At 45.5% G+C, this 55,935-nt stretch carries 57 protein-coding genes, 6 tRNA genes and 1 pseudogene (1 of these 64 only partly in view); 36 read left to right on the top strand and 28 right to left on the bottom strand.

Annotated elements, in window-relative coordinates; all coding sequences use genetic code 11:
* From ADH67_RS01520 to dcuC (ADH67_RS13585), 4 genes are all read left to right on the top strand, one after another.
* A protein-coding gene (locus ADH67_RS01520) for a glycosyltransferase family 9 protein (protein ID WP_066590988.1) crosses the window boundary here: on the top strand, positions 1-844 show its 3' portion. It extends 101 nt beyond the left edge of the window; only the last 844 of its 945 coding nucleotides appear in the window; its start codon lies beyond the left edge, outside the window; the stop codon is at positions 842-844.
* Between the two features lie 37 nt (positions 845-881).
* On the top strand, positions 882-1,754 hold the full coding sequence (locus tag ADH67_RS01515; RefSeq protein ID WP_066590986.1) for a DMT family transporter: 873 nt from the start codon (positions 882-884) through the stop codon (positions 1,752-1,754).
* A 115-nt stretch (positions 1,755-1,869) separates the two neighbouring features.
* Positions 1,870-2,565: a C4-dicarboxylate transporter DcuC gene (gene dcuC, locus ADH67_RS13590; protein ID WP_269089525.1), complete on the top strand. Its 696-nt coding sequence runs from the start codon at positions 1,870-1,872 to the stop codon at positions 2,563-2,565.
* A gap of 14 nt (positions 2,566-2,579) precedes the next feature.
* Positions 2,580-3,251, top strand: a complete 672-nt coding sequence (gene dcuC / locus ADH67_RS13585; RefSeq protein WP_269089524.1) for a C4-dicarboxylate transporter DcuC — start codon at positions 2,580-2,582, stop codon at positions 3,249-3,251.
* 477 nt (positions 3,252-3,728) lie between these two features.
* On the opposite strand, the gene ADH67_RS01500 is transcribed toward dcuC (ADH67_RS13585), so the two are convergent.
* The 9 genes from ADH67_RS01500 to ADH67_RS01460 form a co-directional block, all read right to left on the bottom strand.
* On the bottom strand, positions 3,729-4,502 hold the full coding sequence (locus ADH67_RS01500; protein WP_066590979.1) for a dienelactone hydrolase family protein: 774 nt from the start codon (positions 4,500-4,502) through the stop codon (positions 3,729-3,731).
* A gap of 77 nt (positions 4,503-4,579) precedes the next feature.
* A tRNA-Glu gene (locus ADH67_RS01495) sits at positions 4,580-4,655 on the bottom strand.
* 67 nt (positions 4,656-4,722) lie between these two features.
* A tRNA-Glu gene (locus ADH67_RS01490) sits at positions 4,723-4,798 on the bottom strand.
* A gap of 12 nt (positions 4,799-4,810) precedes the next feature.
* A tRNA-Ala gene (locus ADH67_RS01485) sits at positions 4,811-4,886 on the bottom strand.
* A gap of 41 nt (positions 4,887-4,927) precedes the next feature.
* A tRNA-Glu gene (locus tag ADH67_RS01480) sits at positions 4,928-5,003 on the bottom strand.
* Positions 5,004-5,015: 12 nt separating this feature from the next.
* Positions 5,016-5,091: transfer RNA gene (locus ADH67_RS01475), tRNA-Ala, on the bottom strand.
* An 84-nt stretch (positions 5,092-5,175) separates the two neighbouring features.
* Positions 5,176-6,606: a glutamate--tRNA ligase gene (gltX, locus tag ADH67_RS01470; RefSeq protein WP_066590977.1), complete on the bottom strand. Its 1,431-nt coding sequence runs from the start codon at positions 6,604-6,606 to the stop codon at positions 5,176-5,178.
* Between the two features lie 84 nt (positions 6,607-6,690).
* On the bottom strand, positions 6,691-8,367 hold the full coding sequence (locus ADH67_RS01465; RefSeq protein ID WP_066590975.1) for a putative transporter: 1,677 nt from the start codon (positions 8,365-8,367) through the stop codon (positions 6,691-6,693).
* Between the two features lie 446 nt (positions 8,368-8,813).
* The gene (locus tag ADH67_RS01460) at positions 8,814-9,266 is read right to left on the bottom strand and encodes a DIP1984 family protein (RefSeq protein WP_066590973.1); all 453 of its coding nucleotides are present in this window, start codon (positions 9,264-9,266) and stop codon (positions 8,814-8,816) included.
* A 268-nt stretch (positions 9,267-9,534) separates the two neighbouring features.
* Here ADH67_RS01460 and dcuC (ADH67_RS01455) point away from each other — a divergent pair, with 268 nt between their 5' ends.
* Both dcuC (ADH67_RS01455) and ADH67_RS13710 read left to right on the top strand, forming a co-directional pair.
* Positions 9,535-10,809: a C4-dicarboxylate transporter DcuC gene (gene dcuC, locus ADH67_RS01455; RefSeq protein WP_066590971.1), complete on the top strand. Its 1,275-nt coding sequence runs from the start codon at positions 9,535-9,537 to the stop codon at positions 10,807-10,809.
* A gap of 284 nt (positions 10,810-11,093) precedes the next feature.
* Positions 11,094-11,222 (top strand): annotated as a pseudogene (locus tag ADH67_RS13710) (DUF4113 domain-containing protein); the annotation flags it as partial.
* Positions 11,223-11,627: 405 nt separating this feature from the next.
* Here the strand turns inward: ADH67_RS13710 and ADH67_RS01445 are convergent.
* From ADH67_RS01445 to ADH67_RS01435, 3 genes are all read right to left on the bottom strand, one after another.
* Positions 11,628-11,702, bottom strand: a tRNA-Val gene (locus tag ADH67_RS01445).
* Between the two features lie 45 nt (positions 11,703-11,747).
* Positions 11,748-12,221 (bottom strand): ribonuclease HI, encoded by a 474-nt coding sequence (gene rnhA / locus ADH67_RS01440; protein WP_066590969.1) that lies wholly within the window; start codon positions 12,219-12,221, stop codon positions 11,748-11,750.
* Position 12,222: 1 nt separating this feature from the next.
* A complete protein-coding gene (locus ADH67_RS01435; protein WP_236578443.1) occupies positions 12,223-13,008 on the bottom strand; it encodes a class I SAM-dependent methyltransferase in 786 nt (261 codons plus the stop codon).
* A 103-nt stretch (positions 13,009-13,111) separates the two neighbouring features.
* Between ADH67_RS01435 and ADH67_RS01430 the strand changes: the two genes are divergently transcribed.
* From ADH67_RS01430 to ADH67_RS01400, 7 genes are all read left to right on the top strand, one after another.
* Positions 13,112-14,821, top strand: a complete 1,710-nt coding sequence (locus tag ADH67_RS01430; RefSeq protein ID WP_236578442.1) for a lytic transglycosylase — start codon at positions 13,112-13,114, stop codon at positions 14,819-14,821.
* Between the two features lie 80 nt (positions 14,822-14,901).
* A complete protein-coding gene (locus ADH67_RS01425) occupies positions 14,902-15,690 on the top strand; it encodes an enoyl-ACP reductase FabI (protein WP_066590966.1) in 789 nt (262 codons plus the stop codon).
* A gap of 1 nt (position 15,691) precedes the next feature.
* Positions 15,692-16,084, top strand: a complete 393-nt coding sequence (locus ADH67_RS01420) for a DUF423 domain-containing protein (RefSeq protein ID WP_066590965.1) — start codon at positions 15,692-15,694, stop codon at positions 16,082-16,084.
* 11 nt (positions 16,085-16,095) lie between these two features.
* Positions 16,096-16,791, top strand: a complete 696-nt coding sequence (locus tag ADH67_RS01415; RefSeq protein WP_066590964.1) for a hypothetical protein — start codon at positions 16,096-16,098, stop codon at positions 16,789-16,791.
* Positions 16,772-17,689, top strand: a complete 918-nt coding sequence (locus ADH67_RS01410) for an NAD(+)/NADH kinase (RefSeq protein WP_236578441.1) — start codon at positions 16,772-16,774, stop codon at positions 17,687-17,689. The genes ADH67_RS01415 and ADH67_RS01410 overlap by 20 nt, the downstream gene beginning before the upstream one ends.
* Positions 17,686-19,344 (top strand): DNA repair protein RecN, encoded by a 1,659-nt coding sequence (gene recN, locus ADH67_RS01405; protein WP_066590959.1) that lies wholly within the window; start codon positions 17,686-17,688, stop codon positions 19,342-19,344. Before ADH67_RS01410 ends, recN begins: the two co-directional genes overlap by 4 nt.
* A gap of 344 nt (positions 19,345-19,688) precedes the next feature.
* Positions 19,689-21,488: a C69 family dipeptidase gene (locus ADH67_RS01400; protein ID WP_066590958.1), complete on the top strand. Its 1,800-nt coding sequence runs from the start codon at positions 19,689-19,691 to the stop codon at positions 21,486-21,488.
* A 279-nt stretch (positions 21,489-21,767) separates the two neighbouring features.
* On the opposite strand, the gene fur is transcribed toward ADH67_RS01400, so the two are convergent.
* Positions 21,768-22,226, bottom strand: a complete 459-nt coding sequence (fur, locus tag ADH67_RS01395) for a ferric iron uptake transcriptional regulator (protein ID WP_066590956.1) — start codon at positions 22,224-22,226, stop codon at positions 21,768-21,770.
* 72 nt (positions 22,227-22,298) lie between these two features.
* On the opposite strand from fur, the gene ADH67_RS01390 reads away from it, so the two are divergent.
* The 5 genes from ADH67_RS01390 to ADH67_RS01370 all read left to right on the top strand — a co-directional run bounded on the left by ADH67_RS01390 (position 22,299) and on the right by ADH67_RS01370 (position 25,482).
* Positions 22,299-22,814 carry an outer membrane protein assembly factor BamE gene (locus tag ADH67_RS01390; RefSeq protein WP_084081395.1) on the top strand — a complete coding sequence of 172 codons (516 nt, stop codon included), beginning with the start codon at positions 22,299-22,301 and terminating at the stop codon, positions 22,812-22,814.
* Positions 22,814-23,620 carry a 4-hydroxy-tetrahydrodipicolinate reductase gene (dapB, locus tag ADH67_RS01385; RefSeq protein WP_066590953.1) on the top strand — a complete coding sequence of 269 codons (807 nt, stop codon included), beginning with the start codon at positions 22,814-22,816 and terminating at the stop codon, positions 23,618-23,620. Before ADH67_RS01390 ends, dapB begins: the two co-directional genes overlap by 1 nt.
* A gap of 50 nt (positions 23,621-23,670) precedes the next feature.
* Positions 23,671-23,868 (top strand): hypothetical protein, encoded by a 198-nt coding sequence (locus ADH67_RS01380; protein WP_143597698.1) that lies wholly within the window; start codon positions 23,671-23,673, stop codon positions 23,866-23,868.
* On the top strand, positions 23,865-24,170 hold the full coding sequence (locus ADH67_RS01375) for a hypothetical protein (RefSeq protein ID WP_066590951.1): 306 nt from the start codon (positions 23,865-23,867) through the stop codon (positions 24,168-24,170). The genes ADH67_RS01380 and ADH67_RS01375 overlap by 4 nt, the downstream gene beginning before the upstream one ends.
* Before the next feature lie 310 nt (positions 24,171-24,480).
* Positions 24,481-25,482: a 2Fe-2S iron-sulfur cluster-binding protein gene (locus tag ADH67_RS01370; protein WP_066590950.1), complete on the top strand. Its 1,002-nt coding sequence runs from the start codon at positions 24,481-24,483 to the stop codon at positions 25,480-25,482.
* Here ADH67_RS01370 and lgt read toward each other — a convergent pair.
* From lgt to mdcA, 7 genes are all read right to left on the bottom strand, one after another.
* Positions 25,479-26,273, bottom strand: coding sequence for a prolipoprotein diacylglyceryl transferase (lgt, locus tag ADH67_RS01365; RefSeq protein ID WP_066590948.1), 795 nt, complete (start codon positions 26,271-26,273; stop codon positions 25,479-25,481). The two genes, ADH67_RS01370 and lgt, sit on opposite strands and share 4 nt — an antisense overlap.
* Before the next feature lie 14 nt (positions 26,274-26,287).
* Complete coding sequence (gene sbcB / locus ADH67_RS01360) at positions 26,288-27,757, bottom strand: exodeoxyribonuclease I (RefSeq protein WP_066590946.1); 1,470 nt, start codon at positions 27,755-27,757, stop codon at positions 26,288-26,290.
* Between the two features lie 215 nt (positions 27,758-27,972).
* A complete protein-coding gene (gene mdcE / locus ADH67_RS01355; protein WP_066590945.1) occupies positions 27,973-28,764 on the bottom strand; it encodes a biotin-independent malonate decarboxylase subunit gamma in 792 nt (263 codons plus the stop codon).
* Positions 28,757-29,608, bottom strand: coding sequence for a biotin-independent malonate decarboxylase subunit beta (locus ADH67_RS01350; protein WP_369911100.1), 852 nt, complete (start codon positions 29,606-29,608; stop codon positions 28,757-28,759). Before ADH67_RS01350 ends, mdcE begins: the two co-directional genes overlap by 8 nt.
* Positions 29,589-29,894 carry a malonate decarboxylase acyl carrier protein gene (gene mdcC, locus ADH67_RS01345; RefSeq protein ID WP_066590941.1) on the bottom strand — a complete coding sequence of 102 codons (306 nt, stop codon included), beginning with the start codon at positions 29,892-29,894 and terminating at the stop codon, positions 29,589-29,591. The genes ADH67_RS01350 and mdcC overlap by 20 nt, the downstream gene beginning before the upstream one ends.
* A 10-nt stretch (positions 29,895-29,904) precedes the next feature.
* Complete coding sequence (locus ADH67_RS01340) at positions 29,905-30,747, bottom strand: triphosphoribosyl-dephospho-CoA synthase (RefSeq protein WP_066590939.1); 843 nt, start codon at positions 30,745-30,747, stop codon at positions 29,905-29,907.
* A complete protein-coding gene (gene mdcA / locus ADH67_RS01335; protein ID WP_066590937.1) occupies positions 30,747-32,399 on the bottom strand; it encodes a malonate decarboxylase subunit alpha in 1,653 nt (550 codons plus the stop codon). Before mdcA ends, ADH67_RS01340 begins: the two co-directional genes overlap by 1 nt.
* Positions 32,400-32,600: 201 nt before the next feature.
* On the opposite strand from mdcA, the gene ADH67_RS01330 reads away from it, so the two are divergent.
* Both ADH67_RS01330 and ADH67_RS01325 read left to right on the top strand, forming a co-directional pair.
* Positions 32,601-33,263, top strand: a complete 663-nt coding sequence (locus tag ADH67_RS01330; protein WP_066590935.1) for a malonate decarboxylase holo-ACP synthase — start codon at positions 32,601-32,603, stop codon at positions 33,261-33,263.
* Between the two features lie 4 nt (positions 33,264-33,267).
* A complete protein-coding gene (locus ADH67_RS01325; RefSeq protein WP_066590933.1) occupies positions 33,268-34,170 on the top strand; it encodes a malonate decarboxylase subunit epsilon in 903 nt (300 codons plus the stop codon).
* A 3-nt stretch (positions 34,171-34,173) separates the two neighbouring features.
* Here ADH67_RS01325 and ADH67_RS01320 read toward each other — a convergent pair whose 3' ends face one another.
* Positions 34,174-35,121 (bottom strand): LysR family transcriptional regulator, encoded by a 948-nt coding sequence (locus ADH67_RS01320; RefSeq protein ID WP_066590931.1) that lies wholly within the window; start codon positions 35,119-35,121, stop codon positions 34,174-34,176.
* 261 nt (positions 35,122-35,382) lie between these two features.
* Here ADH67_RS01320 and ADH67_RS01315 point away from each other — a divergent pair, with 261 nt between their 5' ends.
* From ADH67_RS01315 to thiE, 3 genes are all read left to right on the top strand, one after another.
* Positions 35,383-36,198: a sulfite exporter TauE/SafE family protein gene (locus ADH67_RS01315; protein ID WP_066590929.1), complete on the top strand. Its 816-nt coding sequence runs from the start codon at positions 35,383-35,385 to the stop codon at positions 36,196-36,198.
* Between the two features lie 101 nt (positions 36,199-36,299).
* Positions 36,300-37,094, top strand: a complete 795-nt coding sequence (thiM, locus tag ADH67_RS01310) for a hydroxyethylthiazole kinase (protein WP_066590927.1) — start codon at positions 36,300-36,302, stop codon at positions 37,092-37,094.
* Positions 37,087-37,722 (top strand): thiamine phosphate synthase, encoded by a 636-nt coding sequence (gene thiE, locus ADH67_RS01305; protein ID WP_066590924.1) that lies wholly within the window; start codon positions 37,087-37,089, stop codon positions 37,720-37,722. The genes thiM and thiE overlap by 8 nt, the downstream gene beginning before the upstream one ends.
* Here the strand turns inward: thiE and ADH67_RS01300 are convergent.
* Positions 37,719-38,069: a hypothetical protein gene (locus ADH67_RS01300; RefSeq protein WP_143597697.1), complete on the bottom strand. Its 351-nt coding sequence runs from the start codon at positions 38,067-38,069 to the stop codon at positions 37,719-37,721. The genes thiE and ADH67_RS01300 overlap by 4 nt on opposite strands.
* 189 nt (positions 38,070-38,258) lie before the next feature.
* Between ADH67_RS01300 and ADH67_RS01295 the strand changes: the two genes are divergently transcribed.
* The 8 genes from ADH67_RS01295 (at position 38,259) to murI (ending at position 45,563) form a co-directional block, all read left to right on the top strand.
* Entirely contained in the window at positions 38,259-39,185 is a 927-nt protein-coding gene (locus ADH67_RS01295) for a hypothetical protein (protein ID WP_066590920.1), read from the top strand.
* Positions 39,186-39,311: 126 nt separating this feature from the next.
* A complete protein-coding gene (locus tag ADH67_RS01290) occupies positions 39,312-40,205 on the top strand; it encodes a phosphoribosylaminoimidazolesuccinocarboxamide synthase (protein ID WP_066590918.1) in 894 nt (297 codons plus the stop codon).
* A gap of 61 nt (positions 40,206-40,266) precedes the next feature.
* Complete coding sequence (gene purE, locus ADH67_RS01285) at positions 40,267-40,767, top strand: 5-(carboxyamino)imidazole ribonucleotide mutase (RefSeq protein WP_066590917.1); 501 nt, start codon at positions 40,267-40,269, stop codon at positions 40,765-40,767.
* An 8-nt stretch (positions 40,768-40,775) separates the two neighbouring features.
* Positions 40,776-41,945 (top strand): 5-(carboxyamino)imidazole ribonucleotide synthase, encoded by a 1,170-nt coding sequence (locus tag ADH67_RS01280; protein WP_066590915.1) that lies wholly within the window; start codon positions 40,776-40,778, stop codon positions 41,943-41,945.
* A gap of 88 nt (positions 41,946-42,033) precedes the next feature.
* The gene (locus ADH67_RS01275) at positions 42,034-43,029 is read left to right on the top strand and encodes an L-threonylcarbamoyladenylate synthase (RefSeq protein ID WP_066590913.1); all 996 of its coding nucleotides are present in this window, start codon (positions 42,034-42,036) and stop codon (positions 43,027-43,029) included.
* Between the two features lie 2 nt (positions 43,030-43,031).
* Positions 43,032-43,904 (top strand): pseudouridine synthase, encoded by an 873-nt coding sequence (locus ADH67_RS01270; protein ID WP_066590911.1) that lies wholly within the window; start codon positions 43,032-43,034, stop codon positions 43,902-43,904.
* Positions 43,882-44,784: a DMT family transporter gene (locus ADH67_RS01265; RefSeq protein ID WP_066590910.1), complete on the top strand. Its 903-nt coding sequence runs from the start codon at positions 43,882-43,884 to the stop codon at positions 44,782-44,784. Before ADH67_RS01270 ends, ADH67_RS01265 begins: the two co-directional genes overlap by 23 nt.
* Positions 44,769-45,563, top strand: coding sequence for a glutamate racemase (murI, locus tag ADH67_RS01260; protein WP_066590908.1), 795 nt, complete (start codon positions 44,769-44,771; stop codon positions 45,561-45,563). The genes ADH67_RS01265 and murI overlap by 16 nt, the downstream gene beginning before the upstream one ends.
* A gap of 8 nt (positions 45,564-45,571) precedes the next feature.
* Here murI and ADH67_RS01255 read toward each other — a convergent pair whose 3' ends face one another.
* Positions 45,572-46,162 carry a cyclase family protein gene (locus ADH67_RS01255; RefSeq protein WP_158212605.1) on the bottom strand — a complete coding sequence of 197 codons (591 nt, stop codon included), beginning with the start codon at positions 46,160-46,162 and terminating at the stop codon, positions 45,572-45,574.
* A gap of 106 nt (positions 46,163-46,268) precedes the next feature.
* Here ADH67_RS01255 and ADH67_RS01250 point away from each other — a divergent pair, with 106 nt between their 5' ends.
* From ADH67_RS01250 to purB, 5 genes are all read left to right on the top strand, one after another.
* A complete protein-coding gene (locus tag ADH67_RS01250; RefSeq protein WP_066590903.1) occupies positions 46,269-46,829 on the top strand; it encodes a nitroreductase family protein in 561 nt (186 codons plus the stop codon).
* A gap of 37 nt (positions 46,830-46,866) precedes the next feature.
* On the top strand, positions 46,867-47,475 hold the full coding sequence (locus ADH67_RS01245; RefSeq protein ID WP_066590900.1) for a LemA family protein: 609 nt from the start codon (positions 46,867-46,869) through the stop codon (positions 47,473-47,475).
* Positions 47,453-48,433: a TPM domain-containing protein gene (locus ADH67_RS01240; protein ID WP_236578439.1), complete on the top strand. Its 981-nt coding sequence runs from the start codon at positions 47,453-47,455 to the stop codon at positions 48,431-48,433. The genes ADH67_RS01245 and ADH67_RS01240 overlap by 23 nt, the downstream gene beginning before the upstream one ends.
* Entirely contained in the window at positions 48,433-48,927 is a 495-nt protein-coding gene (locus tag ADH67_RS01235; RefSeq protein ID WP_066590896.1) for a TPM domain-containing protein, read from the top strand. Before ADH67_RS01240 ends, ADH67_RS01235 begins: the two co-directional genes overlap by 1 nt.
* Before the next feature lie 86 nt (positions 48,928-49,013).
* Entirely contained in the window at positions 49,014-50,378 is a 1,365-nt protein-coding gene (gene purB, locus ADH67_RS01230) for an adenylosuccinate lyase (protein WP_066590894.1), read from the top strand.
* 50 nt (positions 50,379-50,428) lie between these two features.
* Here purB and ADH67_RS01225 read toward each other — a convergent pair whose 3' ends face one another.
* The 5 genes from ADH67_RS01225 to tsaE all read right to left on the bottom strand — a co-directional run bounded on the left by ADH67_RS01225 (position 50,429) and on the right by tsaE (position 55,779).
* Entirely contained in the window at positions 50,429-52,078 is a 1,650-nt protein-coding gene (locus ADH67_RS01225) for a transposase (RefSeq protein WP_089275689.1), read from the bottom strand.
* Between the two features lie 253 nt (positions 52,079-52,331).
* Positions 52,332-52,727 (bottom strand): diacylglycerol kinase, encoded by a 396-nt coding sequence (locus ADH67_RS01220; protein ID WP_066590893.1) that lies wholly within the window; start codon positions 52,725-52,727, stop codon positions 52,332-52,334.
* 3 nt (positions 52,728-52,730) lie between these two features.
* Positions 52,731-53,798, bottom strand: a complete 1,068-nt coding sequence (gene fba, locus ADH67_RS01215; RefSeq protein ID WP_066590891.1) for a class II fructose-bisphosphate aldolase — start codon at positions 53,796-53,798, stop codon at positions 52,731-52,733.
* Positions 53,799-53,857: 59 nt separating this feature from the next.
* Positions 53,858-55,288, bottom strand: coding sequence for an N-acetylmuramoyl-L-alanine amidase (locus ADH67_RS01210; RefSeq protein ID WP_066590890.1), 1,431 nt, complete (start codon positions 55,286-55,288; stop codon positions 53,858-53,860).
* A complete protein-coding gene (gene tsaE / locus ADH67_RS01205; protein WP_066590888.1) occupies positions 55,288-55,779 on the bottom strand; it encodes a tRNA (adenosine(37)-N6)-threonylcarbamoyltransferase complex ATPase subunit type 1 TsaE in 492 nt (163 codons plus the stop codon). Before tsaE ends, ADH67_RS01210 begins: the two co-directional genes overlap by 1 nt.
* Positions 55,780-55,935: the final 156 nt, after the last annotated feature.

The following is a 55,935-nucleotide window of genomic DNA, read 5'->3' as shown; positions in this document are numbered from 1 at the left end:
CGTTGGAAAGCCCTTCGTAGGAGAATTATTCGAAGGAACATTACGCCGTTTTGATCCGATTGAAGGCAACCTCCTTGAAGATATCCGCCGAATTAAGGAACTGGCCGCTTCCGTTAAAAATCCGAAAGGACTCCTGTTGCCTAACTCCTTGGGTTCTGCTCTCCTCTTTACCGCGGCTGGTATTAAATGTACAGGCTACGCCACCGACGGACGTTCGATTCTTCTTGAACATGCTATTCCCAAACCTTCGAGAATGCATGAAGTAGAAAGATTCTGGAATGTGGCCTATAAAGCCTTGGAGGCTTGGGGCGTAAAACCGGCTTACGACAAACTGCCGAAGAGATTAAATATGAAACTGGCCCAGAGAAATGAGGCAGGAGCCAGAAACTTAATCTCTAAAATCAGCTTACCTGAAAAATTTGCCATCCTGGCTCCTATCGCAAAGGGCCGCCATGAAGGTAAAGAAAAATATTGGAAGCACTTCAATGAATTGGTCGCTCCCTTAAAAGAAAGAGGATTAACCCCGGTCGTTTTCCCGGCAAAGGACGAAATTGATGCCGTTAAGCTCGCCGCTCCCGATGCCATTATTTATGAACCAACCTCTTTGGGCAATTTTGCAGCTTTATGCTCCCGCGCTTCTATCGTCATTGCAAACGACTCCGGCGTCAGCCACATTGCTTCTGCCGTTCATGCGCCGCAAATTACCATTGTCGGCGTAACTGACACTGACAGAACAAGTCCGTGGAGCGATTTGAATATGATTGTCGGCAAAAAAGGTCAGTGGCCTGAAGTTAATGAAGTCATTTCTGCCATTGATCAAGTATTGTCCAAGACCAAATCTTAATCAGAAACCTCTTTCCAAATACTGAGCAAAGCCTCTTATGCTGATTCAGTCGTTCTGGGCATTAGCAGCCGCCGCGTCATTCTCGACTATGGCGGCTTTCGTTAAATTCTGCAATGCAACCTTCGGGCCGTTGGAGCTGGTTTTTTACCGCTCTCTATTTACCCTTGTCTCCATTTATGCAGTTGTCCTCTGGAACGGCTATTCACTCAAAACTACTAAGATTAAAGGTCATCTTATTCGAGACTCTCTTGGCTTTGCTTCAGTTGCCATTTGGTTCTTTACTCTTGGAAAACTTCCTCTCGGAACCAACATTACGCTGACATATACAACTTCTTTATTTCTGTCAGCCAACTTCATCATCCTCTCTCTTATCCGTAAGCTGCCGATTCCTTGGGGTGCCATTTGGTCCATTGTTTTAGGCTTTACGGGAGTCGTAACAATTCTGCAGCCATCTTTCCGCGACGGAGACCTAATTCCGGCCCTCCTCTGCTTATGTGTAGCCTGTCTTGATTTAGCTATTTATTGGCAAGTAAGAAAACTAGGCAGAGAAGGAGAACCGTCCTGGCGTATTGTTTTCTACTTTGCGTTGTTCTGCACGTTGGCAACGTTTTTCGGCGTATTCCTCTTCGAAGACGGCTTCCATGTTCCCGATACTCAGTCCTTCTTATGTCTGATGGCGATGGGAGGATTTGCCACCTTAGGACTTATTTCGGCAACCCGAGCTTGGGTTGGCGGCAATATGCTTTTAGTCTCCTGCCTCGGCTTTTCTGCTATTCCATTCTCAGAACTGATTAGCATCGTTGTGTTCAACAATATCCCGGGCTTTTACACCATTGTAGGAATGGTATTGATTCTTATAGCGGGGATTGCTGCAACCATTGTCACTAAGCGACAAGAACAAAAGATTTAAGCGCCTTTGTAAGGAATAACCCGAAAAAAACTTTAGAGACCTGCCAATTTAAGGTTTTTTGTGTGATAAGTTCTACAATGTATTACAAATTATTACACATCCTACGGGAGATTCTATGCAGACAATTTCTCTTTGGCTAGCTGTAGCCATCGTATTTCTTACTGGATGGGCCATCATCAAAAAATATCAGGTAAACATGGTCTTGTTTTTGGCCGGTTTCCTTTTGAATGTTTTGGCTCTCTTTAACGGTACTTCTGATTTTCTTCCTAAGAACGCCACGCCAACCGGCCTCTTAGGTTTTGATTTATTTGAACTGTTCCGTGCCATTAGCCGTACACAAATCGCCGGTGTAGGCTTCATCATCTTGGTTTCAGGCGGCTTCGCTTCTTACATGCAGGTTACCGGTGCTTCTGACCGCTTCGTTACGGTTTGTGCAAAACCGATTTCCTTACTTAAGAATCCGTACTTAATTTTAGCTTTCGTCTTCATTCTCGGCCACTGCTTAGGCTTAGTTATCACCTCTGCCGCCGGCTTGGCAATGCTCTTAATCGTTACAGTCTATCCATTGATTATCAGTGTTGGATGCTCTCCGCTAGCGGCTGCCGCTGTCGTTGCGAGCGTACTGTGCGTGGGCTATGCTCCGGCTTCCGGTGTTGCCGTGATGGCTGCCGAATTGGTTCACCTTGACCCGGTTCAATACTTAGTCTCCTATCAGCTCACAATGGCCGCTCCTGTTGTACTCGTAATGGCCCTCACTCATGTTATCGTTCAGCGTTATTACGATAAGAAAGACGGTACAAAGGCGTTGTAGCAGATCTTGCTGAATTGGAAGCCAAGAGAAAAGAAATCGAAAAGACTCCTCTTATTTACGCTTTCATGCCGATTCTCCCGCTTGTTCTTCTTTTGATCTTCAACAAGATGGTCTACAAGACAATCACAATGAACGTTGCCACAGCTATGTTCTTGTCTTGGTTCGTCTGCTTCTTGATTGACCTTGTTTACAGAAGAGACGCTAAGAAGTCTTTCGACCTCTCCTTTGCAATGTTCAAAGGAATGGGCTCTATCCTGACAAGTACTGTCGGTCTTATCTTCGTTGCAGCCTTCTTCGCTAAAGGCTTACAGAATGTCGGTTTGATTACATACCTCATCGACGTTGCTAAGAACTGCGGTTTAGGCGTAACAGGTACAGGTGTGGTTCTTTCTGCCATCATCGGTTTAGTTACTGTCTTGACAGGCTCGGGCGTTGCCGCTTTCACAAGCTTAGCACACGTTATTCCGAGCGTTGCAGAACACCTCAACTCCGACGGTATCGCCATCATGCTCATGATGCACACAGCTTCCGAAATGCTCCGTGCTATTTCTCCGGTTGCCGGCGTCATCATTATCGTGGCAGGTTTCGCACAAGTAAATCCGCTCCAAGTTGTAAGACGTACGTGGATTCCTTGCGTAGTCGGTTATATCACTATGCTGATTGTCGTCAGCCTGCTGTTCGGTTAATCTAGCTTTCCTATAAGCTGCAGCCGCTGAATTCTTTCATAGAGTTCAGCGGCTGTTTTCTTTTCCTTTGCACACACTCACTTCGAAGAAGGAAATCCTTTAAGTAATATTCTTTGAAAGAATCAAAGTCGCAGTCAATAAAAGTACCGCCTTTGTATTTGGTAACATTTCTGCTGTCAATCTTACTTCGTTCCTGTAATTGCAAGTTTTAATGGTCAGACTCTTCCGCTTCCATTCTTCTGTAAGAGAAATACTGGGATAGTCAGTATCCAACCAGAATCAGCCATATTATCAACAAGCAAAACTGGCGGCCTATGATTCAAAAGTTATACATATACGAAAGATATCCGACAAACCTAAGATTTTTACCATAACGAGTGTTGTCTTGTCTCCAAAGAAAAACCAACCTCCTCGAGTTTTCACAAAGGAGGTTCGTGCTTAATGCCTAATTTGCTGTTAAGCAGTTCAAATTCGAAATTAGTATTTCAATACTTCATCAATAAAATTTTTGATTGCGGCTCGTGCAACAGGCAAATTAAAGAGCGTATGTGGCGCTGTCGGCAACAAAAGGATCCTTGCATTAGGATTGTTCTCTAAAGCTTTTCCTGCGTGTCCTTGAGCGCTAGGATTGTTCAAATAAGAGTTCTTTTGACTGAAGAACTTATCTGCTGCGCTCATGATGTTCAAAACCGGCATATAGTCAGGAATATTTGTGCCGTGTGCTTTAACGTGATAATTGTCTTCGCATGACCAAGAGAAAATCATTCTGGCGTCTTCAGGATATTCTTCGCGTGTTTCATAACGCGCAACGCAGACGCCGCCTTCGCTTGTACCAGCAATAAATACGCGACCGTCGTTAAACGACAGATCAAAAATATGAGCCATAGCATATTCAAGCTCTTGGAGTCTCATGGCATGGATATCTTCATAGTCTTCCGGAGGAATGGGAGAAGAATAAGTAATGCGGTCTGCGAGCTGCATCGAGTCAGGCACAACCATTGCAACGCCTAGAGAGTCAGCAAGCCAGTTGCCTAAGAGTCTTGTTTGTTCATTTACGCCGGAGCTGCCGTGCATGAAGAGAACGACAGGATACAAGCCTTCGATAGGAGGAAGTGTGGATAATTCGCTGACAATCGGTGCACCGCCTGGATTAGGAATAACACAGTAAGCATGATCGAATGTAGCTTTGAGAGAGTCATCAGTGTGCTTACGGACGGAGCCTTTGATAGAACCGGTATATTCAATAGTCATAACAAGCCTCGGGAATAAAATTACAAGAGGATTGTAGACCGAATCCGATACAAAGAAGAATGATTATTTAAGATTACTGGCGACGCTACGGGGATTCGAACCCCGGTACCGACCGTGAAAGGGTCGTGTCCTAGGCCTCTAGACGATAGCGTCAAGGACGGTTTCGACGAATCTTTATCAGTCCGTCAGGCACGTCAAGTTTGAAGTACCTTAAGTAATTTGGCGACGCTACGGGGATTCGAACCCCGGTACCGACCGTGAAAGGGTCGTGTCCTAGGCCTCTAGACGATAGCGTCAAGGACTTTCATTGGTGGAGGTAAGCGGGATCGAACCGCTGACCTCTTGCATGCCATGCAAGCGCTCTCCCAGCTGAGCTATACCCCCAATCGACAGCTATTCCGAAGAATCTCTATCATAACAAATTTTGGCGACGCTACGGGGATTCGAACCCCGGTACCGACCGTGAAAGGGTCGTGTCCTAGGCCTCTAGACGATAGCGTCAAGGACTTTCATTGGTGGAGGTAAGCGGGATCGAACCGCTGACCTCTTGCATGCCATGCAAGCGCTCTCCCAGCTGAGCTATACCCCCAAACAACGAGGAGCGAATTTTATGGGAAATTTTCCTCCTCGTCAAGGCAATTGCTAAAAAATCAGCAATTAAAATGTAACAAAATTATTTTGTGTGGTTGATCCAGTTGGTCAAACCTTCTTCTAATTTACCTCTAACTCGTTCTTTTCCAAAGAGTTCTAAGGTCGCATCAATAGACGGAGTATGTTTTTCTCCCGTTACTAAAACTCTCAGAGGAATTGCTATGTGAGGCATCTTAATTTTTAATTCTTTCATGATTGAACGAATTAAAGTATTGATGTCTTCTCTCTTCCATTCCATATCTTTGCTGCGTTCTAAGAACAACCGGCAAGCTTCCTGGCTGGTCGCTGCATCTTTAATGCATTCGTCAAGAACGGCTAAATCAATTGGATTATCTCGGTAGAAGAGCATGGCGCCTTCAGCCAGTTCGACTAAAGTGGCTTCACGTTCCTTGAGCAATGCAACAATGCCAACTAAATCCAGGTTTCTGCTTAAATCAGCACCCTTAGCTTTTAAACGAGGTTCGATAAGCTTTGCTAAACGTTCGTCATCGGCTTCTTTGATGTATTCATGGTTGAGCCAGCGCAGCTTATCCATGTTGAACTGAGCGGCGGAGCGACTGCAGTCTTCAAGCTTGAACCATTCTGCAAGCTGCTCACGGCTGAATTTTTCAGCATCTCCGTGGGCCCAGCCCAAACGTGCCAAGTAATTAAAAATAGCTTCCGGTAAGAAACCCAATTCTTCATAAGCCAACACACTTACCGTACCGTGACGCTTAGAAAGCTTCTGGCCGTCTTCTCCGTGAATTAAAGGCAAGTGAGCAAATGTCGGAATCTCTCCGCCGATAGCCTTGTAAAGGTTAATCTGACGAGGAGTATTATTAATGTGGTCAGCACCGCGGATAACATGGCTGATTTCCATATCCATATCGTCAACAACGACTGCGAAGTTGTAGGTTGGGATGCCGTCGCCGCGCATAATAACGAGGTCGTCCAACTCGGAGTTATTGATAGCGATTGGACCGTACACGCCGTCATTCCATGTGACGGTGCCGTCATCCGGATTTCTAAAGCGGATGACGGGAGTTACGCCCTCAGGAATTGGCTTGCCGGCACAGTTTTCAGGACGCCAGCGACCGTCATAGCGAGGCTTCTCACCTCTGGCCTTTTGGTCTTCTCTCATCTGTTCCAGTTCTTCTTTTGTGGCATAGCATTTGTATGCCAACCCTTTTTCCATGAGCTGATCGACAACTTCTTTATAACGGCTAAGACGGTTCATCTGATAAGTCACATGGCCGGCGTTGTCATAATTCAGATTGAGCCATTTCATCGCATCAAGAATGACCTGTGTAGCCTCCGGAGTGGAACGCTCTTGGTCAGTATCCTCGATTCTTAAAAGGAATTCACCGCCGAAATGGCGGGCAACGGCCCAACAATAAATGGCTGTACGTGCTGTACCCAAGTGCATCATCCCGGTAGGGCTCGGTGCAATTCTTGTACGAACTTTTTTAAACATAATTTTCCCAAGTTATTTTTATGTAAAAGAAAGGGCTTAGCCTTTCGGTCAAGCCCATTATTTTAGATCCTAAAACTTTGATTGTCAGACATACTGCCAGAGGATGAGGAGAACGAACTGGCCTGACAAAATTCTGAGGAACATCGCCAAAGGATAAACAGTGGAATACGCGATGACGGAACTGTTTTTCTCAGACAAAGTTCCTGCATAGGCCAGAGTGGGTGGATCAGTTGTCGCCCCGGCCATCATACCGATCATGGCGTGGTAGTTCATCTTATACTTCTTACGAGCAATGGTACCGACGATTAGCAGCGGAATAATAGTGATAAACAAGCCCAGGAATGCATATAGGACGCCTTCCCCGTTACCCAACGCTTCGACGAAAGGTTTGCCGGCATTTAATCCAACACTAGCAAGGAATAATGCAATACCCAGCTCTCTAAGCATAAGATTTGCAGACTCGGTCGTATACGTAATCAGACGCAGGTTCGGCCCATAATAAGCTAGCAAAATAGCAATAATAAGAGGGCCTCCTGCCAAACCTAGCTTTAATGGCACAGGCAAGCCAGGAATAGCTATAGGAAGACTTCCGAAAATGATCCCCACAACAATACCTAAGAAAATGGACACGAGATTCGGGTGATAAAGTTTCTTTTCTTGATTGCCCAGAGTTTCAGCCAAGCGTGCCACTGCTCTTTCTGGACCGACGCAGTAGACGCGGTCTCCGAGCTGCAAATGCAAATTGTTGTAAGGGAAAAGAGTTAAACCGGCACGGAAAATTCTTGTGATATTGACGCCGTCATACTTGCTCAAATGCAAATCGTGAACGGTTAACCCGTTTACTTTCGGTTTTGTGATGCGGATGGTTCTCGAAGTAATCGGAGAAGATTCCAATACCAAATCGATTTCCTTATCTTCCTTACCGCAAAAAGCTACTACCGGCTCTTTATTTTCTTCGGCACTGACAATTCTTAAGACGTCTCCCGTGTGCAGTACGGTCTCGGCTGAAGGAGAGGTGATAACACCGTTATGAAGGACACGGGAACAGATAAATGGTCGGCCTACGAAGTCTCTGACTTGATGAATCGTACGTCCCTCTAAGGCCGGATTGGTAATCCTGGCATGGAAGAAGATTGGTGCTTCGTTATTGGCCTTCTGGGCTTCTTCCCATTGTCTGTCTTCTTCCTTCAGGTCGATCCTAAATACAATTCTTAATACGATAGCAGTGGCAATAATGGCTACAACGGCAAGCGGGTAGGCACAGGCATACGCAACCGCAATATCTTCTCCCGTGTATTCCATCATCTTCAGTGCCTCTTGAGTAGCACCAAGACCAGGAGTATTTGTTACGGCTCCGAAATAGACGCCGAGCATAGTCGCCAACGAGACCTTTGCTTTGAACATAAAGAAAAGGACGATGGTGACCACCAAGCTGAGAATAACCGTAAGCAAAGTCAGTAAATTTAATCGCAGTCCTCCGCTTTTAAACGATGAGAAAAAGGACGGTCCGACCTGCAGCCCAATAAAAAACACAAATAAAATAAGCCCGAAATCTCGGACGAATGACAATACCGTCGGATTGACAGTAAAGCCTACATATCCGCAAGCCAGTCCTACAAAGAGAATAAAGGTCACGCCCAGCGAGATACCGAAAATTTTAATTTGTCCTAACAACATCCCAACGCTGATCACCAAGGCATATACCATGAGGATGTGAGCAATTGAGTTAGTGTCAGTCCAAAGATTGACAAGCCAGTCCATTGTTTTAAGAAAGTCTAAAGATTTGAGGTATGAAATATTTTCTAACAGTTAATTCCACATTGTGAACCGAACTTCCATAAAAAGAAAGAACTCAAAGACTCGCAAGAAATCATTGATCCCACTATAACTAGTTGGTTTATTTGAAGAAATAAAATTCTAAAAAAGAAATATTAAGTAAAAGTATCGATAGTAATTAACCTGACAAGCATTACAGAAAATTGCTTGCCAGGATGTTTTTAGTTGCCCGCGACCCACCCTCGCACAAAGGTCCTTGTCAAAACATGGTAGTAATGTATAAGCGGTGATTTATAACTTAACACCCGTACAGAGAGAAAAGTTGTGAAAAATGGTTCCCTTCCTCTGAGGTCCCCCGAGCCGTTTGGACTCGGAGGTACGTGAAATTTGTTTTCGCCCAAGTGACTTTTGCACTACACACAAACCAGATATTAAATTAATTCTGTATTCCAGTTGGTATATTGGATTTTTGCATCCAGCATCCGTGCTTCATAAGAAAGCTTATCAACGATCTTTTGATAAGGTTTCACATCCACAGTAGCGGTTATCATGATCTCATTACGAGAGTATCGCTCAATCTTGTTGGAAGCTTTTTGCAGAAACTCACGCATGATAGAGATTCTCTTAACCATGAAATCACGTTTTGTGATCATCTCTGACAATGTTTTCCCGTCAACAATAACCACTCCGTTGGTTTTGTTGATGCGATCAACCAAAGTCGTCAGTTCATCGATTGTAGTCTCGACATCTTTGATCAAAACCTTAGGATCTTCTGAAGGAACGTCACCTTCCTGCACTAGAGCATTGGCCTGCAAACGTTGATTGAGTCTGCTCAGCCGGCTTTGTAATTCTTTTCTTTCTATCAATGCTTCTGCTAGTTTCATTTTTTTATCCCATTTGATAGGCCAGTTTTTTGGCATACGCAAAGTTTACAGCAGTTAGGAAAAAGAGGTTAAGTTCGAAAACTTACCGTTTCAACGGCTATATTGTGAGCAACGACCTATCTCGATGTAACCAAAGGTTACAAGTTATTGCAATTCTTGAGAAACGTATCATCCATGAAACATAAGTGACAACAATTAAGCAGTAATACTTATAATAGGTACTTCAGTTGGCTTAGGCCTTCTTTTTTTGTTTCAAAAAGGTATATGTATGACACCAACCGCATGGATTGCCATTGCTGTAATCTTGGTCACGGTTTATTGCTTAATTAAGCGTTATGAAACGCGCTTAGTGCTTTTTACCGCCGGCCTCTTCCTCTGCTGTATCGCCATGAGTCCAATGGCTGCACTTGACCAGTTTGCTAAGAGCATGGCCAACGCATCCTTAATTATGGCGATTTGTTCGTCTATGGGCTTTGCTTATGTTGTGACGACTACCGGATGCGACAAGAACCTCGTTAAGTTCCTCGCAGCTCCACTTCACAAGCTCGGTATTCTCCTTATTCCGACAACTACCATCATCACCGCCTTCATTAATGTAGCTATTCCTTCTGCTTCCGGATGTGCTGCCGCTGTAGGTGCAACTTTCATTCCTGTCATGATTCGTGCAGGCATTCGTCCGTCGGCTGCCGGCGCCGCCGTCCTTATGGGCACTTTCGGTTCCAACATTTCTCCGGGAACCAGCCATAACAGTGTTGTTGCCAAAATTGCCAATATGGACATGATGGATCTCATCAGCCTTCACACTCCTTACTCTATCGGCATGGTACTTATCGGTGCAGTTGGTTTAACCATTGTCTGCTTGATCCTCCGCGACAATAAACCCTCTCAAAAAGAATTGGACGACTACTACACTACTGCCGATAAATCTCAGGAACTTCAGCATATCAATCCGCTTAAAGCGATTGCTCCGCTAGTTCCGTTAGTTATTCTTCTTCTCGGCAATTCCTATGTCCCGTTCATCAAAATGGGCGTAGCACAGGCCATGGTCATCGGTGCAATCTTTGCCCTGATTGTCTCATGGGTCAACCCGCAGCAGTTCACTAAAGACTTTTTTAAAGGAATGGGTGAAGGCTACGGTTCCGTCATGGGCATCATCATTACCGCCGGAGTCTTCGCCGCCGGTCTTAAAGCTACAGGCTTGATTGATGCTTTCGTCGAAGTGTTGAAGAGCTCAAACGAAATCGCTCGCTGGGGCGGTTCTTTCGGGCCTTTCCTCATGGCTGCGATTACAGGCTCCGGTGATGCTGCTACTTTTGCCTTTAATGAAGCCGTTACACCTCATGCCGCATCCTTCGGTATGCAGATTCCTAACCTCGGTGCCATGGCGTTAATCTCTGGTCAGATGGGCCGCACAATGTCTCCGATTGCAGGCGTTGTAATTGTGCTGTCCGGTTTAGCAATGGTTCCTCCAATGCAGTTAGTAAAACGTACCTGCATTCCATTGATTATCGGCGTCATTGTTCTGGCGCTGACCATCGTCTAGCAGAGCACTAAAACCTTGCAAAATGCCTCGCAAAATGCGGGGCATTTTTCGGCGTGGAATTATATGACACGTCTTCTCCGGAAACGTCAGACTTCCGTCTTAAACCTTAGTTCTCCTCTTTGTATTCAAGAAATTCCTTCCGGCCTTTAGTTGGAGTGCTCCTCCACCACACGAGCTGTGAAATATACCGACAGCAAATAGAAGACTAGATTCGTTTATTGAATTGAAAAATATTTTTATCAGACCGACGCGCCTAACACGCGTTATGGGAAAATACAGTACACTTTGTCTCTTTTCGTTTAGAAGAAAAAGTTTGGTGTAGGAATAAAGAACGGCTGAGTGTTGCCTATACGACCCGCTGGAACGATCTGCCGAAAATCGGAGCTTTGTGCAAAGAGCTCATTCCGTCTTGACGGTACTCAAAATTTTCGCTCTTTCGCCGAGAAACTTCCGTCCAAAAGGATGGGGAGATACCACTTAGAAAAGATTATTCATCTGGTAAAGAATGAAGCCGAACGCTGTGTGACAACCGTAGTCACAGACTTTTTATGAATTTCCGAGAAATTGTTTCAAATGTTCCTCAATTGCCTGAGGATTATCAAAATATTCCTCGAAAATCTTCATAATTGCAGTTCCTTTCTCTTCTCTGCTGGGCGCACAAACAAGTCTTCGGAGTTAAAGAAAGTGGATAAATCTTGTCCGCGGATAAGAATGCTAATTACTTTCACAGCCGCATTTGCCATTGAATTTGTAGGACAGTTCCTATTATTTAGAATTTTAAGTTTCGGAAAAAATGACAGAAGGTTCAAGAGGAAGTTTGGTGCGCGGTGTTGGTTTCGAACCAGCGACCCCTGCCGTGTGAAGGCAGTGCTCTACCCCTGAGCTAACCGCGCGAAGAAGTCAGGATTGTACACTAGAGAATTGGAATTTGGCGAGTATTATTTTCTCGCTTTTTTCAAAACCTCTTCGACACCTCGGTTAGCAAGCATATCTGCCATCTCATTGCCCTCAATGCCTGCATGACCTTTGACCCATTTCCACTCGATTTCATGTTCGTGGGTTTCCCTCTCTAATTCTTTCCAGAGTTCCGCATTTTTTACCGGTTCTCCCGCTTTTGTTCTCCAGTTGTTCTTTTTCCATCCGTGAATCCACATGGTGATTCCTTTCTGAACATACTGAGAATCGGTATGAAGAATGACTTTGCACGGCCTTTTCAAAAGCCTTAAAGCTTCCGTCGGGGCGGTTAATTCCATTTGGTTGTTGGTGCAGCTGATGTTGCCGCCGCAAAGCTCTTTTGTAAAGACTCGAGTCTTTCCTTGCCACTTCAAAAAAGCGCCCCAGCCTCCCGGACCAGGATTCCCTTTGCTGGCACCGTCAGTCCAAATTTCAACCAGATCTTTTTCTTGTTCCATATTATTCCTTTACCGCCTGTTTGTTGCTTTTGACGCCGGCTTTAGCTCCCGCAAAAAAATAATTCTTCTTTAATACTTTTCCGACAAAAACACCGCGGTTAACCGTCTTCACTGCACTCAGAGCAAATAAAGAACCGCACTGCGGCCACCACCGGTCGCCTGCTTTTTCTATCCAAGCCGAGTGTCGGACGCATTTATTCGTTTTATACCATCCGTATCTTCCGAATGCTCCTCGGTCTACATTGAAAGACAAAAGCTGCAGCCAGTCTCTGATCTGAGGAACCGTCATAAAGTTACGCGCAGGCAAGAACTGGGGAAGACCGAATTTCTGCATACCGACTCTTAGTCCCCAAAGACTGGCTAAATTAAAGCCCGTCAAAATCACTCTTCCGCCCGGAATTAAAACACGAGCGGTTTCTCTGAGCACACTGTGAGGATCTTCGGCTAGTTCCAATGTATGGGGTAGCAAAACAAGATCAATAGACTCAGATTCAAACGGCAATGTTTCGGGTTGTAACCTCACTCTTGCCGAGGCTTCATCAGGAACATGAGTTAGATTTCTCATCTCTCTGTCCCCTGCTATCTTCAAGGCAATCCTGTTGTTGCGCAGGAAGTCGATGCTGGAAGCGCCGAGCTGCAGGGCATTGTACCCAAAACAGTCGGAGACCAATTTGTCAAATTCGTTCTGTTCCCAGGCCAAGCAATACTGGCCAAGGGATGTCCGATAAAAACTATCTAAATCGTATATCGCATCCATACCTGCTGGTCTGACTAGTCGGTTATTCAAAAACTTTGCGTAATTTCCATTAAAGTATTCGCTATTCTAATGTGAGTCGATTTAAATAAGAATGTTCTCCCGGTTTAAGCTAACCCTTCTTGCGTTGTCCTTTATGACGGCCGCCGTCTGTCATGCCCAAGAGCCGAAGGCGCCTGACGTTATAGAGACCGCCGCGGCCCAAGATGACGATTTTTATACGGTATGGAGCCGCATCCGCGACGGGTTCAAGATACCCAACATGGACAACCCTGTCGTTAAAGAAAATCTCCAGAAATACTTGAAGCGGCCAGACTACATTCATCGAATGGCAAACCGCTCTTCTCAGTACCTGTACCACATCATCGAAGAAGTCGATGCCAGAGGAATGCCGACTGAAATCGCATTGCTTCCCTTTGTGGAAAGCGCTTTCGTCTCCAATGCAAAATCCCGAGCAAAGGCAGCCGGACTTTGGCAGTTTATGCCGGCCACCGGACGCCACTACGACTTAGACCAGTCTTTGTGGAAGGACGAACGTTATGACGTTCTTGAAAGCACGAGCGCAGCACTGACTTACTTGCAAAGATTATATGACGAGTTCGGTGATTGGCAGCTGGCGTTAGCCGCCTACAACTGGGGCGAGGGCAATATTCGTCGTCAGATTAAAAAGAACCAGGCAGCTGGAAAGCCAACTGACTATATGTCATTGAAAATGCCCGCAGAAACCAGAAACTACTATCCGAAACTGCAGGCAATTAAGGAAATCGTGATGAATCCCGAAAAATACGGGATTAAGCTGCCGGTCATCTATAACGAACCTTCTTTCATTCAGATCTTCAAAGAGCAGGATATCGACGTTAAAAGGGCCGCTCATCTGGCAGGAATGAAAGAACAGGAGTTCACGGAACTAAATCCTTCTTTCAACCGTCCCGTCATCGTGGCTTCTCACCACCATTCTATGCTGGTGCCTTCAGACAAGATCGATACTTTCGTTGAAAACTTGGTAGCCTTCCGTACTTCCGGCAAACCGCTTTCCAGTTGGACCACTTACCGTGTAGGCCCGAACGAGAGCTTAGCTGCGATTGCTCAGAAAGCTCATATGACTGAAGCCGAGCTGCGTGAAGCTAACCAGATTCCTGCAGGACGCCGCGTTAAGCCCGGTTCTCTCCTTTTGGTCAGCCGTGCTATCGGCATTGGTGATGCCGAAGACATCTCTTCTGACACCATCGGTGCAACTTTTAGTTTGGCACAGGACTACCGAAGAGTCTCCTACCGTGTCCGTAAAGGCGATACTTTGGCCCGCGTTGCTAAACGTCTTGGCGTAAGTCCGACAGCGATCGTTAAGAGCAATAAACTGAAATCAAGAAGATTAAGGGTTGGTCAAACTTTGGTTGTCAATGTACCGATCAGAAATCGTCAAATGGCTGAACACCAACCGTCAAAGCCGGTTGAATCCGCATCTTCAACTTCAAACATTTCTCGTTTTTATGTTGTCCGCAGAGGCGATACCCTCTATAGTATTGCCTCAAGGTTCGGAGTACCGGTTTCTGCCGTAAAAGCTGCGAATAACCTTACAAGTAATAATCTTTCTGTAGGCACCCGCCTTGCCATCAACCAAGAAGGTACCCCGACGAAACGAAATGTTGTTCTGGAAAAACTTCCTCCTTCTGTGAAGAAGACTGTTGTTCAACGGCCTTTAAGCAACCAGACTTACCATAGGGTAAGAAAAGGAGATACGCTGTTTTCCATCGCAAGCTCGGCCAATATCTCGGTCAACAGGCTGAAAGCCTTAAACAACTTGCATTCCAACAATTTAACCATTGGACAAAAATTAAGACTTAAGTAGACTGCGCTAATAACTATTCATGCCAAAACTGCAAAACTCGCTTAATATCTAACAATTGGTTTTTTTTATCTTTTCCGATTATGACTTTATTAAAAGACAAAAAGATTCTTCTTACCGGCGTCCTCTCAAACCGTTCTATTGCCTACGGTATTGCTAAGGCTTGCCATAGAGAAGGTGCCCAATTAGCTTTCACTTATCAGAATGAAAGATTTTTAGACAGAATCACAGAATTTGCCAAAGAATTTGACAGCGACATCGTGATTCCGCTTGATGTGGCAGAAGACAGCCAATTGGAGCAGATGGCAGGAGCGCTCAAAGAAAAATGGGGTTACATTGACGGTGCCGTTCACTCTATCGGTTTTGCACCGCGCGAAGCTATTCAAGGCGATTTCTTAGACGGTTTATCCAGAGAATCTTTCAAAATTGCTTTAGATATCTCTGCTTATTCTTTCCCGGCGATGGCTAAGGTCTTATTGCCGTTGATGGAAGGCCGCTCTTCCTCCCTGCTCGCTTTAACTTATATCGGCAGTGAAAGAGTGGTTCCTAACTACAACACCATGGGCGTGGCCAAAGCAGCTCTTGAAGCCTCTACCCGTTATTTGGCCGCTTCTTTGGGACCAAAAGGCATTCGTGCCAACGCAATCTCTTCCGGCCCGATTAAAACATTAGCTGCCAGCGGAATTAAAGATTTCGGCAAGCTTCTCAAAGAAATGGAACACATTTCCCCGCTTAGGAGAACCGTCACTATCGATGAGGTTGGCAATGCAGCTGCATTCCTCCTCTCTGACTATGCTTCCGGCATTACCGGCGATGTCCTCTACGTAGACGCCGGCTTCCATGCCATCGGCGTTGCGGTTGCTGGAGAATAATATGAAACATTTTTGGTCATTTATCGGTGCTTTAATGCTGGCTTCTGGAGTCGCTCTCGGAGCTTACGGGGCACACGGGTTACATAATGTGGTCACGGTGCAGCGGTCCATCGATGCATTTGAATATGCCGTGCTTTATCAATTAATCAGCGGCCTTGGCTTTTTTGCCATTGCTTGGGGCCTTAATCACTTCAGAGAAGGCCTCGTTAACCTGGCCGGGCTTTGCCTTTTGATTGGTTCTTTAGGCTTTTCCGTCAGCCTTTATCTTCTCGTCCTGATTGAATGGCGTCCGTTCCCGCTGATTACGCCTATCAGCGGCGGATTCATGATTGCGGCATGGGTAATTTTTGCTCTTGCCTCTCTGACTAGCCACCCAAGAAGAAGTATTTTTTAGTTAGGCACTAAATGTCTGCTCTGCTGCCTCCCTCCATTATTTACGTTGCTGACTATAAGGTCCCGATACCGGAAGATATCTCTCATAAGTATTTGACCCTTGATGTTGTTGAATATTCAGAGTTGCTTCCGGAAGAGGAGTCAAAGGCGTTCTTATGGAGCAGACTTATTCTTCAGTCTGTTACCCAACAATTTCAGCCCTCAATGGGCAGAACTCTGAAGGTTGTTGAGAATTACACGAATTCTCTAACCCTTGAAGGCGGTTTTTACAACTACTGTTCCATCGACATCAGAGAAAAATATGTAGCTCTTGCCCTGTCGATTCTTCCAATCAATATTTGCCTAACTTTGTTTAAAGATACGCATTTCTGGGAAGAACTCAGCACAGTCCGTTTTCCGCCGTTTTTTCTTAATTGGATTGAAAGGCAGCCTGATCCTCGTCTCGCTTTCAGCCAATTGTGGGCGGCAAAAATTTGTCTATTTAAGAGAAATGATCCTACGATCCGATTGACGATTAGTCCGGAAGACACTCTCATGGTTGAAGGCTCTTGCGCTTCCCTCCATGAATCCCTCTCTTTTTGGCAAGTGGATAACTGGCTTGCCACTGTTCAGGGTCCGGCTCTAAACTCTGTACTGACTGAGATTAGAACTCCTGAAAAGACGATTGGATTACTGAAAGGCACATACGTTGAAGCAAGTATTGAATAGCGGTTCCACAGAAGAACAAGTCACAGAATTTAAAAAAGTTGCTATTTTCAGCCGCAGAGGAAAGGTTCTTGTTGAACCAATGAAAAAATTGGCTGAAATCTTTACAAAAACCGGAAGAGAAGTTCTTCTGGAACATGAGGCTGCCGAAGTTTTAGGATTTGAAAAAGGCTACACGCTCCCGGAAATCGGAAAACTTGCAGATTTAGCCGTAATCTTAGGCGGAGACGGTACTATGCTCGGCATCTGCAGAAAGCTCGTCTCTTACCGAGTTCCGGTCATCGGCATCAATGCAGGGCACTTGGGTTTCATTACTGACATCTGCTTTGACAACATGGAGTCAGAAATCAAGGAAGTTCTGGACGGTCATTACTTCATTGACTCTCGTATTTTTTTGAAAGCCGATCAGGTTCGCAACGGCGAGACTATTTATTCCGGAATAGCTTTAAATGAAATCTGCGTCAGCCGTGGAATTTCCGGCGGTATGATTGATTTTTCCGTTGCTGTCAACAAACTGCAATTAAGTGCACAGCGTGCTGACGGCATAATCTTCTCAACACCAACAGGCTCTACGGCTTATGCATTGAGCGTCGGAGGGCCTCTGATTGCCCCTACCGTACCCTGCATTCTGATGATTTCGGTTGCCCCGCATACTTTGAGCAACCGCCCTTTGATTCTTGCTCAAGAATCTTTAATTGAGCTGGATATTCTTGACATCCGAGATGCCGGTCTTTACTACGATATGCAGGACTTCACCGAGGTTAAAGTCGGAGATAAAATCGTCATCAAACCTTACGAACATCCGCTCCATATTTTGCATCCCAGATCTCATAATTTCTTCGATACAATTAACAGAAAATTACACTGGAATTTGATGCCGACCACACGCACGCCGTCATGATTACCTCTCTGAATATAAGAAATTTTGTAATTGTCGAACATTTAGAACTTGAACTTCCCATGGGGTTCACTGCCTTAACAGGGCAAACAGGAGCTGGAAAATCTATTTTGATAGATGCATTACAGCTCCTTTTCGGTGCTCGTTCGGACACCGAGTTCATTCGTCAGGGATGTGATAAAAGTGATCTTTCGGCCTCTTTCTCCGTTTCACCGGAAATCAAAGAATGGTTGGATGACAGAGAACTCGATAACGGTGAAGAAGAATTAATTATTCGCCGGACTTTGGATATTTCCGGCAAAAGCAGAGCATGGATTAACGGTTATCCTTCTACGCTGGCTCAGCTCAAAGATTTGAGTAGCCTGCTTGTACTTATCCATGGTCAGCATGCTCACCAATCACTGCTAAGACGCGGCGCTCAGCTTCAAATGCTTGACGGCTACTGCAAGCTCGGTCCCAAACTCATCAAGATAAGACGTGCTTGGGATGAACTTTCTACTGCCCAAGCAAAGTTAAGAAAAGCCAAAGAAGAAGCTTCTTTGAATGCGGAACGACTGGAAAGAATCCGCTGGTTCTTGGAAGACATGAAAGACCTTGGCCCTTCCAAAAATGAATGGGCCTCGATTAATGAAGAACACACACGTCTGTCGAGGGCAACAGATATTTTGGAAGCTTGTCAGAGCAGCCGAGGACTGTTGACTGAAGAAGACTCCAGCGTCCTCAGTATGATTGACACGGCCTTAGACAGGCTCGGTGAGGTTATCGACACTGATCAAAAACTGGAAAAGATTTACAACGCTCTGACAGATGCCCGAGAAATTATTGATTCTGCGTCAGACGATATTGAACATTATCTTTCCCGCACAGACTTTGACGAATCCAGATTTGCAGAATTAGATACACGTCTTTCCGACTACATCAGGATGGCATCTAAGTACCATCTGGAACCGGAACAACTTTACAACGAATACCTGTCAGCTAAAAAGAAAGCTCACGAATTCGAAGAACTTGGTGATTTAACAGCTCTGGAACAAAAGGTTAAAGAAGCCAAAGAAATCTATGATGCCTTGGCTGCAGAACTTTCAAAATACCGTAAAAAAGGTGCGCAAAGCATGGAAAGACAGATTACAAAAGCCATGCAAACACTGGCAATGGAAGGCGGAAAATTCGAAATTTCAGTACAGAACACAGAACATCCTGGTCCTAACGGAACTGACTCCGTTGAATTTTTAGTAGCCGGCCATGCGGGCGTGGCTCCGCGTCCTTTAATTAAAGTTGCCTCCGGCGGTGAACTTGCTCGCATCAGCTTAGCGATTGCCGTTACCGACTCCAGTACGGCAACCGTTGATACTTTGATTTTTGACGAAGTTGATACCGGCATAGGCGGGGCTGTCGCAGAAACCGTTGGCAGACTGCTGAAGACTCTGGGTTCTCATCAACAAGTATTGTGCGTAACGCATCTTTCGCAAGTTGCGGGATGCGCAGAGAATCATTTCAGGATTGAAAAAGTTCAATCTGATAAGGACAAAGCACCCTCTTCTCGAATTACTTTGCTGACTCCGGAAGAAAGAGTCGAAGAAATATCCAGAATGATGGGCGGCTTGAAGATTACGGAAGTGACTCGCGAGCATGCGAAGGAAATGCTCCATCAAGGATAATTGACTGATTCTTCTGCTCTTTTGCAGTAAAAAGAATTGATGGATGCCGGTTTGAAGATTCTTCAGACGGCATCTTTCTTTTTTGGCATTTCCTGTTCTCGTCATTTCCAAGCGAAGAAAAGACAAAACCCAGAATCAAACAATTCTTAGACTATCCAATTCTACTTTCGACATATCTGATATTTGGTCGAAAGGCAATATATTTCTCGGTGTCGAATTTTCCTTCCTAATTTTCTCGAGAAGCGGTAGGATGAGCGTGTGAATGGAGGATTGAAAATAGGGATCCTTCGCTCATTGGAAATCAAAGAATTTCCATCAAATCACTTCAATCTCAAGGAGGAACTATGTTTTCAAAGTCTTTACTATCAGTTGCGATCGCATCAGCAGCTATTGCCTTCGGTGCTAATGCTCTCGCCTGCTCTACTATCATCGTCGGAAAAGACGTTAGTAAAACCGGCACCGTGATTATCGGACATAACGAAGACAACGGCGGACGAATCATTGCTCAGCAGCATTGGGTGCCGGCTCAAACACACAAAGCCGGCGAGATGATTAAGTTCGAAAAATCTGCCGCTGAAATTCCTCAGGCAGAAAAAACGCTCGGCTTCTATTGGACTCAAACCTTTTCACCGACAGGAGCTTCTTTCTCGGACGGCTTTGTCAATGAAAAAGGCGTAACTATCGTTTCCAACGCTTGTTCTCAAATCTTCCCGGAAAACAAAGAAAAAGTTAAAGACGGCGGTGTCGGCTACGGCATTCGAAGAATTATGGCTGAAAGAGCGACAACAGCCAGAGAAGCTATCAAGATTGCCACTGATCTGCTCGACAAATACGGCTACTTTTCCAATGGACGTACTTACACCATTGCGGATCCTAAAGAAGTGTGGCAATTGGCTATCCACCAAGGCAACAAATGGGTTGCCCGCAAAGTCAAAGACAATGAAGTCGTCTATATTCCGAACAATTTCATGATGAACAAAGTCGACGTCACGGACAAAGACGGCGTTATGGTGTCTCCGGGCTTAGTGGAAAAAGCCATCAAAGACGGCAAATACAAACCAGCGGTAGAAGGTCAATGGACAGACTTCAATTTCCGTGAGGCCTACCAGCCTGCCAAGCTGAGAGAAGCTCAATACAATTTCTCCAGAAACCAGATTGCTTGGAAGAAAATCACAGGAAAGACCTTCAACTCCGCCGATGAGTTCCCCTATAGTGTAGTACCGAACAAGAAGTTCGGCGTTGAAGACGTGAAGAAAATTCTTCGTGCCGACTCCAAAGAAGACGGAAAAGCCGGAGAGTGGTACCACGAAAAAGGCTTCGGCATTTCCAGACCGACAACTCACGAATCCGTCGTATATGTGATGGACTCCAACCCGCTTTTCATCCAAGCATACAAAACGTTGGCCAGACCAAGCGAAACACCGTATGTTCCGCTTTATCCAGTAGCAAAACCGGCTCAGGCGACAGCCTTCTTGACCTGGGATGAAGCGACAAAACAGCATTTCAATGCCAAACCGGAAAGCTTCAACTACAATCCGGATTGGCCTGTCTGGTCCTTCATCAATACTTCCAATGCCATCGAATACATTCATCAGGCATATGAAAAGAATATGAAGCAGGTCCGTTCTTTAGAAAAAGAACTCGGCAAAACAGTTGCAAAAGAATTAGAGACAGCAAAAGAGTTGGCCAAGATTTCTCCTCAAAAGGCACAGGAATGGCTTCATTCCAAGAATGTTGAAAAATTTGACAAAGCTCAGGAAGCCATGCAAGAAGCTTTCGAAAAACTTTCTCCTCATGAAGTCTTAGTGCTTGCGGATTCAATCAATTCAAAAGGCGACGAAAACGTAACTATTGCGTTGCTTGGCGACAAGAAGCTCAAGGTTAAAGAGGTTAATCTTGCCAAGACTGTTGCAGGTCCGGGACGTTCTTCCGTTGGCGGCAAAGTCAGCTTAACTTCTCTGGCAAAGCCGTCTTCTTCTGAAGTCAAAGATGTTAACGGTGACGGCGTTGAAGATATCGTCTTTACTTTCACAGCTAAAGATGTAGCCAAAGACATGCTTCCAGGCGCTATTTATGATGTTTGGCTTTATTCCGAAGCCAAAAACAAACCTATTGCAGGTTTTGGCACTGCTTTAATTAAGTAAGCTTTGGAATCAGCGGCTCATTGTTAAATTAACAATGAGTCGCTTTCAAATTATTTGTCTTAATACCATGTATCAATCAAAAACATTACGCAGAGACTTTAATGAAAAAGCCCCTACCTAAAAAAAGATAGAGCACTAATCGGTTTGCTAGGCTATCCTAAACCACCTCTCTTTTTAACCTCTAATATAGTCTAGGACCAATAAAGTTCGGGTTAGAAAAATTCTCGCTTCTTCCCGCTCCTCTAATCTTTCTGCAAATCAAAGAATGTCTTTTGCTTTTTACTTAGCTTCTTTTTTCTGGCAGTCTGCACATAGTCCGTAGAGAGCCATGGAATGATGGACTAAACTGAAACCGTGTTTCTTGCTAATCTCTTTTTGCTTTTCTTCAATCTCTGGATCCACAAACTCTTCGACTTTGCCGCAGCTGACGCAAATCAAATGATCGTGGTGATGATTGTCGTTAAGCTCAAATAAAGCGTTGTCTTTATCAAAGGTACGGCGTACAAGAATACCTGCAGCTTCGAACTGTGCTAGTACGCGGTATACCGTTGCTAAACCAACATCTTCACCTTCTTGAACGAGAGTACGGTAAACCTCCTCGGCACTCATATGACGTTTCTTACCGGAGTCTGCATTCTTAATAAAAAGATCTAAAATTTTTAATCTTGGCCCGGTCGCCTTCAATCCTAGATCTTTAAGATCAAAGGGATTTGCCGGATTGAATGTTTTCTTTATCATTTAGCCTTTCCATTTCTATCCTTAGTTAGCTATCATACAGCCTGTTACTATATTGTCCATTAAATTCAACTCATGAAACGATTTTTTGCAGTTGCGGCTATCTCATCCGTATGTTTAATTAGCGGTTGCTCTACTGACAGCCTTCCGGGTTATTTGAAACCATACCGCCCTGACGTTCATCAGGGAAACGTGGTGACTAGCGAAATGCTCGAGTCTCTTCATGAGGGTATGACTAAAAATCAGGTAATCTTTCTTCTTGGAACACCAACCCTGATCAGCTCTTTCCACAAAAATGAATGGGACTACATCTATTACCTAAATCCGCGGATCGGAGAAACCCAGATCCGCAAGCTCCAGGTATATTTCGATGACAATGGAAAAGTCGAAAGCTTCAAGGCAGATAAAATGCCTGATGAAACCGATGTTGACCTCATGATCTTAGGCGAAAGAGCCAGAGAAAGCTCCATCAAGCGTAACGAGGATATGAAAAAAGAAAAAGAGGCTTCTGCTGATACCTCTGCTCAAGCAAAACCTGTAATTCAAGAACAAAATTCTACAGTCTCCTCCACTGACAAGGAAGCTCAATAATGATTAAAACAGCCATCTCAGGAGCCAGCGGAAAAATGGGCAAAATGCTCATTGAAGCGATCATGAATCATCCGGAATTTGAACTTGTCGCCGCATTGGATCATGCCGGCTCTTCTTCCATCGGACAGGATGCCGTTGCTTTCTTAGGAAAAGAAAGCAACGTAAAAATCACCGCTGATACAGCTTGCATTAAAGTCTCCGGCGCTCAAGTTCTGATTGACTTCACACGACCTGAAGGAACCGTCGGTTACCTCAAAGTCTGCGGTGAGGACAAAATAGCAATGGTTATCGGCACCACAGGTTTTTCTGCTGAACAAAAAAATCTGATCGACGAAACTGCTAAAGTCATTCCAATCGCTTTTGCCCCGAACATGAGCACTGGTGTAAATGTTACTTTCAAACTCCTTGCTGAAGCCGCTAAGCTCATGCCGGATTACGATTGTGAAATCGTGGAAATGCATCACAACCGCAAGGTAGACGCGCCAAGCGGCACTGCCGTTGAAATGGGCCGTGTAATAGCGGAGGCCCGCGGACAGAAACTTGAAGATGTTGCTGAATGGACTCGCCATGGACACACCGGTCCGCGTGTTAAAGGCTCCATCGGATTTGCCGTTCTTCGCGGTGGCGATGTGGTAGGTGACCACCGCGTTATCTTTGCCGGTAAAGGAGAAAGAATCGAAATAGCTCATCTTTCCGCTTCGCGTGAAGGCTACGCTCAAGGAGCCTTAAAAGCCGCAGCATTTTTAATCGGCAAGCACAACGGCCTCTACAACATGGCAGACGTTCTTGGCTTAAAGGATAACTAATCCTGATGGTTTCTGACACGGTCCGGAAACTGGAGGAGGCGATCCACCAAATGGCTATCCGCCTCCAACAGCTGCAGCTGGAAAACCAAAGACTATTTGAAAAGGCTGCGAGGCAGAGTATCGAAATTCAAAAACAAAATGACGAGATAGTCTCGTTGCGGGAAAAGATCGATATTGCAGTACAGGATATCAATGCCAACATTCAGAAGATCGATTCCATCATTGAGTCAACCAAGAAAACCTCATGAGTTCCGTACCTAAAACATTCAACATCCAAGGTGTCCAACTCGCACTGCAGTTGGAACCGGAAGACCTGCCGTTAATCGAAAAAGCTGTAAACGAAATTAATCAGGCAGTTCGAAATGTAAACCAAGGCAAAGACCTCATCCTTACTCCCAATAAGCAAACCCGCATCCTGCTTTACGCCATCCTTCAACTCATTTATTCAAGAGATTCAACCTCTGCAGCAGTGCCTCCTGATGTTGAAAAGAAGCTGGAATCGCTGCTGATTTTCTGCCAGGATACACTTAAGCGAACTCAGTCATACTGAAACGAAAAATTATCAAAAGCTCAATTAGAGGCTTCATCTATTTACTTCTAGAAGTTTCACTCATACAATAAGTCCATCCCCTGCGGAATACGATTAGCGACTGGTTGTTCTTTGAACCAATACTAAATCGTATGGATGCTAACTTGGCTTCCTCTCTGTTGAGCGGCACGCGCTGCTGCTCCTAAGACTAGTCAGAGGCGTCCACCCTGAACCTTCGGTTCAGGACACAAGTCGGACGGTTCAAGCGGGGGACCTAATAAACGCTTTGGTATAATCCAGAGCGTTTATTTTTGCATGATAAGTGACTAATATGTCTCACAAAATTCAAATCGCAGATTCCAATATCAATTTTGTGGCCGAGGATGGAGAGACCATCAGTCAAGCGGCTGAAAAAAATGGAGTCCTGCTGACATTAGGCTGCAGAATGGGTGCTTGCGGAGCTTGTAAAAGCAAACTCTGCTCCGGCGAAGTTAACTACTCAAAGAAGCCTCTTGCCCTGACTGAAGAAGACAAAAAAAAAGGCATGATTCTTCTTTGTACTGCGGTCCCGGCAACTGACCTTATAATCGAAGCTAAAAACGCCAGAAGAACAAAAAAATCAGCAAACCGGTTCGATGTAAAAATCGTCAAGATCGTTAAGGTCAGCGACGAGATCCTTAGTATGACCATTGAACGCGTAGACGGTCAGAAATTCGACTTTGAAGCCGGTCAGGTCATCAACATTCTTTTGCCGAACGGCGACTCTAGAAGCTACTCTTTTGCTTCTCCTGCTGTTCAGCAAACTACCGCTGACCTTTACATCCGTCACGTCAGCAACGGATTATTCACCGGACTTCTCTTCAACGGTACCGTCAAGGAAGGCAACATCCTAAAAGCGGAAGCTCCTTTCGGAACTTTCACTTTTAATACCCCGAAAGATAAGAAAGCCGTCTTCCTAGTAACAGGCACAGGAATTGCCCCGGTAATGAGCATTCTTCGTACGCTCAAAACTAACGATGACTTGAAAGGCAGAGGCATTTCTCTTTTCTGGGGTGTCCGTCACGCCAAAGATTTGGCATTCTTATCTGAACTGGAATCTTTAGCAGAAAGCTATCCGGCCTTTAAGTTCTACCCTGTCGTCTCCAAAGATGAAAACTGGCCGGGGCTCAAAGGCAGAATCACCAAGCACGCGGCTGAAATTATCGGCGACTTCACAGACTGCGATACTTATTTGTGCGGAAGCACACCGATGGTTAACTCCGTCACTGACTACTTGTTTGTCAGATGCGGCCTCAAAGAAGACCGCACCTTCTCCGATGCTTTCGGTGGCTAAGCCTTCTCTTTTTTGAGGTAAGCGTAGGCCATCAAACCGATACCTGCAGCAATCAAAGGAATACACAGCCACTGTCCTCTCGACAAGGACAGTGCCTGCAGTCCGAGATAGCTATCGGGTTCTCTGAAGAACTCAACAATAAATCTGCCTACCCCATAAACCAAGAAAAAAAGCCCGGAAACAGCACCTCTCGGTCTTGCTTTAGTCGAGTAAATCCAAACAATCAAAAATAAAATCAAGCCTTCAGCGGTAGCTTCATAGAGCTGCGAAGGATGACGCGGAATGTTGTCCTCTGCTTGTGGGAAAATCATCGCTAACGGAAAATTCGGATCCGCAGCCCTTCCCCACAACTCCCCGTTGATAAAGTTTCCTAAACGGCCGAAGAAAAAGCCCAGCGGAACCAGCGGCGCCACAAAGTCGCCAACAGTCAAAGGAGATTTCTTTTTGCGCCAGGCAAAATAACAAATAGCTAAAATCACACCGATAAAACCGCCGTGTGCACTCATGCCGCCCTGCCATACCGCAAAAATCTGCAGCGGATGCCTCAAGTAATATTCCGGCTGATAAAAAAGAACGAATCCCAACCGTCCGCCGAGAATTACGCCGATCATTCCCAGAAATAACAGGTCTTCCAGGTTTTCTTTGGTAATGTCTCGCCAAGCCTGGCGGCTTCTATAGAGACCGAGGGTGTAAAAAAGCGCAAAACCGATAAGGTACATCAAACCGTACCAATGAATACCGAATGAGCCGATATGGAAGGCAATAGGATCAAATTCTGGGTGTACTAACATCGCGGATTGTTCCTTTACTGTAAATCTTCTTGGAGACCCTCTCCGTATTCTCTCAGTTCCTCGATGAGTTCCATGTTGACATTCGGTCTGTCAGCAAGCTCATCAAGAAGTTTGAAGTACTCTTCAAAGGTTCGGCTGCCGTTTGCCCCACGAATCAAATGCTGAGATTTATAAAGATACCAATCCGCAGAATCCTGCTCGGTCATCGCTTCCGGATAGTTCCTGGAAATAAAGCGGCGGATTAACTTATCCATACCTTTGTACTGATAATCTTTGGTTAAAGATTTCTCGGACAATTCAAACTCATTCATTGCTCTGAGCTCATCAAGCACTCTTCTGTCTTGATCGCTAACAAAGCCGCCGGAGTAAAGTGCCGTTTCTACATCTTCATCCTTCGGTTGGGTTCCTTCGAAACGTTCTCGACGGATTTCGTTAAGCTTCAAATAAAGATTGCCGACAAAGCCTTTATCCATCTCTTTTAAGAATTTTGTCCGCTCTGCGAGTTCTGTTCGGCTTAGGCTGAACATCTGTTCAAATTCATTTCTATAGAACGGAGACGCTTTGACGATAAAAGGATATTTATTCGCTGAGATGCTCACAAACGGAAGAGGATTCTTGCCTGCTTCTCTCTCTTCTGCGGTTAAATTTGTTCTGGCTTCTAAATCTGAATCTTTAAGCTGAGGAAGTTCAGTCGGATCGGCAGTTAAATCCCAACATAAATATTCTTTACCTGACTTCAGAATCGGGAAAAGCAAACGCAGGTTCTTTGTAGCAGGAATGGAATAATCTGCTACGACTAAAAGGGCCGTCTGAGAGTCCAACAATTTCTGCACATTCTCTTTATTAGACAAACTGACGGCATACTCCCAAAACTTCGGCTCCGTATCTTTAATCTTCTTGGCCAGTAATGCCGTTGCCCGTGCGTCAGACAAAGCATCGTGGGCATGGTCGTGGACTAAGCCGTTCACCTTGGTCAACTCTTCCAGCTTCATGGAAACGGAACCGTTGTCTTTATGCGGCCAATTCAAAGTGTCCGGTTTAAAGGCATAAAGCGCTTTAATCACGGTAAACATATCCATTCTGGCACGTCCTTCTCCGTATTCCCGGTCATAGGGGTTGATGAGATTTCTCCAGAACATAAATCTGCTGACTTCATCATCAAACTTCAAATTGTTATAGCCGAGAACAATAGAATTCGGTTCTTTAAACTCCTTATAAATTTTGTTGGCAAAAACAGCCTCGGGCTCGCCTTCCGTAAGACACATAAGAGGCGTAATCCCCGTTAAAAGACACGCTTCCGGGTGCGGAAGATAGTCATCTGCAGGAGAACAGTAAATCAGCAAATCTTTACTTTTACGGCGAAAGTTTGCATCTGTCCTGAAACCACCGAACTGTGCTGGCCGATCCCGTTTCTTATCGGTACCGAAAGTTTCATAGTCGTACCAATAAAAAGTTACGTCTGATGCTGTGCCTGCATTGGCCATTTATATCTCCATTTTCGGCGCATACTCAGGTACCCGTCCTTATGCGCATCTATTGTCGTTTCTTAATATCAAATAGAAGATTTTACCTTCAAAACGAAATTTTGATTAAGAGAAGATAGGTATAGTCTCATTTCGCAACATTGTTAATATGCAAAAAAACACTCAGTCTCAAAAAGAAATGACTGAGTGTTTCCAGCTAAGGAAGAAAGGATTTTTTACCAAGCCTCTTTGACTAAGCGTCTGACTTCTGATGTTGCCTTACGGTTCGGACTGCACAAGCGATTTCTGAGATCACGCGGACTTTCTTTAGCCTTCTGAATTGCAGCAGCAATTTCATCTGCTGCCTGTTTAACATCTTCTTCACTCGGATCATCAGCGGACGAAACCTTGAGAAGTTTTTCCAAAAGACCTAATTCCGCATAGTGCTTAATGTCATAAGCCATCGGAGGAACCTTGGCTGCAAACTTATCAAGTTCGGCCACGCTGCGCAGAGTAATTCTGGCGGCTGATTCTTTGCCCATTGCGTGAATTAAAACCTTAGGATCGTCTAAAGCCAAAATACGGTTAGCTTGGTAACCATGAGCTAAGAAAGCACCTGACATGGCTTTACCTACGATCAAGGAAACAATCGGATGCCCGGCCTCACGCGCCTTAGCATAAGCAGCCACCGAACCGGCTAAAGCCTGATGAATGCCGAAGGCTTCTTCTCTTCTGCCGTAAGCCTGGCTGGTCACGTCAACAATAGCAACGATTGGACGCTTTTCAGCCTTATCAGCATCTTCTTTAACGATGGTGCTGATGGTTTTAGCCAAAGTCCAGCCTTCTAGAAGTCCGACTTCTCCGGTTCTGGCACGAGGATAATGATTATTCGGATCGGGAACGACGGCCACATAAATCGCACCGTCCTGCTCCACTGCCTTGACGGAATCTATCAAAGGAAGGAATGGGGCGCCAGCCGGAGCAAGCCTCTCTAACCAAACGGCGCCGCGGCTTTTTACATTAGTCATGTTTAAATCCTCCTTCATAGAGTTTTTCGGCTGTTCCCGGCTGAGCCTGCTCAGCAGTGTCATAGGAAGAAAGTGTTTCTAAGAAATAATCAATGCATCCGGTCCTGAAATGTTCGGGAACGCCCTTTTCGGCACATTCCTCAACGGCTTTTTTGATTTCCGGAACATCATCTTTAACTAATTTGTCCACAAACCCGCATCTGGATCTGACTTCACCGCCAGTCATCTGCCAAATAAACGGTTTGTCTTTAGAGTTGTACTCACGGATGCCGGCTTCCTGCTCAATGACCTGAGGACCGTTCAAGCCAAGACGGGCTTCTTTGGTGACCACAAGGTAGCTGCACAATGCGGCTGCAATAGACATACCGCCAAAGCATCCGACGGTGCCGGCAATAACGCCGATAACTGGAGTAACTTCTCTTGCTCTGACAATTGCTGCATGAATATCAGCGATAGAGGCCAGACCTAAGTTGGCTTCCTGCAGACGCACTCCGCCGGTCTCTAAGCACAGCACCACAATAGTCGGTTTGCCTGCCAAGCAGTCTTCTGCTGCTAAGTCAATGGCCGTCGCCATTTTTGCGCCGGAGACTTCGCCCATGCTTCCGCCCTGGAAAGAGCCTTCAATGGCTACGACAACGGCATCCTTGCCTTGGATTGTTCCTTTAGCGATAACCATGCCGTCATCTGATTGAGGAACAATTCCCTGAGGTTCCAACCACGGAGATTCCACGCCGTCAAAAGGTCCGAGAATTTCACGGAAGGAACCGGAATCTAAAATGGCTTTAGCTCTTTGACGAGCGCCTAATTCAATAAAACTCTCTTTGTTATGCATGTTCGGCCTCATCTAAAACTTGTTCAACTCTTAAACGCACAACTCCGGGAGATGCACCGAAATCGTTAATCAGCATGCGTCCTGCAGGCACCGAATTGAATTGTTGGATGCGGGAAAATAATGCCTTCCAGCGTTCTGCACTGTTATCTACAGAACTCTTAATAATCACAGTCAAAGTATCGCCGTCAGAAGATTCAAACACTACTTCCAGATCGCCCGAACTCACTACGCCGTTTTGTAATTGGACGCTCTTGTCCAATGTCTTCGGCGCCTGAAGGGTTAAGGTAACTTTTTCCATAATAGTCGACCTAATTAATCCTAATTGAACTAAATTTATCTATAAACAATGTGGTAGCCAGCAGATCCGCGGCCCCTCCGGGAGAGACTCTCCGCGCTCTGCTCCAGGTATCAAGTTCTTCCAGTATTCTTTCTCCGTCTTTACTTTCCAAGCCTCCGGCCTGAAGAAACTCACGGCTCTTTTTCTGCAGCCCTCTGAGAGCTTCCAATCCTCCCCGGTAGGCAACACAAGTATCATTAAGAGAAGCCGTCAAAGCCAGCAGGCTGTTGATTCTGGCGCTCTCTTCCGAACAGCCTCTCTTGCGAGAATGATGAAGCATCGGCAAAGAAGCATAGACAATATGAGGGAAGCCTCCCTGAGCTTCTTCTTTTGCTCCCGTCAAGCCATGAAGCTGCTTAACCGTTTGACCGTGTGTCGGTTTCTGAGAAGATGCCTTTCTGTCTTCGGTGGACGCCAATTTAGCGATATCTTGGAAGAATCGTCTCTTTGACGTATTCATCTGATGCGAAGCCAGAACGGAACTGCAAAGTCCTAACGACCAGATTGCACCTTTGTGCGTATTCACGCCTCCGGTCACAGAAAGCATCTGGGCTTCCGCCTCTCTGCCGATAAGGCCAATCTCTTCTCGAAGTACCGCATCAACTTCCCTTCCCCAAGAGACTTTTGCCATCTCCAGGAAGAAGGGTTCGAGACACTGAGCGGACCTCTCCATCAAGGTCAAATCCATATCGGAATGGCTGCCGCTGCTTCTCCTGTCTACTAATCCGGGCTTAGGGGCCAAGAACGCTTCTTCTATCAAAGCTAAAGAAGCATTTGCAGCCAGAAAGTGAAGATCAGAGAAGGAAGAATTCATTACCAGCTCCGGAATTTTGCCGGTGGTTCATACAAACCGCCGGACCACTCAACCAAATCAGCAATGCTCTTGGCTGCAAGCATGGAGCGGGTAGCTCTGGACTTATCGATTCCCAAATCAGATGGGAAGGCCACCTTACCGGACTGACGCAGTTTTTCGACATCCTTCGGGTTTGCTCTGAGACCGATATCGGTAATGCCTGCGACTGCCGCAATCATCTTCTTCCTCTCTTCCATGGAATCAGCCATGTACAGATAAGCGATTCCGTCTTCTGTCAGAAGATGAGTGACGTCATCAGCGTAAATCATGATCGGGGCAAGAGGCATTCCGGCGTCCTTAGCAACCTGAACGGCTTCCAAGTTTTCGACGAATGTCGGTTTAGCCTTAGCCTGGAATGTTTCAACCATCTGAACAACCAGCTTGTGGCCGCGGGCAGTTGGACTTGGTTCTTTGATCATGTCAAGCCATGCTTTTGTGGCATGGCGTCTTCCGTGAGGATCGTGGCCCATGTTCGGAGCGCCCCCGAAACCGGATAAGCGTCCCTTGGTAACAGTAGAGGAGTTGCCTTCGGCATCAATCTGCAGAGTGGAGCCGATAAACATATCGGCTGCATACTGGCCGGCCATTTGGCAGAAAGCTCTGTTAGAACGCATGCTTCCGTCAGCGCCGGTAAAGAATACATCCGGGCGTGCAGCCATGTATTTTTCCATGCCGAGCTCACCGCCGAATGAGTGAACGCTTTCAACCCAGCCGCTTTCAATAGCCGGGATTAGCGTTGGATGCGGATTCAAGCACCAGTTTTTGCAAATCTTGCCTCTAAGACCCAGTTCTTCACCGTAAGTGGGAAGAAGAAGTTCAATAGCTGCGGTATTAAAACCAATACCGTGGTTCAAAGACTGAACCATATGGCGCCCATAGATACCCTTCAATGCCATCATTCCCATCAAAACATGTTGGTTCTTAATCTGGCGTGGATCGCGGGTAAACAACGGTTCAATAAAGAAGGGCTTATCGCTCTTCACGATTAAATCAACCCAAGAACCTGGAATATCAACGCGTCTCAAATCTTTGGGATCGTCAACAATCTCATTGACCTGGGCAATCACGATACCGTCATGGAAAGCTGCTGCTTCGAGCAGTGCCGGAGTATCTTCCGTGCTCGGACCGGTGTAGAGATTGCCTTCTCTGTCTGCTGCATAAGCAGCAACCAAAACAACGTCAGGGATGAGATCGACGTAGAGACGGGAATAAAGTTCGATATAAGTATGAACGGCACCGATTTCCAATGCACCGTCTTCAAGAAGCTGTGATGTTCTGAGGCTTTGTGCGCCGGAGTAGGAGAAATCTAACTTTCTGGCGATGCCTTTTTCAAAAACGTCCAAATGTTCCGGAAGGCTCATGCTTGGAATGATCATATGCAGATCGTGGACTTTGTCCGGATTGAGTTCGCACAAAGATCTGGCGAGAAAATCTGCCTGTTTCTGATTATTACCTTCAAGAACGACCTTGTTGCCTGGTTCAATAACGGCCTCAAGGGCTGCAACGATATTTTCAGTTGGAATAACCTTACCGTTTTGTTTTAAGCGGGACAGCCGCTCTTTTTTCAAGCGGCGGCGTTTGTCCCAAATTTTAGGCTCTGAGCCAAACTGCATTTATTGCTCCTTTGGGAATGTGATTGTTTATCAAAATTATGAAAAGTCAGCTTGCTTCTTTCAATAAGTATTCTCGTCACTTCATTACTTTTAACTTAATGAAAATTTTGATTTAAAACTTATCTTGTTAAACTTAACTTCCTGTATTTAAAATTTTATTCAGATTATTTTTCGTTTTTTTAACCGTTCCGATTTTTTATTTTGGGCCTGACCATTTCTTCAGACTCCTTTATCATTGACGGCATGAACCTCAAAGCTTTTCTTCCGCATGATCTTCTTTTCCTTCGTCCTCAGATTCTTCTGCCGAATGAGGCTCCCGAGTGGGCGCAAAATTCAATAAAAGAAGGTCTTCCATGCGTCGTCAGACGAGACGCCGTATCATTAGAGAAAATTCCCGTCGGCTTCAGAGGAACGATGCGAAGTCAGCGATACAGCGGTTTTATTTCAACTCAAGACGTCTTAAGAAAACTCTCTCCGGAAGACACCGCAGTGTTTCTTCAATCGACGAGCCTTAAATCTCCCCAGCTCGACTACTTAAAAGATTTCTCGGAATTTATCCAAGCAAATGAGAAATTAAAAAATTCAGTGAAATGGGGAATCTCAGGTTCTTTCGGTTTTTCTTTAGCGGTCGGAAGAAAATACTTTCGAGATACAAGCGATATTGATTTAGTTATCAGAGCCAACAATGAAGAAGAGCTAAACCATTTAGCTTCGTTAAAATCGTGGATTCTGAATCCTAAATTCCAACTAGATATTCAGATTCAAACTTCTAAAGGCGGATTCTCTTATAAAGAATGGCTGAGAACTAAAAAGGTTCTCCTTAAAACAAACACCGGTCCGCTCTTAACCGATAATCCTTGGTGATCTTATGCGTAAAATCCTCTTCTCTTTTCCAGGTCAGGGTTCACAGTATCCCCGCATGCTAGATGGGATTGCAAACCGTAATTTCTATGAAGATCTCTGCCTCCAAACCTTGAACAAAAGCTTGGGCGAGCTCACAACCGAAGAAGCGCTCCAACACAACGCTAATGTTCAGGCTTCCCTTCTTATTTGCGGCGTCAGTTGGGCTAATGACTTCATTCAAAAAGGCATAAAACCGTCTTTTACTGCTGGACTGTCCATCGGTGCCTTTCCCGCTGCTGTGATAGCAGGTGCTTTGCCGATGCAAACCGCGCTAAAAATAGTTTATAGGAGAGGAACCCTGATGCAGGAGGCCTATCCAACCGGATACGGTTTGACTGCAGTCGTCGGATTGACGTTAGGAAAAGTTGAGCAAATTTGTACCGATACCGGCTGCTTCATCGCCAATTACAACGCTGAAGACCAAATCGTTGTCGCAGGCAGCAATGAAAACATGAGTAATGCCTCCGCGGCCGCCCTAAAAGCAGGGGCAGTCAAATGCGTCCGCATTAAAATTACTGTTCCCTCACACTGTGAACTTCTTAACAGTGCCGCAAACGCATTAGCCGAAGAATTTTCTAATGTTGAATTGTCCAGACCCCGCATCACTTACATCAGCGGCTCTACCGGCCGGGCGATTTTTGATCCCGAAAAACTCAAAGAAGATCTTCTCTTTAATATGTGCCGCCGAACCCAATGGCATGAAGCGATGGTCAGTGTTTTCCAAAGAGGCTGCAATGTTGCAATTGAAATGCCTCCCGGAGAAACGTTGACAGGACTAACTAAAAAAGCATTCTTGGAAAGTTTATGCATCAGCGTCCAAACCATGAAAGTGGAAGAAATCTTCGATCAGCTCGAATTTATGCAGTAAGGCCTATTTATTTCGTAGACTTCGCGCAAACATTCTTCCTTCAGCTACCAGAGCCAAGATATTCGGCTCATGCTGTCTGCTGCGCTTAAATACCATTGTGATGGATTGACTTCTACGGCATGGAGGCTGAAGCGGAATAAAATTAACGGTATCCGGATAAACGGCAGACATTCTGCCGGGAAGAATGGAAACACCGACTCCCGCGTTTACTAAACTTAAAGCGGAAAAAATGTCTTTTACTTCGGTAATGTGTTTAGGAGAAATATCAGCTTTCTTAAAAAGCTGCCGAAAATCTTCATAAGTGGCGAACCCGGGTGCCAAGGTGATGAACCGTTCATTCTCAAAGGCCGACAAAGGAACGGCCTCTTGAGTGTGGATTTTCATCCAAGCGGGAGTGGCAAGAAAAAGTTCGTCAACAAAGAGTGGCAGGATTTCAAAATGACTTGGCAGATCGCTTTGCTCATCTAAAGCAATAACAATAAGGTCCAACTCATTTCTGTCAAGCTTAGACAGCAGTTTCTCATTAGAGCCCATTGTTAATTCAAACTCGATCCCGGGGCGACGCAATTTCGAAGCATTGATCAAATAAGGAAGCGTGCGGATGGTCAGGGAGTACAAAGTTCCCACTTTCACCAAGGGACTGCCGACACCGCCGGCAATTTTTGTTAGTTCAACCGCATGAGTCAGATGATCTATAACTTCTTGACAATGAGATTGAAAAAGCTTGGCGGTTTCGAGAGGACGCAGCAGCCGACCGCGATGGGAAAACAGAGGACAGCCTAAACCGTCTTCCAAAGAATGAAGCGCCCGGTGAATACTGACCGAACTCATATCCAAAGCTTCCGCAGTTCTGCCTAAATTTCCTGTTTCCATAAAAGATAAAAATATCTCTATCTTCCTTAAGGTAATTTCTTCATTCAGACGAAATCCTTCAAAGTAATCTTTGTTCATTTTTATCAGCCTTATTTTTCTCTCATAGACCTGGATCGGCGATTCCTGAGAAGCAAAGAGAGAACTCCGGATTCATTCCTGTTAAATTCACCCGCTCCAAGAAGAGGTGATAGCACTTCCGAGGAAAAGAGAAAATCCGATTTTTCCCGAATCTTGTCCTTTCAGTCCCGTAATCATCAGTATCTAGGCGTTATATTTCTGATTAGTTTTCTATTACTAAAACTTTCCCAAGACACAAGTTACACAAGAAAAGAGGTTCAAGTGGAATTACAAACAATTGCGCTCCTCGCTGCATTAGGATGTTGCACTGGATTTTTAGCAGGTCTTTTAGGGATCGGTGGCGGAATGATTATGACGCCTTTCCTGATCATGCTCATCCCTGCTTCGCTCATCCCACACGATCATATTGTTCACGTTGCCATCGCCACTTCCTTGGCAACCATCACCTTTACTTCCATCTCCTCAGTTCGTGCCCATCATAAAAGAGGCGCCGTTCTATGGAATGTAGTCGCATCGGTCGCACCCGGCATCTTGCTCGGGGCTTTGCTTGGCGCACAGATTGCCAGCCTTCTTTCCACATTTTGGATCTCTTTAATTTTCTGCTGCTTCGTTGGTTTTTCTGCGTTCAAGATGTTTATGAACAAACCTCCGAAAGCTGACAGGGAACTTCCCGGAAATATCGGACGCATATTTGTCGGTACCATTATCGGTGTCCTTTCGGCCTTGGTAGGTGCCGGCGGAGGCTTTATTTCCGTCCCCTGGATGATTTGGTGCAATGTCAAAATGCACAATGCTGTGGCTACCAGTGCGGCCCTGGGATTCCCAATCGCTTTATTCGGTACTATGGGCTACATTATCAGCGGCTGGAACGTCCAAGGACTTCCACAATGGCCGATCGATATCGGCTACATCTGCATCCCTGCTTTGTTTGCTCTGGCTATTCCAAGCGTTCTTTTGGCACCTGTCGGCGCAAAAGTAGCTCACTCCATCGATGTGAAGCCTCTCAAAAAATGCTTTGCCTGCTTGCTCTGCTGCATTTGCGTTTACATGCTTAGACAAGCCTATTTGGCTTGGTAAAAAGTTTTCTGCCTAATTGAAGCACCCGGTTGCTTGGTTTCTATTTTTCTTAGAAACTTCGTCTTAAACTTGGTGCTTTATTATTTACTCTGCTAAAAGTAATGACCGCTGTCCAGTTCATCCCCGGCTCTTCAGTAGCTGAATATTTAAGTCTCGTTAGAAGAAAGAATCCTTTGATTCATTGTGTGACCAATGAAGTGGTCCAAGAAATTACCGCTAATGTTTTGTTAGCTGCAGGCGCCTCTCCTGCCATGGTTGTCGGAGAAGGCGAGGCGGAAGACTTTGTCGGCATCTGCGATGGTCTGTCCATCAATGTCGGGACGCCGTTTTCAATGCGTGTCCAAATCATGAAAGCGGCCGCCCGAAAAGCCAGAGAATTAGGTAAACCATGGATCTTAGATCCGGTGGCTGCGGGGGCCCTCGTTTGGCGTGACAAAATCATCTTTGAATTGATGAGAACCGGCCCCGACGTAATTCGCGGCAATGCTTCTGAAATCAAATTTCTTGCAGGGCAAGGCTCCGGCGGAAAAGGTGTAGACAGTATGGATTCCTCTGATTCTGCCCTTCAGGCTGCCGTTGAACTGGCTGAGCACTATTCTTCCATCGTGGTCGTTACCGGCCGGACAGATTACATCACGGACGGCACTACCACCTATTCCGCTGAAGGCGGGAACCCGTTGATTACGAAGGTTGTCGGAACCGGCTGCTCTTTGTCTACTTTAATTGCCGCCTTCATCAGCAGTACGGATAGCAAACTTGAAGCCGCAGCCGCTTGTTGCGCCTATGTAAAAAAGGCCTCCGAAAAAGCAGCGTCTGACTCTAAAGGCCCGGGGTCTTTCCATGCCGCCTACCTGGACGCCCTGTACAACTTAAAACCGGAAGACTTCAATGCCTAATCCAATCGATCTGTCTTTATATCTAGTTTTGGACGCCAATCTGTGTCCGACGCCGGAACAGATGGTTGAAACCGCCTTAGAGGCTGTTCGCGGCGGTGCCACTGTTGTTCAGCTGCGTGCGCCTGAATGGAAAAAGCGCAAGCAGCTCGATGCCGCACTCCTGTTAAAAAAGGCCCTTTGCGGAACCGGTGTGCCTTTAATCATTGACGACCATCTCGACATCGCTTTAATTTGCAGAGCCGACGGTGTTCATGTGGGTCAAGCAGATTTGCCTGTAAATGAAGTCAGAAAGCTGATGGGAAAAAATGTCATCATCGGTCTTTCCGTCGGCAGCCAAGAAGAAATGCAGACGGTAACTGAGGATGTTGATTATTTGGGCATTGGTCCGGTATTTGCGACAACCACTAAAAAGGACGCCGGCAAAGCTATCGGGCTCCAAGAGCTTAAAGCACTCAAGAAGCAAACCTCCTTACCGGTGGTCGCTATCGGCGGAATTAACGAATCTAACGCCAAAGAGACGATGCTGACCGGCGTTGACGGTATCGCTGTCGTCTCTGCTATCTGCGGAGCCGCCTCACCCTACGAAGCGACTAAAAAACTCAGGGCAGAAATCAAAGATGGTGACTAATTAGATTTCTTCTTATTCTGATTTCTATTGATGAACTTCATCGCGCCGAAACTGACAAGAAGAATAGCTATCCAGCAGCCGATAAATTGAAAAGTTAGTCGAATGCTAGCTTTTCTTGCTTGAGTTTGAACAAACAGTCCGTAAGAAGCTTTTGCTTGCTCTAAAGTCGGAGAACAAAACAAAGGATTTTCGTCGGAAAAAGGAGCTGCGGTATAGACGGCAGGGTCTTTTGCAGTCGAGGTTAACCCTTTTTTCTGACAGAAGGCTTCCAAGGACGGGAAGTCTTGTTTGATGGCATATTCCCAGTTGGCTTCCCCCAGCGCTTCTCCTTCTCCAAAAGAATTCATAGAATTGGACAAACTCCAGGAGGCCACGGCCAGGAAAGAAATTAAAAACCAAATTTGCCAGCGGAAAACCATTGAAAAGACCTTTAACAAAAAACGATTCGGAGTGTTCTTTTTGAGAGTTGAAGTTCGAAGCTTTAGCTAAGAACGTGTACTCTTCTTTTATCCGATTAATAAAAAGGAAATTTTATTATGTATCAGAAGACTTTGCTTGCAGTGCTTGCAGCAGCCGCTCTTTCTTCAGTTCAGGCCCAAACCGCGTCCGATGCGCCGGCAGCAGTCCAAAATGCTCCTGCTGCTGAAAGCTTCGGTCAAAAAGCAACCTCTTTCTTAGATTCCATAACGGATACCGTAAAGAATTGGGCAGACAAAACCCCTGGCGAAGTAGACAAATATTCTCAGGAACTGAAAGAAAAGTGGCCTGGCATCAAAGACCAATTTAAAGAAAAGTGGCAGCAGGGACTTGAGAAGGGAGGAGAAGCCAAAGACCAAGTCACAAAATGGATGAATGATACTTTCAGTAAAGAAAGAATGGATAAGGCTGAAACCTGGATTAACAACTTCAAGGCCGGTACCGAGGAAAAAGTTATCGATCCGCTCGTCCCTTACCTCCTATCCATGCGTTATCCAAACCCGATGGACGAATGGCAGGCAGGTTACCGCAAGACGGTCAATGTCCAAGTTAAAGGATTGGAAACACCTCTGACCGTCCAGCTTCCGATTTCGTGGGATGTCAGCCAAGATCTGAATGCTAACGGAACAACATTGATGACATGGAGAAGCGAATCCGGCGACGGGCCATACGCAGTCTCCCTGATCAGCACTCCGGAGGGTGCAACCGTTGACAGTATTATGGCAGGTTTGGAAAAAGACAAACCCGGCACAACGGCAAAGAAATTGGGAAACTCTCAGATTAAATATTTAGAGTACCCTGTGACATCTGAGTCGAAAAACGCAGTAACCTATTATGCAGTTCCTCTCGAAGACAAGACTATTTTGTTAGCGGCCGAAATTACCAAGAAATCAGATCAAACTGAACTGCAGCTTCAGGAAGCCATGCAGAAGGCTCAGCCCTTCTTTGCATTACTCGCTCAAAGTGTTTTTGTAAAACAGCAGTAACCTGCTTGCAAAGAAAGGAAATTTAAAGCTTTGAGCTGGTTATAGGCGACTTGGTTTAATTAAAATGTGCACCAAAGACGGTGCACATTTTTTAACCGTCATCTTCAATTCCACTGAGGACTTTAAATGGCCGAAATTGTTAAAACCTCTATTAAATCTCTCCCCCTAGTCTATAGAGGAAAAGTTAGAGACAGCTACGCTGTCGGAGAAGACAAACTTTTAATCGTAGCCAGCGATAGAATCTCTGCTTTTGACGTAATCCTTGATGATCCCATTCCTAACAAAGGAAAAATTCTCACCGGATTAACTGACTTCTGGTTCAAAGAATTGGACGGAATTGTCCCTAACCACTTGACAGGTATCGATCCTGAATCTGTGGTAGCTCCTGAAGAAAGAGACCAAGTTAAAGGGCGTGCCGTTGTTGCAAAGAGACTCAAACCAATCCTCGTTGAATGCGTCGCCCGCGGCTATTTAGCCGGCAGCGGCTGGAAAGAATACCAGCAAAACGGTACGGTCTGCGGAGTTAAGCTTCCGGCAGGCTTAAAGCAAAGCGAAAAACTTCCTGAACCAATCTTTACTCCTGCAGCTAAAGCAGAAGCAGGCCATCACGACGAAAACGTCTCCTATGAACAAGTCGTTGAATTAGTCGGTCCGGAAATTGCCGAAAAAATTCGTGACTACACATTAAGACTCTATAAGAAGGCAGCCGACTATGCCGCCACTAAAGGCATCATCATTGCCGATACAAAATTTGAATTCGGCTTGGATGAAAACGGTACGGTTGTCTTGATGGACGAAATCCTTACTCCCGACAGCTCCAGATTCTGGCCTGCTGATCAATATAAAGTCGGTCAGTCTGAACCAAGCTTCGATAAGCAGTTCATCCGTGATTGGCTTGAAACTCAGCCGTGGAACAAGAAGGCTCCGGCTCCGAGAGCTCCGGCCGAAATTCTTCAGAAGACTAGTAAAAAATATGAAGAAGCCTTGAAGCGCTTAACAGGCAAAGGCGTAGAAGCTTAATTTAAAATCTCGAAAACAAGGCGCACTCGTGCGCCTTCGTCGCTATCTAGAGGAAAAATTCATGACAGAAAAAATAGAATCCCCGGTGGTAGGCGTTCTGATGGGTTCCAGTTCCGACTGGGAAGTCATGGGCAATGCCGTGGAAATGCTGAAAAATTTCAATGTACCTTATGAAGCAAAGGTCGTTTCTGCCCACCGTATGCCTGATGAAATGTTCAAATATGCAGAAACCGCCAGAGACCGCGGCATCAAAGTCATCATCGCCGGCGCCGGCGGAGCTGCTCACCTGCCCGGAATGCTCGCCGCTAAAACGACTCTGCCAGTTCTCGGCGTTCCTGTCCCCTCTCGCTATTTGAAGGGCGTCGACTCTTTGTACTCTATCGTTCAAATGCCTAAAGGCGTTCCTGTCGGCACTTTTGCTATCGGTGAAGCAGGAGCTGCTAACGCAGCTCTTTTCGCTGTTGAAATTCTCGGAACAACCTGCCCAGGATTGGCCGAGAAGCTTGCTGAATTTCGCAAAGCACAAAACGCCAAAGCCCGTGCAATGGAACTTCCCGCCTAAGGAACACCATGACTCATGAACCGATTTTGCCGGGCGCTTGGCTCGGCCTTCTTGGGGGCGGTCAATTGGGCCGTATGTTCGCACAGGCGGCCGCTACGCTTGGCTACAGAGTCTGCGTTTTAGAAAAAGATCCGCACGCCCCGGCCGCAGCCGTCAGTGAAATGCATCTTTGTGCTGCCTACACCGATCGCTCAGCCCTGGAAAAGTTAGGAGAGAAGTGTCTCTCCGTCACTACCGAGTTTGAAAACGTTCCAGCCGATAGTCTAGAAATTCTCGCTAAGATGACGAAGGTTTCCCCTGCTGCTAAGTCCGTTTCCATCACACAGGACCGTTTAGACGAAAAATCTTTCTTGAGTTCTATCGGCGCCCCCGTCGCTCCTCACTGCTTAATTGCATCTGCTCAGGATATTGAAAACGTCGATGAAAATCTTTTCCCAGGTATTTTGAAAACAGCCCGCTTGGGCTATGACGGCAAAGGCCAAATTCGCGTCAAAAATAAAGCTGAATTGACTGAAGCATTCAATACCCTCGGTAGAGTTAAATGCGTACTTGAGAAAATGCTTCCTCTCTGGAGAGAAGTATCCGTGATTTCAGCCCGCAACGCCATGGGCGAAGCAACAACTTTCCCGGTTTCGGAGAACGAACATCGTGACGGTATCTTGGCAGTATCCATCATGCCGGCAAGAATCAGCCAAGAACAAGCAGACAAGGCTCGTTCCATCGCTAAACACATTGTCAATAGTCTTGACTATGTCGGTGTTCTTTGCGTTGAATTTTTTATCCTCGAGAACGGCGAAATCATTGTTAATGAATTAGCTCCACGTCCTCACAACTCCGGCCACGCCACTATCGAAGGCTGCATCAGCAGCCAATATGACCAGCAGGTTCGGGCCATGACAAATATGCCTTTGGGAGACACCACCCAAATTCAATATACCGTCATGCTCAACATCCTCGGCAATCTGTGGTTTAAACCCGACGGCAACAAGTTTGAGCCTGATTGGGATAAGGTCTTAGCCTTCCCGCATGCCAAACTGCACTTGTACGGCAAATTAGACGCCAGAAAAGGCAGAAAGATGGGGCACATTACTTGTGTAGGCTCCACTCCCGAAGAAGCGATGAAGTGCGCTCTTCAGGTCTGCGATGCGATCGGTCTTCCAAAGCCTGAACACATATAGTTTAATGCTCTCAAATCAAACGGCCGGTGAACTTAACCGGCCGTTTGAACATTAAAATTAGCCATTCTGATTTTGTAAATAACCGGATATGCTCGATAACGATCTGCTTCAAAAAGCAATAAAAATTTTGGACGACGGAGGCCTCGTCGGCATTCCGACGGAAACTGTTTACGGTTTGGCTGCGGATGCTGAGAATCAAGAGGCAGTACAGTCCATCTATAAAGCAAAAAATCGGCCGTCCAATCATCCTTTGATTGTTCATTTAGCCAACGCCAAGGCGATTCCTCGTTGGGCCAGCGACTTTAACGAAGATGCAAAAAAGTTAACGGATACCTTCTGGCCCGGTCCTTTGACGATCATTCTAAAAAAATCAGATGTTGCTAAAGATTTTGTAACCGGAGGACAGGACACGGTAGCTTTACGGTGCCCCTCTCACCCGATTGCTCACCGCCTCTTGGAAATCTTTGACAGGGGACAAGGGAAAGGACTGGCTGCACCGAGTGCTAACTCTTTCGGACGGATCAGCCCTTCCACTGCTCAGCACGTTCGCGATGATTTAGGTGAGAAGCCTGAAGGCAAGGTTGACCTTATCATCGACGGCGGTCCGTGCGAGGTGGGCATTGAATCCACAATTCTGGATCTTTCAGGCGATACCCCGAGAATCTTAAGGGAAGGAGCAATTGACTCTGACCAAATCTCCTCTGTTATCGGCAAGCCTGTCATGCACGGAACCGTGTACAACTCTCCGAGAGTCTCCGGTACTTTAAAGAGCCACTACGCTCCGAAGCACAAGATGGAAATGGTCTCAGTCCAAGATTTGCCGGGCAGAACTCAATTTCTGGCAAGACAATTCAAAACATTCGGTCTAATTGCGCCGGAAAAAATTGCCCGTCGATTTAAACCGGTATCAGAAAAAACATTTGCCTACTCTTCAGTACCGGAACTTTCTGCCCATCTTTATCAATGGATGCATGACCTGGATAAAGAGGATATTGACAGAATTTTTGTTGTTCCTCCTGAGTATTCTCCGTCCTCGGCAGGCGTTTTGGATCGTCTGACAAGAGCTTCGGCTAAAAAGGAATAATTATGTCTGAACAAGAGAATTCCCCCGGCGCAGGTTTAGTTCGTCTCTCTAAGAGAATGGGAGAACTCGGCATTTGCTCACGACGTGAAGCAGATTCTTGGATTGAAAAAGGCTGGGTAAGCGTCGACGGCGTCAAAATCACCGAGCTCGGCACCAAAATACGTCCTGATCAAAAAATAACTATCAATAATGCGGCAAAAACCGAACAGGCCGAAAAAGTCACTATCCTGCTTAATAAGCCGCTCGGTTATGTCAGCGGACAGGCAGAAGACGGCTATGAGCCGGCAAAGGTCTTGATTACCGATGAAAATCATTGGTCGGAAGATCCGGTTAAAAAAGTCTTTAAACCTTTTCAAAGAAAAGGTTTAGTACCCGCAGGACGTTTGGACATCAATTCCACAGGACTTCTCGTTCTCACGCAGGACGGCAGAGTTGCTAAAAAGCTCGTCGGCGAAGAAAGCAATGTAGACAAAGAATACATTGTACGGGTCACTCCGGCCGACGGTACTTCTAATGCTGACTTCCCGGAAGAAAATCTTCAGCTCTTGAACTTCGGACTCGAAATTGACGGTAAAAAACTTCTTCGTGCCAAAGTCGAATGGATTAATGACAATCAGCTTCGATTTGTTCTGCGCGAAGGCCGAAACCGCCAGATTCGTAAGATGTGCGAAGCCGTAGGCTTAAAAGTTCTTCAATTAAAGCGAGTTCGAATCGGCGGCATCAATCTTGGAAAACTGCCCATCGGTAACTGGCGTTATCTGCAGGAAAACGAATCTTTCGAAGCTTCCTCTTATCACAAAAAAACAAGTTTTTCTTATTCAAAAAAATCAATAAGTCCCAAGAGAAACCTAAATGGAAATAGGAAAAAGTCTTAAACATATTTCACCCGAATGGGGGCTCGTCTCCGTCTGTTTTCTTTGGGGCAGCTCCTTCATTCTTATTGCTACAGCCCTGGAAAGCATCTCTCCGGGGCTTTTAGTCACGTCTAGATTTATCTTGGGTGCTTTGCTCACGGCTCTTATCATGGGCAAAGAATTAAAAAACATTACCCGGGTAGACTGGATGGGTGGACTTTGGGCCGGCACCTGCATCTTCTTCGGATATTTTCTTCAGACGGTAGGCCTTCAAACAATTCCGAGCTCTATCTCGGCCTTTCTAACCGCCTTGTATGTGCCTTTTGTCCCTTTGCTGCAGTTAATTCTGTTCAGAAAAGTTCCTGAATTAACGGTTGGCCTTGGTATTGCCGTTGCTTTCGGAGGCATGCTGCTGATTCTTGATCCAACGAAACTTTCTTTTTCCGGGAGTTTCGGAGAATGGCTGACGATTGCCTCGGCTTTGGCTTGCGCATTAGAAATTATTGTTATCGGAAAATTCGCAACTCAGTGCAATCCAAAAGCCTTTTGTTTAACTCAGCTGACCGTGGTAGCAGCTTGGAGCACAGCTTATACCATTGCGTTTGAAGACGTCTATGTCAGTTGGAATCCGACTTTGATTGTCTGTATAGCCATTCTGGCCGGAATGATTGCTTTCAATCAAATCGTTATCAACTGGGCCCAAAAAACAGTCTCCCCGACAAAGGCAGTCCTCATTTACACGTTAGAACCTGTGTTTGCCGGGATTATCGGTTGGCTCGTTGGAGAGAAAATCGGACTGATGGCAGCCTTCGGCGGCGTCCTAGTGGTAGCCAGTGTCATTATCAGCTCTTGGCTGCCTAGATATATTCAAGAGAGGAAACTTGCGTGCAAAAAGGAATAATTGGTATTTTTGACTCCGGGTTGGGAGGTCTCTCAATTGCCCGAGAAGTTCGTAAAATTCTGCCTTCCGAGGATATTCTCTATGTCGGAGATTGCGGAAACGCTCCTTACGGTGACCAACCCGAAGCCTTTGTAATTGAAAGGGTTCTCAAGATCTCGGACTTTTTCCTCAAACATAATGCCAAAGCCATCGTCGTGGCCTGCAATACCGCAACAGCTGCCGCTATAGATATCCTCAGAACAAAAGTGTCTATTCCCGTGATTGGCGTAGAACCGGCTTTAAAGCCTGCTGTTCTGAACACTAAGACCGGAGCTGTTGGGGTCATGGCAACAACGCGTACAATTTCCAGCGAACGATACCAAAAATTATTGAATACCTACAACCCGGACAATAAAGTCAAAGTAGTCTCCATGAAATGTTCGGGGCTGATGAATTGCGTCGAAAACGGCGCTTGGGACGCTCCTGAAACCATTGACTTAATCGAGAAGTACACAAAGCCAATCAAAGAGGCCAACGCTGACTTTACGGTTCTAGGGTGCACACACTATCCGTTTCTAAAAAAACAAATCTCCAAGGCTTTGGGACCGAATGTAATGGTCTACGATCCTAGCCCAGCCGTGGCTAAGCAAGTCTTACACCAACTGGAAAAACAAGGAAGCTTGGAACTCGCAAAACCAGGAACGGAAAGATTTTTGATTACAGGTTTGACTCCCAAAACTCAGGAGATTATCTCTATGCTCTGGGGCAAACCCGTTTCAGCAGAGAATTTGGAAATCTAGTTTTTCGGCTATTTCTTTATAAGGTAGGCACGAACCGGAGAAGCTTCGGCCTTGAGCCACTTTATCGGAGCAGCACTCAGAAAATATGCTCCGGGTTCGACCTTATCAAGTACCAAGTTTTCCAAAGCGCAAAGGCCGTGACTTAATGCAAATCGATGATTAGGAAAGTCATGGCTTTTTTCGTCATCAATAGACGGAGAGCTCGTACCGATCAAAACAAATTTTTCTTTCACCAAAAGCTCAACGACTTCCTCTGCGATTCCTTGTCGTGTCTCTTCAAATTTGAAAAGAATTCTTCCGCAGGCTTTGTATTTCTGAAACACAGTCCATGCCTCCAACGCCTTTGCGTTCTGCGCGAGTTCAGAAGCTGCCACGATACAGTCGCCGACAAAGGTCGATAAAGGAGCCTTACCGATACCGTTTTGTGAGCAAGAAAAATGCATAGGAGAATCGACATGTGTTCCAACGTGCGGCGTGACTTTGATTTCTGAAGTTTTAACTTCGTCATCGTAAATCCATTGCAAAGTAAACGGCGTATCTCCGTAATAGGCCGGCGTTTTCTCATCAACCGCTTGAGAAATGTCAATAATCTCACTCATTCTCATATTTTATTAGTTCAATCTCATTGCCCGACTTTGGGCCTATTTCTTATCAAGTCCTTCGCAGGCATTATGCTTGAAGCTTCAGTATAAAAGGAGAAAAGGCATGGCAGAAAAAACACCGCTGTGGCAAAAATTAGCCCAACGTCATTCCGTCGGAGCAAAATATCTGACCGATCCGGTCCCGTCAGAAAAGGATTATTCAGAAGCAATTAGCGCAGCAATAGCAGCTCCGAACCATTTACGAGATAACCAATGCCGCATGGCACTAATCAATGATAGAGAAAAGCTGGCTGACTTTTTTGAAGCCGGAGCTATCCAAAGCGGGGCAACGCAGGAAGAAGCATTAAAAGCCCGCTCAAAAGCTGTGAAAGCCCCTGCTCTTCTGGCAATGATCGTCAAAATTGAAGAAAACAATTCACGAGTCCCGGTCTACGAACAATGGATGACCGCCGGTGCATTCCTAATGCAATTTATGGATGTTCTTGAAAACAAAGGATTCGGATTAAAAGTCGTCAGCGGTTCGAGCACGGAGTATCCGGACGTTGTCAAAGCTCTTTGTAGAAAAGATGAAAAAGTTGCCTGCTGGATTATGATCGGTACCTCAACACAAGTGCCTGAAGGAGCAAAACGGGCTAATCCTGCTGATTTCTTCTCGGCCTATTAACTAGAATTTGTAAATAAACCTTCTTAGAGTCTTAGCTATGAAACGACTAATACTTTTATTCGCCAGCTTGGTGCTCTCTTGCTCTCTTTTGTCCGGCTGCGGATATAACGAACTGCAGTCCATGGATGAATCGGTAAATGCAGCATGGAGTGAAGTTATCAACCAATATCAGAGAAGAACTGATCTGATTCCTAATGTCGTGAACTCCGTTAAAGGTGAAGCAGATTTCGAAAAATCTACTTTGACTCAAGTAATTAACGCCAGAGCAAAAGCCACCTCCATTCAAGCAACGCCCGAACTGCTGAATAATCCGGAAGCTTTCCAAAAGTTCACACAGGCACAAGGCGAAATCGGTAATGCTCTTTCTCGATTGCTCGTTACTGTTGAACGCTACCCGACCCTCCAGGCAAACAAAGCATTCCAGGAATTGAGAGTCCAATTGGAAGGCTGTGAAAACCGTATTGCTATTGCCCGCAACAACTACATTAAGACGGTTCAGACCTACAACACTTGGATCCGCCAGTTCCCGCAGCTGATTTGGGTAAAGATCTTAGGTTACAAGCAGAAACCGCAGTACAAGGTAGCTGATGAAGCAGCTGTAACAACTCCTCCGGTGGTCGATTTTGGAACAAGTACTCAAAAATAACGTCAGTCGTTGGTTCCTAGGTCTCTTCCTGGGACTGACGCTGCTGTTCGGGTCTTTGGCACAGGCAAACCTCTTGCCGGTGCCGAAGTTTGATTACGTCACGGATACCGCGAATCTCTTTACTGAACAGCAAAAACAGGCTTTAGAAACCAAGCTTCAAGACTTTGAGAAGAAAGTCGGAAGTCAGATTTGCGTCATAGTCGTGTCCTCTACGAACGGAGAACCTATTGAGGACTATGCTCATCGAGTCGGTACCGAATGGAAACCAGGCAGAAAAGGCGTGGGCGACGGCCTGTTGTTTGTCGTTGCGCTCAATGACCATAGAGTCAGAATTGATGTCATGAGGGCTCTTGAAGGGGCAATCCCGGATGTTACTGCCTACAGAATCCTGCAGGAAGCTGTGCTGCCTGCATTCGCAGCCAACAACTACTATGAAGGCATCAATAAAGGTCTTGATCTCATCTTTAAAAAGATTGAAGGCGAAGATCTTCCTCCTCCGGCTGCTAAAAATCCCGGTTCTCAGTCCGTTTTTGAAATGGAAGGCGATCCTCTCTGGGATCAGCCCTGGGTAGCCATAATATTCATCGGGTTTGTGGCTACGATGATGATGCGTCAGCTCCTCGGCAGAAAATCTGCTCCGGTAGCAGGTGTCCTCGTCGGAGCCTTTGGAACCTTTGTCATGCAGTCTATTGTGGCCGGCATCATAATCGGTGTGATCGTAATGGTTGCCAGTCTTCTCATCCCAACTTCTGTTCTGGAAGCGGGTGCAAGACGAACGGCCAGAATGAACAATAGAACTAACCGCAGATTTAGAAATTCCGGCGGGTTCGGAGGATTCGGAGGCGGATTTGGCGGAGGCTTCGGTGACGGAGGCTTCGGTGGAGGTGGTTTCGGAGGCGGTCCGTCTTCCGGAGGCGGCGGAGATTCAGCCGGCGGCGGCGCTAGCGGAGGTTGGTAATGACAATTTTACGTACCCTTAAACATTGGGCCCTTTCTCCGATTCCGGTGAAATATTCTTTCCCGGAAGAAGCTTTGGGAGAGATTACTCAATGCATTGAAAAAGCAGAAACCACGACCTCCGCAGAGTTTGAGGTCATTATTGAGAGAAGCCTTCCGTTGGATATTTTGAAATCAAACTCTGTAGCTCACACTCGAGCCGAGCAACTCTTTGCTCAGTATCGAGTTTGGGATACGGAAGACAACAACGGTGTCTTGATTTATTTAAATCTATCCGACCATGCGATTGAATTGGTTTTAGACAGAGCTGCGGCGCGCTTATTTACGCAGGAGCAGCTCGATGTCATCGTTCATAAGATGAGCGAAAAGTTTCAGCAAAAATTATTTGCAAAAGGAATTTGCGAAGCCATAACCGAACTGGCAAAAGTTCTATCAGCGCATTTCCCGAATAAACCGGTAAATGATCCTTTGCCGAACAGTCCAATTATTCTCTAAATCTCTCTGTTGCCAAGCCAGTCTTCTGCCGACTGGCTTGTTTTTTTCTAGAATATGACATCTTTTAATGTTTTCTGGAAAACAACATGGAAATTTCCTCTTTGATGGCCTTGTCTCCTCTTGATGGCCGCTACGCTAAGCAAACTGAAGTTCTTCGTGATATCTTTTCTGAATTCGCTTTAATGCGCGCCCGCGTTACTGTTGAAATTGAATGGATTATTGCCTTATCCGAATTCAAACTCCCCGAATTAAAAGAACTCTCAGCAGAGAACAAAGAATACTTAAGAAGCCTTGTTTCTAATTTCTCTTTGAGCGACTGTGAAGATATCAAGAAAATCGAAGCCACTACTAACCACGACGTTAAAGCCGTAGAGTATTGGATCAAGGGCAAAATGGAAAAGAACGCAGAACTAGCAGCCGCCAGCGAATTCGTTCATTTCGGATGCACCTCTGAAGATATCAATAACACATCGCACGCTTTGATGCTGTCTTCCGGCCGTCAAGTTATCTGCTCTTATCTTCAGGCAATTACAGACAAATTAAAGACATTTGCTCACGATTGGGCTTCTGTCTCTATGTTGTCCAGAACTCACGGACAGCACGCCAGCCCGACAACCGTCGGTAAGGAAATGGCCAACGTTGCCTTTAGACTGGAAAGAGCCATCAACAACATTGAAAAAGTTCACCTTCTGGCCAAGATGAACGGTGCCGTTGGCAACTTCAATGCACACTACATCGCCTATCCCGACAAAGACTGGCCGGCATTTGCTCAAGACGTCATCACCAACAAGCTCAATCTCGAATACAACAAGTACACCATTCAGATTGAACCTCATGACTACATGGCTCAATTGTTTGACGCCATCGTCTGCGCAAACACTATTTTGATCGACTTAGACAGAGACATCTGGGGCTATATCTCCTTGAACTACTTCAAACAGCAGTTAAAAGAAGGCGAAGTCGGTTCCTCCACAATGCCTCATAAGGTCAATCCGATTGACTTCGAAAACTCCGAAGGCAACCTCGGTATGGCTAATGCGTTCTTGACCTTCTTAGCTCAGAAATTACCGATCTCTCGTTGGCAGAGAGACTTAACTGACTCCACAGTCCTCAGAAACATGGGCGTTTCCTTCGGTTATTGCGTTGTCGGCTACACTGCTCTAACAAGAGGTATGGGCAAGCTTCAGCTCAATGAGCAAGCCGTCTCCGCTGATTTAGATAACTCCTGGGAAGTGTTGGCCGAAGCTATTCAAACAGTGATGAGGCGCTATGGAGTTCCCCATCCATACGAACAGCTCAAGGCATTGACCAGAGGCAAAGGCATTACACCGGAATCCTTGCATGAATTCATCGCCAAACTCGATATTCCTGAAGATGCCAAGCAGAACCTTCAGAAACTGACTCCTCACACATACATCGGTATCGCTGATGTATTAGCAAAAGAAATCTAATTTTCTTGAGATGAATAAAGGGGATGTTGCAAAATTCGATGTTTTTCGAGTTAGTACTTCCCTTTTCTCCTATACCCCTTTTTAGCTATCTCGTTAGGTTGTAGTTTTCGCTTCTTTTCCATTCGGTTTTTTATTCTTTTTGCTGATGGAGTTTTGAAAGTTTCTGCCTTTAAACTTTCAGGAGCAACCCAATAAAACGGGAGCACGCCGGACATTGCAAACCTAAGATATTTTCTTATATTCATCCCTAGGCAAGTCAAGGCGAACTCGACTGTTACCCTTCCCATCGAGCGTCGTCTGAACCTTTTGTAGTCCATATTCTGCTTAATTACTCCGAAGGCACCTTCAACCTGACAACTCCTATTAACTCTGATTTCTATGCCTTCGGGAGACAGAAGTCTGTCTCTAGCTTGTTGCTTCAACTGGACCCAACGTGGTTGAATTTCAAAAATCCGGCTTCTTTTCGATTTGCTTTTTAAGAAGCGTTTGCAATAGCCCTCAAAGTCACATTTAGCGCAGCTTTTGACCAGGAAGAAAGCATAGTCCGCCTTGGAATAATAGCCCTCGGGACACTGTATTCTTTCTCCCACGCGCCCTCCCAAACACCGGATAGTTTGTGTATCGATGTACTCATAAGTGGCAGGATTTCTTCCAGTCTTTTCACCGTTCCAGGCTGTGTATTTGATGAAGGCTTGGATTCCTTTCTGTTCACAATATTCATAATTGTTAACACTTCCATAGCCTGCGTCTGCGCAAACTCTTTTGGGATAAATTCCGTACCATTGGAAGAATTGGTCTAATGTCGGCGCAAGAGTACGCGCATCGGTTCTGTCTTGTGACACGTAGTACGTAACGATAAAACCGTTACTCACTAAGATTTGGGTGTTATACGCAGCATGCATTTGGCTACCTAACCCACTGTAGTAATCTTCCTTCAGGCACATGGCAGTAGCATCGTGGTCGGTTTTGTAGTAAGAATTCCTAGATTCTCCGCAGATAGCTTTTTTCTCTTCGTACTCAATTGATCTTATTAGGTACTGAGAAAGCTGAGATTTCATTTTTAAAAGAGCCTTTTCACCACCACCTATGACGGTTGAAGATATTTTTTCTGCATCTTCTATTTTTTTCATAATAGTTTTTGCCGGAATAACTCCTTCGTTGGGCAGACCTTCCTCTAGATGCATTAATTTCAATAGGTTAGCCACTTTCTCACTTAGTCGAAGATGAAGAGTCGTGGGTTTCCAAACAAATTTGTACTTGTTAGCGTTGGCTTCAAATTTGCTTCCGTCCAAATAGAGCGTGTCCATATCTTTCCCGCATTCGGAAAAGATGCGCTTCATTATTGTCGCAAAAATAGCAGGCATATTTGGAATTAAACTTGTGACGAACCGAGAGAAACTCGCTGCACTTGGCTGGACGTCCCCGATTAAGTAAATGATTCTTAGATCCGTGAAGCAGGCCGTCTCCATTTCTCGGAGAGAGGCTTTACCAAGGGCAAAGCAATATAGAACCGCAGCAAAGAGTCGGCACTGGTCGATTTTTGGTCTGCCAGGCTCAGAATCGAAGTTTATCTGCTTTAAGTATTTTCCAGCAGATGATTTCTCTAAAAGTAACAAATATGCGTCAAGTTTTTTACGCTCAGATAGCGGAAGGGGACAGGCATAAAAAAGCAAGTCCTCAGAAACGGTAAAATAGGCCATGGTAAGTGTCTTTGGTATAGAACACTTCACCATAGCATGCAGGGGGTTCGATTCCCTCTGTTTGCTTTTAAATCAACGGGATAATTCTTATATAGAATACTTTTTGTCAATAGAAGAAGGGCTGTGAAAATCCCTCTTAGGAAGAGGGAATTTTGCAACAGCCCCTTTGTTTTTGGATTCGTTAAAAATCCGGCCTTGCGAAATAGCAGGAGGAGCCCGAAAACTCCTCTCGACTTTTCTTCCTAAGGAAGAATCACAAAAAGTTGTGTACTAATATGCTAACCCAGACAATCGCACAAAGAATAAGTGCCAACAGGACAGCCAAACTTCCTAAATCTTTGGCTTTGCCGGAGAGCGGATGAATTTCAGTACCAAATCTGTCAACCACGGCTTCAATTGCTGAATTTAAAACTTCCGTAACAAGAACAATAAACACGGAGGCAATCAGAAAGATCTTCTCCAAATAATCAATCGGCAAAAAGACTGAGGTTGGAACCATCACACAGGCCAAAATGATTTCCTGTCTCAAAGCTTCTTCGCTTTTCCAACCTGCGACTAAGCCTTGTTTGGAGTACTTGGTTGCATTGATAAGTCGGGTAATGCCCGACCTACCCTTTAAATCAGATGCGTTTTTAGGCTGATTATCCATTTATTAGAAATTAACTTTCTGTTTTAACACGCCTTCGGAATAAAGCTTTGCCATTTCCGGCAATGGCAACGGTTTAATCTTGGAAGCCTGGCCTTCGCAACCGAAAGCAATGTAACGGGATTTACACATATCCACGGAAGCCTGCTTAGCGACTTTCAAATAAGCGCGCGGGTCAAATGCTTCCGGATTTTCTACGAAGTACTTACGAATGGCAGCTGTCATTGCTAAACGAATATCCGTGTCAATGTTGACCTTGCGGACACCGTACTTGATAGCTTCAACAATTTCTTCGACCGGAACGCCGTATGTTGTCTTAAACTGACCGCCGTACTTTCTGATTTCTTCAAGATATTCTTGAGGAACGGAAGAAGAACCATGCATTACTAAGTGAGTATTCGGGATTCTGGCGTGAATTTCTTTGACGCGTTGAATGGACAGAATATCTCCTGTCGGTTTACGGGTGAACTTATAGGCGCCATGGCTTGTACCGATAGCGATGGCCAAAGCATCAACCTGAGTCTGTTCAACGAATTCAGCGGCTTGGTCCGGATCAGTCAAGAGCTGGTCTTTAGTCATTGTAGCGTCTGTTCCGTGACCGTCTTCTTTGTCGCCTTTCATAGTTTCCAAAGAACCTAAGCAGCCAAGTTCGCCTTCAACGGAAACACCGACCTTATGAGCCATGTCAACAACTGTCTTAGTGACATCGACGTTGTAGTCAAAAGTAGAAATGGTCTTGCCGTCGCTCATCAAGGAACCGTCCATCATGACGGAAGAGAAACCGAGATTAATAGCACCTTCGCAGACCTTAGGACTTTGTCCGTGATCTTGATGCATACAGACAGGAATTTCCGGATAAGTTTCAATTGCGGCCTTGATAAGGTGTTCAAGGAATCTTTCTCCGGCATACTTTCTGGCACCTGCAGAAGCCTGCATGATAACAGGAGCATTGACTTCGCTGGCGGCCTGCATAATTGCTTGAACCTGCTCAAGATTGTTGACATTGAATGCAGGAATACCGTAATTATTTTCAGCTGCGTGATCTAACAATTGGCGCAACGAGACGAGAGCCATACTTATCTCCAACTCTAAAAGAAAATGATCGTTTGATTGTAAACTAAAACATCCTTAGCTTAGGACAAACTTCCCGAACGTCCGAAACCTTTCAGAATTCCGTTTCCTATAGCACAAGCCACCTTTCTCTGGAAAGCACGGGTTCTGAGCTTCTGTTCTTCCTGCGGATTAGAAATGAAGGCGGTTTCCACCAGAACCGAAGGGATATCAGGTGCCTTGAGCACTGCAAAGTTAGCCTGCTCAACACGGGACTTATGCAGGGTATTAATCTTGGCAATTTCAGTCAGAATTTTTTTACCGTAGGCCAAACTGTCAGATACCTGTGCGGTAAAAGACATGTCCAACAAAATCTTTGCAATCTGCTTATCGTGACGTGTGACATTGACGCCTCCGATAAGGTCAGCGTTGTTCTGGTTGCGGGCAAGCCATTTATTTTGAGTTGAAACACGTCCGCGGGTATCTAAAGCAAAAATAGAGGATCCTCTCGCAGTGGGCTTCACCCAGGCATCCGCATGAACGGAAACAAAGAAATCTGCTTTGGCTGCTCTAGCCTTTTGAACTCTTCTGTTCAACGGCACGAAGTAGTCGCGATCTCGGGTAAGCATGGCCTTGAAGCCTTGAACTTTGTTTAATTCAGCCACTAGGATTCGTGAAATGGACAAAACCACTTCTTTTTCTTTCGTACGGTAACGCTTTCCAACCGCGCCAGGATCCTCACCGCCGTGACCCGGATCGACCATTACGACGAGGACTCTCTCTCTGCCCCTGCGAGGAGTAGTCTTTGGTTGTTCTTTCTTGGGCTGTTTAGTTACAGGAGCCTTCGAAGATTTCGGCTTTTCCTTAGACGGCTGTTCCATATAACCCAGATCGCCGGGTTTCATGGGCACGATATTGCCGGAAGTAATACCGGCAATTAAATCACCGATAGAATCCTGTTCGGCTTCCGCGCGGTTTTCTTCCATTCTCTGCTGGCCTTCGGCAACCTGGGCAAGGATTCTTCCGATAGCATCCGGTTCACTTTCCTCCTTACGGATAAGCGCCATAATCGGATCCTTTTCGACTGCAGGGTAAAGGTCAAAAACGAGTCGATACTTGTATTCTCCAAACGGCTTCAAAGAGAACACCTGGGGATCAACATCCTGCTTGAAATTAATAACCAGCTGGACTGTCTTCGAACTGTACTGAGAGGCTGTAATCCCGGAAATATAGGGGTCATTCGGCTGCTGCTTGCTCACTAAGTTTTTCAGCTTAGTTGTCAGAGTCAGTCCTTCAATAAGGACGACCATTTTCACTGATGAACCGTTGCGAACCATGGTGTACTTAAAAGGAATCGGTACATCATGTTCAAGCGTGATACGGGTGTATTCAGGAGATGGCCAAATTCTAAGGTCAACGAGCTGAGCTGCTTTTGCCGAGGAAATAGGCAAAAAAGAAAACAAAATCAGACCGCCGACCTCATTTACTAGTGTTCTTCTACTTATTCCACTCATTATTTAATTTTTGCTAGAAGGTTTTGAGCAACTTCACTACATGCAGAAATTTTGACCTCTCTGGTCTGCTCGTCTGCTCCCTGGGTGATATCGATTTCAACATCTGCTTCCGGAACGAAAGGTTCTGCTTTAGAAGTCCATTCTGATATTGTTACTTGTCCGGGGCCATAGTTTTCACGGAATCCGGCATCTTCAAATTCTTCTGGTGTCTCGAATCTATAGAAATCAAAATGATTAAGAGTAAACGCCTCAAGTTTATAAATTTCCAATAAAGAAAATGTAGGACTTTTCACTCTTCTTTGATAACCCAAGCCTCGCAAAATAGCTCGAGTCAAGGTAGTCTTCCCTGCTCCTAAATCTCCGTTTAATCGTATAGTCAGACCTTTTTCTTTAATCAGATCTTTCAGGCTGTCTAAACCTTTGGCTAGATCTTGCCCAAGCAGTTCCATTTCATGTTCATCGGAGAGATTTTTTAAAAGAGGTGCACACATAATTAACTACAAATTGGACATCGTATGACAATGATAATGGTTCGGTTAGCCTCCTTCTAAAGAATTACAATTTTTTAAGTTTTTTAAGAACCTGTATCAGCAAAATGGAAAAGAGCACGCATCTGGCATACCTCCTCAGCAGAAAATTCCTCTTTT

This window comes from Turicimonas muris (assembly GCF_002221595.1).
In the GTDB taxonomy this organism is placed as follows: domain Bacteria; phylum Pseudomonadota; class Gammaproteobacteria; order Burkholderiales; family Burkholderiaceae_F; genus Turicimonas; species Turicimonas muris.
Note: the sequence above shows the minus strand (reverse complement) of the source record. Positions and strands in the feature narration are given on the sequence as shown.

What these genes read in the sequence shown, in the direction of transcription:
- recN (WP_066590959.1), top strand. Translation starts at nt 17,686, where the DNA reads ATGATTACCTCTCTGAATATAAGAAATTTTGTAATTGTCGAACATTTA.
- tsaE (WP_066590888.1), bottom strand. Translation starts at nt 55,779, where the DNA reads ATGTGTGCACCTCTTTTAAAAAATCTCTCCGATGAACATGAAATGGAA.
- ADH67_RS01430 (WP_236578442.1), top strand. Translation starts at nt 13,112, where the DNA reads ATGACGGCCGCCGTCTGTCATGCCCAAGAGCCGAAGGCGCCTGACGTT.
- ADH67_RS01270 (WP_066590911.1), top strand. Translation starts at nt 43,032, where the DNA reads ATGTCTGAACAAGAGAATTCCCCCGGCGCAGGTTTAGTTCGTCTCTCT.
- ADH67_RS01220 (WP_066590893.1), bottom strand. Translation starts at nt 52,727, where the DNA reads ATGGATAATCAGCCTAAAAACGCATCTGATTTAAAGGGTAGGTCGGGC.
- ADH67_RS01340 (WP_066590939.1), bottom strand. Translation starts at nt 30,747, where the DNA reads ATGAATTCTTCCTTCTCTGATCTTCACTTTCTGGCTGCAAATGCTTCT.
- ADH67_RS01350 (WP_369911100.1), bottom strand. Translation starts at nt 29,608, where the DNA reads ATGAGGCCGAACATGCATAACAAAGAGAGTTTTATTGAATTAGGCGCT.
- ADH67_RS01415 (WP_066590964.1), top strand. Translation starts at nt 16,096, where the DNA reads ATGTCTGCTCTGCTGCCTCCCTCCATTATTTACGTTGCTGACTATAAG.
- lgt (WP_066590948.1), bottom strand. Translation starts at nt 26,273, where the DNA reads ATGTTAGTACACCCAGAATTTGATCCTATTGCCTTCCATATCGGCTCA.
- dcuC (WP_269089525.1), top strand. Translation starts at nt 1,870, where the DNA reads ATGCAGACAATTTCTCTTTGGCTAGCTGTAGCCATCGTATTTCTTACT.
- rnhA (WP_066590969.1), bottom strand. Translation starts at nt 12,221, where the DNA reads ATGGAACAAGAAAAAGATCTGGTTGAAATTTGGACTGACGGTGCCAGC.
- ADH67_RS01400 (WP_066590958.1), top strand. Translation starts at nt 19,689, where the DNA reads ATGTTTTCAAAGTCTTTACTATCAGTTGCGATCGCATCAGCAGCTATT.
- purE (WP_066590917.1), top strand. Translation starts at nt 40,267, where the DNA reads ATGACAGAAAAAATAGAATCCCCGGTGGTAGGCGTTCTGATGGGTTCC.
- mdcA (WP_066590937.1), bottom strand. Translation starts at nt 32,399, where the DNA reads ATGCAGTTTGGCTCAGAGCCTAAAATTTGGGACAAACGCCGCCGCTTG.
- ADH67_RS01210 (WP_066590890.1), bottom strand. Translation starts at nt 55,288, where the DNA reads ATGAGTGGAATAAGTAGAAGAACACTAGTAAATGAGGTCGGCGGTCTG.
- ADH67_RS01255 (WP_158212605.1), bottom strand. Translation starts at nt 46,162, where the DNA reads ATGAGTGAGATTATTGACATTTCTCAAGCGGTTGATGAGAAAACGCCG.
- ADH67_RS01460 (WP_066590973.1), bottom strand. Translation starts at nt 9,266, where the DNA reads ATGAAACTAGCAGAAGCATTGATAGAAAGAAAAGAATTACAAAGCCGG.
- thiM (WP_066590927.1), top strand. Translation starts at nt 36,300, where the DNA reads ATGACCGCTGTCCAGTTCATCCCCGGCTCTTCAGTAGCTGAATATTTA.
- ADH67_RS01300 (WP_143597697.1), bottom strand. Translation starts at nt 38,069, where the DNA reads ATGAATTCTTTTGGAGAAGGAGAAGCGCTGGGGGAAGCCAACTGGGAA.
- ADH67_RS01515 (WP_066590986.1), top strand. Translation starts at nt 882, where the DNA reads ATGCTGATTCAGTCGTTCTGGGCATTAGCAGCCGCCGCGTCATTCTCG.
- gltX (WP_066590977.1), bottom strand. Translation starts at nt 6,606, where the DNA reads ATGTTTAAAAAAGTTCGTACAAGAATTGCACCGAGCCCTACCGGGATG.
- ADH67_RS01390 (WP_084081395.1), top strand. Translation starts at nt 22,299, where the DNA reads ATGAAACGATTTTTTGCAGTTGCGGCTATCTCATCCGTATGTTTAATT.
- fur (WP_066590956.1), bottom strand. Translation starts at nt 22,226, where the DNA reads ATGATAAAGAAAACATTCAATCCGGCAAATCCCTTTGATCTTAAAGAT.
- dcuC (WP_066590971.1), top strand. Translation starts at nt 9,535, where the DNA reads ATGACACCAACCGCATGGATTGCCATTGCTGTAATCTTGGTCACGGTT.
- dapB (WP_066590953.1), top strand. Translation starts at nt 22,814, where the DNA reads ATGATTAAAACAGCCATCTCAGGAGCCAGCGGAAAAATGGGCAAAATG.
- mdcE (WP_066590945.1), bottom strand. Translation starts at nt 28,764, where the DNA reads ATGACTAATGTAAAAAGCCGCGGCGCCGTTTGGTTAGAGAGGCTTGCT.
- ADH67_RS01290 (WP_066590918.1), top strand. Translation starts at nt 39,312, where the DNA reads ATGGCCGAAATTGTTAAAACCTCTATTAAATCTCTCCCCCTAGTCTAT.
- ADH67_RS01425 (WP_066590966.1), top strand. Translation starts at nt 14,902, where the DNA reads ATGACTTTATTAAAAGACAAAAAGATTCTTCTTACCGGCGTCCTCTCA.
- ADH67_RS01325 (WP_066590933.1), top strand. Translation starts at nt 33,268, where the DNA reads ATGCGTAAAATCCTCTTCTCTTTTCCAGGTCAGGGTTCACAGTATCCC.
- ADH67_RS01380 (WP_143597698.1), top strand. Translation starts at nt 23,671, where the DNA reads ATGGCTATCCGCCTCCAACAGCTGCAGCTGGAAAACCAAAGACTATTT.
- ADH67_RS01465 (WP_066590975.1), bottom strand. Translation starts at nt 8,367, where the DNA reads ATGGACTGGCTTGTCAATCTTTGGACTGACACTAACTCAATTGCTCAC.
- ADH67_RS01225 (WP_089275689.1), bottom strand. Translation starts at nt 52,078, where the DNA reads ATGGCCTATTTTACCGTTTCTGAGGACTTGCTTTTTTATGCCTGTCCC.
- mdcC (WP_066590941.1), bottom strand. Translation starts at nt 29,894, where the DNA reads ATGGAAAAAGTTACCTTAACCCTTCAGGCGCCGAAGACATTGGACAAG.
- ADH67_RS01295 (WP_066590920.1), top strand. Translation starts at nt 38,259, where the DNA reads ATGTATCAGAAGACTTTGCTTGCAGTGCTTGCAGCAGCCGCTCTTTCT.
- ADH67_RS01280 (WP_066590915.1), top strand. Translation starts at nt 40,776, where the DNA reads ATGACTCATGAACCGATTTTGCCGGGCGCTTGGCTCGGCCTTCTTGGG.
- ADH67_RS01235 (WP_066590896.1), top strand. Translation starts at nt 48,433, where the DNA reads ATGACAATTTTACGTACCCTTAAACATTGGGCCCTTTCTCCGATTCCG.
- ADH67_RS01265 (WP_066590910.1), top strand. Translation starts at nt 43,882, where the DNA reads ATGGAAATAGGAAAAAGTCTTAAACATATTTCACCCGAATGGGGGCTC.
- ADH67_RS01320 (WP_066590931.1), bottom strand. Translation starts at nt 35,121, where the DNA reads ATGAACAAAGATTACTTTGAAGGATTTCGTCTGAATGAAGAAATTACC.
- ADH67_RS01500 (WP_066590979.1), bottom strand. Translation starts at nt 4,502, where the DNA reads ATGACTATTGAATATACCGGTTCTATCAAAGGCTCCGTCCGTAAGCAC.
- ADH67_RS01275 (WP_066590913.1), top strand. Translation starts at nt 42,034, where the DNA reads ATGCTCGATAACGATCTGCTTCAAAAAGCAATAAAAATTTTGGACGAC.
- ADH67_RS01370 (WP_066590950.1), top strand. Translation starts at nt 24,481, where the DNA reads ATGTCTCACAAAATTCAAATCGCAGATTCCAATATCAATTTTGTGGCC.
- ADH67_RS01375 (WP_066590951.1), top strand. Translation starts at nt 23,865, where the DNA reads ATGAGTTCCGTACCTAAAACATTCAACATCCAAGGTGTCCAACTCGCA.
- sbcB (WP_066590946.1), bottom strand. Translation starts at nt 27,757, where the DNA reads ATGGCCAATGCAGGCACAGCATCAGACGTAACTTTTTATTGGTACGAC.
- ADH67_RS01420 (WP_066590965.1), top strand. Translation starts at nt 15,692, where the DNA reads ATGAAACATTTTTGGTCATTTATCGGTGCTTTAATGCTGGCTTCTGGA.
- ADH67_RS01245 (WP_066590900.1), top strand. Translation starts at nt 46,867, where the DNA reads ATGAAACGACTAATACTTTTATTCGCCAGCTTGGTGCTCTCTTGCTCT.
- thiE (WP_066590924.1), top strand. Translation starts at nt 37,087, where the DNA reads ATGCCTAATCCAATCGATCTGTCTTTATATCTAGTTTTGGACGCCAAT.
- fba (WP_066590891.1), bottom strand. Translation starts at nt 53,798, where the DNA reads ATGGCTCTCGTCTCGTTGCGCCAATTGTTAGATCACGCAGCTGAAAAT.
- ADH67_RS01250 (WP_066590903.1), top strand. Translation starts at nt 46,269, where the DNA reads ATGGCAGAAAAAACACCGCTGTGGCAAAAATTAGCCCAACGTCATTCC.
- purB (WP_066590894.1), top strand. Translation starts at nt 49,014, where the DNA reads ATGGAAATTTCCTCTTTGATGGCCTTGTCTCCTCTTGATGGCCGCTAC.